The sequence below is a fragment of the Staphylococcus sp. Marseille-Q5304 genome (assembly GCF_943737015.1).
Classification (GTDB): domain Bacteria; phylum Bacillota; class Bacilli; order Staphylococcales; family Staphylococcaceae; genus Staphylococcus; species Staphylococcus hsinchuensis.
The window spans coordinates 576,716-634,386 of record NZ_CALSFP010000001.1; the positions used below are offsets into that span (position 1 = coordinate 576,716).

At 33.7% G+C, this 57,671-nt stretch carries 57 protein-coding genes (2 of these 57 running past the window's edge); 40 read left to right on the top strand and 17 right to left on the bottom strand.

Translation table 11 applies throughout. The annotated features are described in order from the left end of the window. Positions 1-829: the 5' end (the start) of an ABC-F family ATP-binding cassette domain-containing protein gene (locus tag NGI30_RS02840; RefSeq protein WP_251518340.1), read on the bottom strand. The gene continues 1,106 nt to the left of window position 1, outside the view; 829 of the gene's 1,935 nt are visible here — the first part of the coding sequence; the start codon lies at positions 827-829; the stop codon falls past the left edge of the window. 166 nt (positions 830-995) lie between these two features. Between NGI30_RS02840 and NGI30_RS02845 the strand changes: the two genes are divergently transcribed. The 6 genes from NGI30_RS02845 to NGI30_RS02870 all read left to right on the top strand — a co-directional run bounded on the left by NGI30_RS02845 (position 996) and on the right by NGI30_RS02870 (position 6,904). After that, positions 996-1,619 carry a redox-sensing transcriptional repressor Rex gene (locus NGI30_RS02845; RefSeq protein WP_251943914.1) on the top strand — a complete coding sequence of 208 codons (624 nt, stop codon included), beginning with the start codon at positions 996-998 and terminating at the stop codon, positions 1,617-1,619. 254 nt (positions 1,620-1,873) lie between these two features. Next, positions 1,874-2,965 (top strand): YeeE/YedE family protein, encoded by a 1,092-nt coding sequence (locus tag NGI30_RS02850; protein WP_251942663.1) that lies wholly within the window; start codon positions 1,874-1,876, stop codon positions 2,963-2,965. Between the two features lie 18 nt (positions 2,966-2,983). Next, the gene (locus tag NGI30_RS02855) at positions 2,984-3,208 is read left to right on the top strand and encodes a sulfurtransferase TusA family protein (RefSeq protein ID WP_251518344.1); all 225 of its coding nucleotides are present in this window, start codon (positions 2,984-2,986) and stop codon (positions 3,206-3,208) included. Positions 3,209-3,404: 196 nt separating this feature from the next. Continuing rightward, positions 3,405-4,367 carry a LacI family DNA-binding transcriptional regulator gene (locus NGI30_RS02860; protein ID WP_251518346.1) on the top strand — a complete coding sequence of 321 codons (963 nt, stop codon included), beginning with the start codon at positions 3,405-3,407 and terminating at the stop codon, positions 4,365-4,367. 91 nt (positions 4,368-4,458) lie between these two features. Beyond that, positions 4,459-5,976 (top strand): sucrose-6-phosphate hydrolase, encoded by a 1,518-nt coding sequence (locus NGI30_RS02865; protein ID WP_251518348.1) that lies wholly within the window; start codon positions 4,459-4,461, stop codon positions 5,974-5,976. Then, positions 5,939-6,904, top strand: coding sequence for a carbohydrate kinase family protein (locus NGI30_RS02870; protein ID WP_251518350.1), 966 nt, complete (start codon positions 5,939-5,941; stop codon positions 6,902-6,904). Before NGI30_RS02865 ends, NGI30_RS02870 begins: the two co-directional genes overlap by 38 nt. 49 nt (positions 6,905-6,953) lie before the next feature. Here the strand turns inward: NGI30_RS02870 and agrA are convergent, their stop codons facing one another. The 6 genes from agrA to NGI30_RS02900 form a co-directional block, all read right to left on the bottom strand. Then, on the bottom strand, positions 6,954-7,670 hold the full coding sequence (gene agrA / locus NGI30_RS02875) for a quorum-sensing response regulator AgrA (RefSeq protein ID WP_251518352.1): 717 nt from the start codon (positions 7,668-7,670) through the stop codon (positions 6,954-6,956). 18 nt (positions 7,671-7,688) lie between these two features. Then, a complete protein-coding gene (gene agrC / locus NGI30_RS02880; protein WP_251942665.1) occupies positions 7,689-8,978 on the bottom strand; it encodes a quorum-sensing sensor histidine kinase AgrC in 1,290 nt (429 codons plus the stop codon). A 28-nt stretch (positions 8,979-9,006) separates the two neighbouring features. Continuing rightward, on the bottom strand, positions 9,007-9,144 hold the full coding sequence (agrD, locus tag NGI30_RS02885) for a cyclic lactone autoinducer peptide AgrD (RefSeq protein ID WP_251518356.1): 138 nt from the start codon (positions 9,142-9,144) through the stop codon (positions 9,007-9,009). Positions 9,145-9,146: 2 nt separating this feature from the next. Continuing rightward, entirely contained in the window at positions 9,147-9,716 is a 570-nt protein-coding gene (locus NGI30_RS02890) for an accessory gene regulator AgrB (protein ID WP_251942668.1), read from the bottom strand. 785 nt (positions 9,717-10,501) lie between these two features. Then, positions 10,502-11,287, bottom strand: a complete 786-nt coding sequence (locus NGI30_RS02895) for a carbon-nitrogen family hydrolase (protein ID WP_251518359.1) — start codon at positions 11,285-11,287, stop codon at positions 10,502-10,504. Positions 11,288-11,413: 126 nt separating this feature from the next. Continuing rightward, positions 11,414-12,043, bottom strand: a complete 630-nt coding sequence (locus NGI30_RS02900) for a nitroreductase family protein (RefSeq protein ID WP_251942670.1) — start codon at positions 12,041-12,043, stop codon at positions 11,414-11,416. A 192-nt stretch (positions 12,044-12,235) separates the two neighbouring features. Here NGI30_RS02900 and NGI30_RS02905 point away from each other — a divergent pair, with 192 nt between their 5' ends. Next, on the top strand, positions 12,236-14,773 hold the full coding sequence (locus NGI30_RS02905; protein ID WP_251942671.1) for an SdrH family protein: 2,538 nt from the start codon (positions 12,236-12,238) through the stop codon (positions 14,771-14,773). Between the two features lie 110 nt (positions 14,774-14,883). On the opposite strand, the gene mroQ is transcribed toward NGI30_RS02905, so the two are convergent. Next, on the bottom strand, positions 14,884-15,630 hold the full coding sequence (gene mroQ / locus NGI30_RS02910; protein WP_251518365.1) for an intramembrane glutamic endopeptidase MroQ: 747 nt from the start codon (positions 15,628-15,630) through the stop codon (positions 14,884-14,886). Between the two features lie 176 nt (positions 15,631-15,806). On the opposite strand from mroQ, the gene groES reads away from it, so the two are divergent. The 3 genes from groES to NGI30_RS02925 all read left to right on the top strand — a co-directional run bounded on the left by groES (position 15,807) and on the right by NGI30_RS02925 (position 18,414). Beyond that, a complete protein-coding gene (groES, locus tag NGI30_RS02915) occupies positions 15,807-16,091 on the top strand; it encodes a co-chaperone GroES (RefSeq protein ID WP_251942673.1) in 285 nt (94 codons plus the stop codon). A gap of 51 nt (positions 16,092-16,142) precedes the next feature. Further along, the gene (groL, locus tag NGI30_RS02920) at positions 16,143-17,771 is read left to right on the top strand and encodes a chaperonin GroEL (protein WP_251518369.1); all 1,629 of its coding nucleotides are present in this window, start codon (positions 16,143-16,145) and stop codon (positions 17,769-17,771) included. A gap of 175 nt (positions 17,772-17,946) precedes the next feature. Beyond that, positions 17,947-18,414 carry a DinB family protein gene (locus tag NGI30_RS02925; RefSeq protein ID WP_251518371.1) on the top strand — a complete coding sequence of 156 codons (468 nt, stop codon included), beginning with the start codon at positions 17,947-17,949 and terminating at the stop codon, positions 18,412-18,414. A 71-nt stretch (positions 18,415-18,485) separates the two neighbouring features. Here the strand turns inward: NGI30_RS02925 and NGI30_RS02930 are convergent, their stop codons facing one another. Next, on the bottom strand, positions 18,486-19,784 hold the full coding sequence (locus NGI30_RS02930) for an aminotransferase class I/II-fold pyridoxal phosphate-dependent enzyme (RefSeq protein WP_251518373.1): 1,299 nt from the start codon (positions 19,782-19,784) through the stop codon (positions 18,486-18,488). A gap of 198 nt (positions 19,785-19,982) precedes the next feature. On the opposite strand from NGI30_RS02930, the gene NGI30_RS02935 reads away from it, so the two are divergent. From NGI30_RS02935 to pmtD, 7 genes are all read left to right on the top strand, one after another. Further along, a complete protein-coding gene (locus NGI30_RS02935) occupies positions 19,983-20,078 on the top strand; it encodes a Trp-rich small protein (protein ID WP_251519066.1) in 96 nt (31 codons plus the stop codon). Positions 20,079-20,389: 311 nt separating this feature from the next. Beyond that, positions 20,390-20,584: an SE1626 family protein gene (locus NGI30_RS02940; protein ID WP_251518375.1), complete on the top strand. Its 195-nt coding sequence runs from the start codon at positions 20,390-20,392 to the stop codon at positions 20,582-20,584. 201 nt (positions 20,585-20,785) lie between these two features. Further along, on the top strand, positions 20,786-21,166 hold the full coding sequence (gene pmtR / locus NGI30_RS02945; protein WP_251518377.1) for a PSM export ABC transporter transcriptional regulator PmtR: 381 nt from the start codon (positions 20,786-20,788) through the stop codon (positions 21,164-21,166). Continuing rightward, a complete protein-coding gene (gene pmtA / locus NGI30_RS02950; protein ID WP_251518379.1) occupies positions 21,163-22,068 on the top strand; it encodes a phenol-soluble modulin export ABC transporter ATP-binding protein PmtA in 906 nt (301 codons plus the stop codon). Before pmtR ends, pmtA begins: the two co-directional genes overlap by 4 nt. Beyond that, positions 22,065-22,733 (top strand): phenol-soluble modulin export ABC transporter permease subunit PmtB, encoded by a 669-nt coding sequence (gene pmtB / locus NGI30_RS02955; RefSeq protein WP_251942676.1) that lies wholly within the window; start codon positions 22,065-22,067, stop codon positions 22,731-22,733. Before pmtA ends, pmtB begins: the two co-directional genes overlap by 4 nt. 13 nt (positions 22,734-22,746) lie before the next feature. Then, positions 22,747-23,619, top strand: coding sequence for a phenol-soluble modulin export ABC transporter ATP-binding protein PmtC (gene pmtC, locus NGI30_RS02960; protein ID WP_251518383.1), 873 nt, complete (start codon positions 22,747-22,749; stop codon positions 23,617-23,619). Then, positions 23,619-24,350: a phenol-soluble modulin export ABC transporter permease subunit PmtD gene (gene pmtD, locus NGI30_RS02965; RefSeq protein WP_251518385.1), complete on the top strand. Its 732-nt coding sequence runs from the start codon at positions 23,619-23,621 to the stop codon at positions 24,348-24,350. The genes pmtC and pmtD overlap by 1 nt, the downstream gene beginning before the upstream one ends. A 66-nt stretch (positions 24,351-24,416) precedes the next feature. Here pmtD and NGI30_RS02970 read toward each other — a convergent pair whose 3' ends face one another. Then, positions 24,417-24,977, bottom strand: coding sequence for a thioredoxin family protein (locus NGI30_RS02970; RefSeq protein WP_251518387.1), 561 nt, complete (start codon positions 24,975-24,977; stop codon positions 24,417-24,419). A gap of 230 nt (positions 24,978-25,207) precedes the next feature. Here NGI30_RS02970 and NGI30_RS02975 point away from each other — a divergent pair, with 230 nt between their 5' ends. Next, positions 25,208-25,783, top strand: coding sequence for an HAAS signaling domain-containing protein (locus tag NGI30_RS02975; protein WP_251942678.1), 576 nt, complete (start codon positions 25,208-25,210; stop codon positions 25,781-25,783). Further along, on the top strand, positions 25,780-26,634 hold the full coding sequence (locus NGI30_RS02980) for a DUF4097 family beta strand repeat-containing protein (RefSeq protein ID WP_251942680.1): 855 nt from the start codon (positions 25,780-25,782) through the stop codon (positions 26,632-26,634). The genes NGI30_RS02975 and NGI30_RS02980 overlap by 4 nt, the downstream gene beginning before the upstream one ends. 98 nt (positions 26,635-26,732) lie before the next feature. Here NGI30_RS02980 and NGI30_RS02985 read toward each other — a convergent pair whose 3' ends face one another. Then, positions 26,733-27,776 carry a C45 family autoproteolytic acyltransferase/hydrolase gene (locus NGI30_RS02985; protein ID WP_251518393.1) on the bottom strand — a complete coding sequence of 348 codons (1,044 nt, stop codon included), beginning with the start codon at positions 27,774-27,776 and terminating at the stop codon, positions 26,733-26,735. Between the two features lie 611 nt (positions 27,777-28,387). Between NGI30_RS02985 and NGI30_RS02990 the strand changes: the two genes are divergently transcribed. Next, positions 28,388-28,558, top strand: coding sequence for a hypothetical protein (locus NGI30_RS02990; RefSeq protein ID WP_251518395.1), 171 nt, complete (start codon positions 28,388-28,390; stop codon positions 28,556-28,558). A 405-nt stretch (positions 28,559-28,963) separates the two neighbouring features. Here the strand turns inward: NGI30_RS02990 and NGI30_RS02995 are convergent, their stop codons facing one another. Further along, the gene (locus NGI30_RS02995; protein WP_251518397.1) at positions 28,964-29,389 is read right to left on the bottom strand and encodes a YolD-like family protein; all 426 of its coding nucleotides are present in this window, start codon (positions 29,387-29,389) and stop codon (positions 28,964-28,966) included. A gap of 399 nt (positions 29,390-29,788) precedes the next feature. On the opposite strand from NGI30_RS02995, the gene pglS reads away from it, so the two are divergent. Continuing rightward, positions 29,789-30,826: a 6-phosphogluconolactonase gene (gene pglS, locus NGI30_RS03000; protein WP_251942682.1), complete on the top strand. Its 1,038-nt coding sequence runs from the start codon at positions 29,789-29,791 to the stop codon at positions 30,824-30,826. Positions 30,827-30,898: 72 nt separating this feature from the next. Here the strand turns inward: pglS and NGI30_RS03005 are convergent, their stop codons facing one another. The 3 genes from NGI30_RS03005 to NGI30_RS03015 form a co-directional block, all read right to left on the bottom strand. After that, positions 30,899-32,278, bottom strand: coding sequence for an aldehyde dehydrogenase (locus tag NGI30_RS03005; RefSeq protein ID WP_251942684.1), 1,380 nt, complete (start codon positions 32,276-32,278; stop codon positions 30,899-30,901). A gap of 155 nt (positions 32,279-32,433) precedes the next feature. After that, on the bottom strand, positions 32,434-33,360 hold the full coding sequence (locus NGI30_RS03010; RefSeq protein WP_251518403.1) for a manganese-dependent inorganic pyrophosphatase: 927 nt from the start codon (positions 33,358-33,360) through the stop codon (positions 32,434-32,436). A 55-nt stretch (positions 33,361-33,415) separates the two neighbouring features. Next, complete coding sequence (locus tag NGI30_RS03015) at positions 33,416-33,967, bottom strand: cysteine hydrolase family protein (RefSeq protein WP_251518405.1); 552 nt, start codon at positions 33,965-33,967, stop codon at positions 33,416-33,418. Between the two features lie 133 nt (positions 33,968-34,100). Between NGI30_RS03015 and NGI30_RS03020 the strand changes: the two genes are divergently transcribed. After that, on the top strand, positions 34,101-35,195 hold the full coding sequence (locus NGI30_RS03020) for a glycosyl hydrolase family 28-related protein (RefSeq protein WP_251519068.1): 1,095 nt from the start codon (positions 34,101-34,103) through the stop codon (positions 35,193-35,195). Between the two features lie 96 nt (positions 35,196-35,291). Next, positions 35,292-36,851: an SLC13 family permease gene (locus NGI30_RS03025; RefSeq protein WP_251518407.1), complete on the top strand. Its 1,560-nt coding sequence runs from the start codon at positions 35,292-35,294 to the stop codon at positions 36,849-36,851. 80 nt (positions 36,852-36,931) lie between these two features. Here the strand turns inward: NGI30_RS03025 and NGI30_RS03030 are convergent, their stop codons facing one another. Beyond that, positions 36,932-37,735, bottom strand: a complete 804-nt coding sequence (locus tag NGI30_RS03030) for a prephenate dehydratase (RefSeq protein WP_251942685.1) — start codon at positions 37,733-37,735, stop codon at positions 36,932-36,934. Between the two features lie 36 nt (positions 37,736-37,771). Next, positions 37,772-38,836 carry a nitric oxide synthase oxygenase gene (locus NGI30_RS03035; RefSeq protein ID WP_251518411.1) on the bottom strand — a complete coding sequence of 355 codons (1,065 nt, stop codon included), beginning with the start codon at positions 38,834-38,836 and terminating at the stop codon, positions 37,772-37,774. Positions 38,837-39,050: 214 nt separating this feature from the next. On the opposite strand from NGI30_RS03035, the gene NGI30_RS03040 reads away from it, so the two are divergent. From NGI30_RS03040 to dinB, 17 genes are all read left to right on the top strand, one after another. Continuing rightward, complete coding sequence (locus tag NGI30_RS03040; RefSeq protein ID WP_251942687.1) at positions 39,051-40,520, top strand: nicotinate phosphoribosyltransferase; 1,470 nt, start codon at positions 39,051-39,053, stop codon at positions 40,518-40,520. Beyond that, the gene (nadE, locus tag NGI30_RS03045) at positions 40,513-41,334 is read left to right on the top strand and encodes an NAD(+) synthase (RefSeq protein WP_251518422.1); all 822 of its coding nucleotides are present in this window, start codon (positions 40,513-40,515) and stop codon (positions 41,332-41,334) included. The genes NGI30_RS03040 and nadE overlap by 8 nt, the downstream gene beginning before the upstream one ends. A gap of 82 nt (positions 41,335-41,416) precedes the next feature. Continuing rightward, positions 41,417-41,995 (top strand): DUF2179 domain-containing protein, encoded by a 579-nt coding sequence (locus NGI30_RS03050; protein WP_251518424.1) that lies wholly within the window; start codon positions 41,417-41,419, stop codon positions 41,993-41,995. Beyond that, positions 41,992-42,183, top strand: a complete 192-nt coding sequence (locus NGI30_RS03055; RefSeq protein ID WP_251518426.1) for an NETI motif-containing protein — start codon at positions 41,992-41,994, stop codon at positions 42,181-42,183. The genes NGI30_RS03050 and NGI30_RS03055 overlap by 4 nt, the downstream gene beginning before the upstream one ends. Before the next feature lie 272 nt (positions 42,184-42,455). Then, positions 42,456-43,757 carry an adenylosuccinate lyase gene (purB, locus tag NGI30_RS03060; RefSeq protein ID WP_251518428.1) on the top strand — a complete coding sequence of 434 codons (1,302 nt, stop codon included), beginning with the start codon at positions 42,456-42,458 and terminating at the stop codon, positions 43,755-43,757. 91 nt (positions 43,758-43,848) lie between these two features. After that, positions 43,849-44,151: a YerC/YecD family TrpR-related protein gene (locus tag NGI30_RS03065; RefSeq protein ID WP_251518429.1), complete on the top strand. Its 303-nt coding sequence runs from the start codon at positions 43,849-43,851 to the stop codon at positions 44,149-44,151. A 231-nt stretch (positions 44,152-44,382) separates the two neighbouring features. Then, positions 44,383-45,075, top strand: coding sequence for a heptaprenylglyceryl phosphate synthase (gene pcrB, locus NGI30_RS03070; protein ID WP_251518432.1), 693 nt, complete (start codon positions 44,383-44,385; stop codon positions 45,073-45,075). Then, complete coding sequence (gene pcrA / locus NGI30_RS03075; protein WP_251942689.1) at positions 45,072-47,270, top strand: DNA helicase PcrA; 2,199 nt, start codon at positions 45,072-45,074, stop codon at positions 47,268-47,270. The genes pcrB and pcrA overlap by 4 nt, the downstream gene beginning before the upstream one ends. 3 nt (positions 47,271-47,273) lie before the next feature. Next, a complete protein-coding gene (ligA, locus tag NGI30_RS03080; RefSeq protein WP_251518436.1) occupies positions 47,274-49,274 on the top strand; it encodes an NAD-dependent DNA ligase LigA in 2,001 nt (666 codons plus the stop codon). A 15-nt stretch (positions 49,275-49,289) separates the two neighbouring features. After that, a complete protein-coding gene (locus tag NGI30_RS03085; RefSeq protein WP_251518438.1) occupies positions 49,290-50,495 on the top strand; it encodes a CamS family sex pheromone protein in 1,206 nt (401 codons plus the stop codon). A 252-nt stretch (positions 50,496-50,747) separates the two neighbouring features. Beyond that, the gene (gatC, locus tag NGI30_RS03090) at positions 50,748-51,050 is read left to right on the top strand and encodes an Asp-tRNA(Asn)/Glu-tRNA(Gln) amidotransferase subunit GatC (protein WP_251518440.1); all 303 of its coding nucleotides are present in this window, start codon (positions 50,748-50,750) and stop codon (positions 51,048-51,050) included. A 1-nt stretch (position 51,051) separates the two neighbouring features. After that, positions 51,052-52,509 carry an Asp-tRNA(Asn)/Glu-tRNA(Gln) amidotransferase subunit GatA gene (gatA, locus tag NGI30_RS03095; RefSeq protein ID WP_251518442.1) on the top strand — a complete coding sequence of 486 codons (1,458 nt, stop codon included), beginning with the start codon at positions 51,052-51,054 and terminating at the stop codon, positions 52,507-52,509. A 12-nt stretch (positions 52,510-52,521) separates the two neighbouring features. Further along, positions 52,522-53,949 carry an Asp-tRNA(Asn)/Glu-tRNA(Gln) amidotransferase subunit GatB gene (gene gatB, locus NGI30_RS03100; protein WP_251942691.1) on the top strand — a complete coding sequence of 476 codons (1,428 nt, stop codon included), beginning with the start codon at positions 52,522-52,524 and terminating at the stop codon, positions 53,947-53,949. A gap of 340 nt (positions 53,950-54,289) precedes the next feature. After that, on the top strand, positions 54,290-55,207 hold the full coding sequence (locus NGI30_RS03105) for a diacylglycerol kinase (protein ID WP_251942693.1): 918 nt from the start codon (positions 54,290-54,292) through the stop codon (positions 55,205-55,207). A gap of 121 nt (positions 55,208-55,328) precedes the next feature. Then, entirely contained in the window at positions 55,329-56,690 is a 1,362-nt protein-coding gene (gene rlmD / locus NGI30_RS03110) for a 23S rRNA (uracil(1939)-C(5))-methyltransferase RlmD (RefSeq protein WP_251942695.1), read from the top strand. Between the two features lie 201 nt (positions 56,691-56,891). Continuing rightward, positions 56,892-57,440, top strand: coding sequence for a DUF3267 domain-containing protein (locus NGI30_RS03115; RefSeq protein WP_251518450.1), 549 nt, complete (start codon positions 56,892-56,894; stop codon positions 57,438-57,440). A gap of 205 nt (positions 57,441-57,645) precedes the next feature. After that, on the top strand, positions 57,646-57,671 hold the beginning of the coding sequence (gene dinB / locus NGI30_RS03120; RefSeq protein WP_251942697.1) for a DNA polymerase IV. 1,045 nt of this gene lie beyond the right edge of the window; 26 of the gene's 1,071 nt are visible here — the first part of the coding sequence; the start codon lies at positions 57,646-57,648; its stop codon lies beyond the right edge, outside the window.

The window sequence follows — 57,671 nt, forward strand, 5'->3', positions numbered from 1 at the left end:
CTAAGCGTTTAATTTCTGCTTGTTGACTTTCATATTCTTGCATTCGTTTTTTATAATATTGATCACGCTGTTTAATAAATTGACTATAATTACCTAAGTAATGTTGAACATCGCCTAGAGCTACATCATAAATTTGATTGACAATTTTATCTAAGAAATAACGATCGTGACTGATTATAATGATAGCGCCTTTAAAGTAATTGAGGTAACCTTCTAACCATTGAGTCGTTTCCATATCTAGATGGTTGGTAGGCTCGTCAAGTAGTAATAAATCAGGTTCATTAAGTAACATTTGGGCTAAAGATAGTCGGGTTTTTTGGCCTCCGCTAAAGTCATTAATAGGGCGGTTAAAATCCGCTTTTTTAAAGTTAAGGCCAAAGAGTACGGTCTTGATTTTACTTTCATATTGATAGCCTTCTTGTTGTTCGAACTGATTGGACAATGTTTCGTAACGATCTAAATGTGATTTATAAGATTCACTTTCGAAATCTTCAGCATGTTGTGCAAGCCAATCTGTTTCTTTTTGCATTTCATCTTCAATTTGCTTTAAATGATTAAACGGTTTAGACATTTCTTCTATTACCGTATGATTCGTATTTAAAGTCATTTGTTGGGTGAGATAACCGAGCTTTAAGTTTTTAGTTTTGGATATAGTACCTTCGTCATAACTTTCAACACCGGCAATAATCTTCATTAGTGTGGACTTTCCTGCACCATTTCGACCAACAATACCAATGCGTTCGCCAGTTTTCACTTCTAAATCCACATCATTGAATATATCTTCACCGTCAAATGACTTTGTGATGTTGTTGAGTTGTAATAATATCATTTGAATCGCACCTCTCTATTATCTTTTATTTTACAGTATTCAGGGCACGGTTAAAACTATGATTGTTTATTTTTATATTGTAGTCATGTATAATAATCAAGTATTGTGAGATAGTTTAAGACAAGAAAAATAATAGGGGGACAGTACTTTGGCTAATCAGGGCGATATGATTCCTCGTGCTACATTAAAGCGCTTACCGTTGTATTATAGATTCGTGCATACCTTAAAGGAAAAAGGTATTGATAGAGTTAATTCTAAAATGATTAGTGAAGGTTTAAATATTGATTCTGCTACGATTCGACGTGATTTTTCATATTTTGGAGAATTAGGTAAAAAGGGCTATGGTTATAATATTGATAGTTTATTGCATTTCTTTAAACATGAAATCAGTGACGATGAAGAAATTAAAATAGCTCTAGTAGGCGTAGGGAATTTAGGGAAAGCATTATTAACGTATAACTTTTCTATACACGATGATATGACGATAACGGAAGCATTTGATATACGGGAAAATATTATTGGGACTCAAATTGGTAATGTCGTTGTGAAATCTTATGATCAAATATCTGATATTTTGATGCAAGGAAATATTGACGTTGTAATTTTAACAACTACTGAAGACGCAGCTCAAAAGGTAGTCGACAATTTAGTGGATTTAGGTGTGAAAGGTATATTGAATTTTACACCAAGACGCGTGACGACTCCAGAGGATGTTCAAGTTCAGCACATTGATTTGGGGATTGAGCTACTATCATTATTATTTTTTATGAAAAATTACAATAATAAATAATTTATTTTTCTATAGTGAAACGTGCTATAAATATGAAATTTGCATTTGTATGCAACATATTTATAGTGCGTTTTTGTATTTTTAGAAAAGCGCTCTAATCTTCTATTTCCAATAACAACATACAGATTGAAATTTTTATGAATATACTAATTTAATGGAACTCACACTGTAATGATTAAACTGATGTGGTTGAAAATGAACATAAATTAATATATTATTAATCATATTAAGTTAATCGGAAATGAGGTCATAACATGTTATGGATGATATTCAGTGGTCTAATTGTGGGCTTGCTGTTAGGGTTCGTCATGCAAAGAACAAGATTTTGCTTAGCAGGCGGATTTAGAGATATGTATGTGCAAAAAAGCAATAAGATGTTTTATGCATTGCTTATAGCAATAACTGTACAAAGTATTGGGTTAGTTATTTTATCTTCATTTGGTCTTGTGAAAATACCAGAATCAACATACCCAATCATAGGAACTGTGATTGGTTCATTTATTTTTGGTGTTGGAATTATTTTAGCTGGAGGTTGTGCCACTGGGACATGGTATAGAGCAGGAGAAGGACTCATTGGTAGTTGGGTCGCTTTAATTGCATATGGTTTCACTTCAGCTGTAACGAAATTTGGGATTTTATTACCCGTGATGAATAAAGTGAATAAACCGACCAACGTCAACACGAGTATGGCACAAACGACAGGTATTCCAATGTGGGTATGGGTTGCTTTATTGACGATTATCACTGGTTTCCTCGTAATAAAAACATTGCGAAAACCTAAACCCCAAATAGCCATCCCTAAATTAAAACAGAAATATTCTGGTTTAAGACATGCGTTATTTGAAAAAAGATATCATCCTTTTATAGCTGCTATTGCAGTCGGATTAATAGCCTTACTCGCTTGGCCTATGAGTGAATCTACAGGACGTATGCATGGTTTGGGTATTACGACACCTTCAGCAAATATCGTTCAATTTCTACTTACAGGAGATACAAAGTTATTAGATTGGGGCGTATTTCTTGTCGTAGGTATCTTCTTCGGGTCTTACGTTGCAGCAAGAGGTGCACGTGAATTTAAATGGCGTTTACCTGACAAGAAAACAATTAGAAACAGTGTGATTGGCGGAGCATTTATGGGATTTGGTGCCTCAGTTGCTGGCGGTTGTTCAATTGGTAATGGACTTGTTGAAACCGCAGCAATGTCTTGGAAAGGCTGGATTGCGCTAGGGTCAATGATACTCGGAGCATGGTTTATGAGTTATTTTATATTTATTAAACCAATGAAGAAAGCGCAACGTGCAAACAGTAAGAAACAAGCAATGTCCACACAAACACAGACAACTTAAAGGAAGGAGTAAGTGATTATGGTATATGAATTAGGAACAGTAGGGATGGTATGTCCGTTCCCATTAATAGAAGCACAAAAGACAATGACAGATTTAAATTTAGGAGACGAATTAAAGATAGATTTCGATTGCACGCAAGCTACAGAAGCCATTCCAAATTGGGCAGCCGAACAAGGCTACCCTGTTACGAATTATGAACAATTAGATGATGCTTCTTGGACAATTACAGTACAGAAAGCATAAAAATTGCAATATTTGAGACACATGAGGTTAGGACTTATTTAAATATAGACGTTATGTAACTACACTATACATTTGTAATAAAAACGTCTATGTCCTTATCCTGATGTGTCTATTTATTTTGAAATAGTATTTTATCATCTGCTAATATGGTAAAATAAATAAAGTTTATAATGACCATATATGAGAGTGAGATTTGATGAAAAACATTACCGATATTGCTAAAATTGCCGGCGTCTCAAAAAGTACAGTCTCAAGATATTTAAATAACGGCTCTGTTAGTAATAAAACAAAGCAAAAATTGGATAAAATAATTGAAGAAAATGACTATCAACCAAATCAATTTGCGAGAAGTTTAAGAGCTCAAAGTACAAATATGATTGGTGCCATTATACCAAGAATGAATTCACATGCAGTTGATGAAACGATTAAGGGAGTCAAAAAAGTTTGTGATAATCTGAATTATAGACTCCTATTAAACTATACAAATTTACATAGTGAATTAGAAATTGATGCACTTGAAACGTTTAATCGTAGTAAAGTTGATGGCGTGATCTTTATGGCGACAGAAATTACTGACAAACATTTAGAGGTTATAAATAAAATGAATGTACCAGTTGTCATCATTGGACAAGAACATCCGCAATTAAACTGTGTCATACACGATGACTATCAAGCAGGGTATATGGTTGGCAAGCTTATCGGTCAAAAAAGCTATAAAAAAGTTAAATATTTTGGAGTGACTGAAACGGATATTGCAGTTGGTGTTAAAAGGAAAAACGGTCTATGTGATGGACTGAAGGCATTCGAAATAGAACCAGTGATATCTGAAACATCTTTTCATTATAAAGAAGCTTTAAAAGATGTTAGTTCAGATTTAGAAAATGCAAGAGATTATGATGTCATTATCGGAGCGACAGATTCAATTGCTTTAGCAGTTCATAAGTTTACGTTTGACTATGAAGATAAACTGCAACAACCTTTAATTGTAGGATTCGGTGGCGATCCAGTAACAGAAATTGTGACACCAGCGATTAATACGGTAGAATATCATTTTGTAGAGGCCGGAGAAATCGCAATGTCTAAACTACAGCGCTCAATTAAAAATCAGCAAAAAGATGACATCAGCGTCGTAGATGTGACATGTGCATTTAAATTATAATAGGGTCATGATAAAATAAAAGAAATAAGTGGAACCGGTACCAAATAAATAATGATTTGTATTATTTTTAATGATTTTTGGAGGTAAGATAATGGCTGAATGGACAAGGGCACAACGTTATCAAAGATATGAAGATGTCGATAACGAAACTTTAGAAAATTTACAACAACAAGTTAATTTGTCGAAATACAGACAATTATTCCATATACAACCGAAGACTGGCTTATTAAATGATCCAAATGGATTAATTTATTATAACGGTTTATATTATATTTCCCATCAATGGTTTCCGTTAGGGCCAGTACATGGTTTGAAATATTGGTATACATATACAAGTAAAGATTTAGTTCATTTTTCACCACAAGGTATTTCATTGAGGCCTGATACTGTGAGTGATAGCCATGGTGTTTATAGTGGTAGTGCATTTGTTTATAAGGGAGAACTTTACTATATGTATACGGCGAATCACCGAGATGAAGAATGGAACCGTGTTTCAACACAACATATCGCTAAAGTTCATGACGATGGTAGCGTGGAGAAGTTTCCCGAAGCGGTAATCTCACATCCTCCAACAGGTTACACACAACACTTTAGGGATCCTAAAGTGTTTATAAAAGATGATACATATTATGCAATTATTGGTGCCCAAAACGAGTTAGGCCAAGGGAGAGCTCTACAATATCGCTCTCAAGATATTAAGCATTGGGAATTTTTAGGTGAAATTAATACAAATTTAGATGCTTTCGGTTATATGTGGGAGTGCCCAGATTATTTTAATATCGATGGATACGATATTTTATTATTCTGCCCTCAAGGTGTCGAATCAGATGGCGAGCATTTTAGAAATATTTATCAGTCTGGGTATATCATGGGCCAATTAGACATTAATCATTTAAAGATGAATCATGGAGATTTTCATGAGCTAGATTATGGTTTTGATTTTTACGCACCTCAAACGTTCGTTGACGAATTCGGGCGTCGTATTCTGATCGGTTGGATGGGGCTGCCTGATACGACTTATCCTTCAGATCAAGATGGATGGGCGCATTGTTTAACTTTACCGCGCGTTCTTTCAGTGGAAGGTGGAAACCTAAAACAACGTCCAATCAAAGATTTAGAAAAATTGCGTACAAATAAAGAAACTGCATTAGGTTATGCAAATAAATTTACGACGAAACTACATCCTTATGAAGGAAAACAGTTTGAGTTAATTATAGATGTTTTGGAAAATGAAGCTACAGAGATTTATTTTGAAGTTCGAACTTCAAAATCTCAAAGTACTTTAATAGGATACAATACGAAATCAAGAAAACTCACATTAGATAGGACAGATAGTGGTTATTTACCAGAAAATGTTGAAGGTACAACACGTACTACTACATTAGATACAGATTTATCAAAGTTACAACTATTTGTAGATACTTCTAGCATTGAAATCTTTTGCAACGATGGTGAACGCGTATTAACATCGAGACTATTTACAGATGAAGATGCAGTGGGGATAAAGACTTCGACGGAATCCGGTCAAGCCTTTCTTAAATTTACTAAATACGACTTAAAGGGTGAAGAAGATGAAAAGACTATTAGCAATAGGGGAAGCTCTAATTGACTTTATTCCAGATACAACTGATGCTAAATTAAAAGAAGTCAATGGTTTCACACGTCAAGTTGGTGGTGCGCCTTGTAATGTTGCTTGTACTGCAACGAAACTAGGCGGTCATGCCGAAATGATTACGCAACTCGGTGACGATGCATTCGGTGAGGCGATTATTGATACGATTGAAGCAATCGGTGTGCATACAAATTACTTAAGAATTACAGATGAAGCGAATACTGCTTTAGCATTTGTTAGCTTAACTAAAGAAGGCGAACGAGATTTTTCATTCTATCGTAAACCTTCGGCCGATATGTTATACCAACCCGAGTATGTAGACGACATTAAAGTAAACGAAGATGATGTATTACATTTCTGTTCAGTAGACTTAATCGAAAGTCCAATGAAACATGCACATACGGCTTTAATCAATAAAGTAAAAAATGCAGGCGGCACTGTTGTATTTGATCCAAATGTGAGATTGCCTTTATGGAGTAATGAAAACGACGCGAAAGAGACGATTCAATCATTTATTCCGAAAGCACATATTGTGAAAATTTCAGACGAAGAACTATCATTTGTTACTGGATATGAAGACGAACAACAAGCCATTCAATCTCTATTTACAGGTGATGTTGAAGCAGTTATTTATACTCAAGGAGCTCATGGTGCTACGATTTATTTTAAAGATGGCCATTCAATTCAACAACAAGGTTTTAAAGTAGAAGTAAAAGACACGACAGGTGCTGGAGATGCTTTTATAGGAGCAATCATTAGTCAACTGATTACTTCACAAGAAACTGATGTTATTAAATTATTGAAAGAACAAGGCGAAGCAATATTAGAATTTAGTAACTTTGTTGCCGCTTCTGTGACGACTAAATATGGAGCGATAGAAAGTATACCGACTTTAAAAGAAGTAGAGCAAGCATTATATCAATAAAAATAAGCCAAAGAGGAACGCATTTATCGTTTCATCTTTGGCTTTAAAATTATATTTTTTTAACATTTCTTACTGAAGCATAGCAATGTTCTTTATTTTTGAAATATACAATTCTGTTTTTTGAATCAATTGATTCGATATTATGTCTGTTGACTACAAAACTATTATGACATCTAAAGAAGCGATCATCTAACTGGTGTAATTCTTTAAGACTACCATAAAATTCAATTTGTCGATTATCTAGATGGGCGATAAGACGATGAGATTTGGATGAGGATTCAAAGAACATGACGTCATCGTACTGAACATACACTGAATTACTTCCTCTTTTAAGCTCAATTGTTTCCACGTTATCTTCTTTTGAAAGTAGATTCAAACGTTTTTCCGCTGTTTCAATACAGTCAATGATTCTTGACTGTAGTTCATCAGGATCGTCTTTAAAGATGAAGTCCATAGCGGCAACTTTATAAACGAAGGTGAGGTAAGTAAGCTCGCTGTGACTCGTTACAAATATAATATTACCGACAGGGTCAAACTTACGAATTTCGCTAGCAAGTTTGATGCCATTAATATCTGCATTCAGTTGAATATCTAAAAAGTAACATCCAATATCGCTTGTTTCTTTAGCTGTTTCGATGACTTCATATGGGTCGTCTGTTGCTAATTCAATAGACATCGGTTTTTCTTCAATCATAATGTAGTTGTTAATAATCGACATCATATTCTCACGTTGTTTTACGTCATCTTCACAAATGAAAATCTTCATAGTTACACGCCCTTATGATTAAGAATTTAGAATTTCTACTTTTTGTATAAAGTAATTTGCATCTATGGTTGTATCTAATAACACATTTGGTGTTTCATCAGTTATTTCCTTCAACGTTGATAAACCTAAACCGCGATTTTTGCCTTTTGTTGAAAAATTTTGTTGAAATAATGTATGTAGACGCGGCATATCCGATTCACATTTATTCATCACAATCAACGTGACTGAAGTTGCTTCGTTTTTAATAAACGCCAGTCGAATTAAAGGTTCCTCTTCAATTTTTTCGGAGGCTTCAATTGCATTATCAAGTATAATCCCTATAATACGACTAAGATCAATCTTTCGCATATTGATATGATCAATTTCATCAGGTACTTCAATATTTATAGTAATATCTTTTTCCTGTGCTTGTAAAATTTTCGTAGTGAGTAATCCTTTAATCTCACGCACTTTTAAATTTTCAATACCATTGATTTTAATTGCATTCATTTGCATGCTATCTTGCATAGGTAATATTTCTTCATTGAAATACGTTCGTAAACCCTTCATGTCGTCCTCTCTTATAAAATCCGACATTGTAGAAAGGATGTTTACGTAATCATGACGAAATTTACGCATTTCATTATTGATTTTTTCTATTTGAAGTGTGTATTTGTAATAATTATCAATTTCCTGCATATTACGTTTGTACTGAATTTGTCTGACAATGCTGAAAGAAATGGTTATAACTATGATAGCTAAAGCAATTATTACCATAGCTCCGATAAAGACTAAGAATTTTAAGTCACCAAAATTTAAAGATTTATTTGGTAAATAAAAACAAATAATTAATAGGACTATAAACAAAAAACTAGCAACTATCGAAAGGTAGATTTTACTTACAGATAAACCTGAAGTAATAAGAGTTCTTAAAAAATACCTTGCAATATATGCTGTTGAAATTGAAAATATTAAAAAAATTGCTACATAAATTATGCTAAATAATACATTTGACGGAACGAAGACAAAGAATAAGGCACCTAACCAAATTGTAACAAAATTGGTCATATATAAAATGAAAAAACTTATTAAAACGGATAATATGCCCATCATTTTATTTTTAAGGTACATAAAAATTGCAGCACCAACTAATAAAACAATCATTGCTTTTGCTTCAATAAAACAAAAAAGAATATTAGAAGGGATTATAATCCCTAAAATAGAAATATAATCCCTCAAAGTGTAATTTATTTTATTTAAGATTTTAATTAAAATAAAAGGACATATTGACTGAAATATTATTAAAAAAATTGAATCTAAGATTGCCATTTTCTACACACTCTCTATTGTTAAACAATTATTCGTATAGTTCAGTTAACTCTTTAGGTACTTCAGGTTCATCGAAAAATCCACCGCATGGTTTCCCAGTTGCACTCGTTCCTAGTAATGAAAATAATTTAGTAATAATGTTAAGTATAGATTCGAAAATTTGCATCTTTAAACATCCTCCTTAGGAAAAAATATAGGTAATTGTGTTGTAGATATTAACAATATACCTAATAAAATTAATTGCTGATAGACTAAAGGGACAAAAACGGAAATAAATAATAAGACTAATGCTACTGATATTGCTTTTACTTTTTTACCTTTTTTAAGTCGCTCTGGAATCGGTTGCTTTTTAGTTTCTGCTGGTGCATAAATAAAAAGAATTATGATTCCGAAACATGCCAAAATATACATTACATATGATGGTATATAAATATGAGCTATACCCCAAGGTAAAAAAACAAATAACAATAAATTTTGTACATGACACATAATAGACGATTTTGCATGTGCGCCATGGGCATACCTTCGCATGAGAAAGTATGATAAATGTGTAGTTAGAGTGTATAGAAAGGCATCAAATAGGATAGAAACACCATACGTGACAATCGTTTTGAAAAAATTACTAACCGCTACTTGTATCCCCAAACGTACTTTAAGAAATTCAATATGATCTAAGTTGTTTCGTTGTTGCAAATACCTAGAAAAACTATCAATTTTACGGTCAATAACTTTAGACATCACGTTTCTCTCCTTAGATGTATTATACAATTTTATTAAAAAATCATGCGAATTAATGCCTAACTGTACATTTCTAACGCCTAACTGTTTTTTACATTTACAAAACTCATTTTAACATATTTTTACTAACAGTTAAGAATAAAATGTAATGAGTTAGGAATTTTTTTACGATTTAAAATAATATTATGGTTTAATGTACTTGTATCACAAAGAAGTGATAAACAAATCCAATTGAAATGCATATTTCATGTTTGGATTTATTTTAATTATGCTTAGCAGAAGAGTGTAATTAAAACACTAATGTGATGACATTTCTTCGTGTAGTTGTCTCTTTTGCACATTAGTCCCTGTTTTTCAATTCTTTGAATACAAAAACATAGGAGGCTGATGTAGAGACAGAGACATTTCAGCGAAGGTTTTTGGTTTCGTAAAGTAGTACTGATAAGATCCCAACTCACATATGATTTGTAGATTTTCCCAGTCTCAAATCAAGAATCATCTCAATACTTTAATTTGTAGATCTTTCCCAGTCTCAAATTATTGTTATCTTTATTAGGTTTGTAGATTCTCCCAGTCTCAAATCTATACAATTTAATTTGACTATAACAGAGCCAAATTAAATTTAACATGTAAGCTATCTGAAAATTGTCGATTTATAATTAATCGTTAAATTCACTAATTTTTTCATAATTAATAACATCCCCAAAAATAGATAGAAAAATAATTGCAAAACATTCCCTTAATAATTAAAACCGTGAGTCCCTCCCAAGCTCACGGTTTATTTTTTATTTATAAAGACTCGGTTTTATACTTTCGAAGACAGGAATATTTTTCCGTTGTTGTTGTACTTCATTTATATCAAGCTCATATGTTAAATGATCTTCTTTGTCTTTTAAGCTAGCCACAATTTCTCCATTTGGGTTAATGACCATTGATTGACCTGCATAAAGTGTTTTGCCATCATCTCCACATCCATTACAAGCAACGATAAACATATCATTTTCAATTGCACGTGCTTTTAATAACGCAACCCAATGATCAGCTCTAACGTCTGGCCATTGTGCAACATAGAAAGCCACTTGTGCACCGGTGCGAGCTGGATATCTTAATAATTCGGGAAAACGTAAATCATAACAGATAATTTGTGTAGCACTGATTCCATTTGTTAAATTAAAGCTTTCTGGCACTACATCACCTGGTGCTAAGAATTTGGGTTCATCTAACATAGGAACAAGATGGACTTTGTCGTATTGATTAATAATTTCTCCATTATTATTAACGGTGAAAGCAGTATTATAAACGCTACCATCGTGTTTATTTGAAACTGACCCAGCAATAATATCGACATCGTAGTTAAATGCTAGTTTTCCTATAAATGCTTTGCTTCTTGTTAATTCTTTATCTGCTAAACCTTCTAAATGAGGTAATGCATAGCCGTTGTTCCACATTTCAGGCAAAACCACCACATCTGTGTCAGAAGTTACATATTGTTCAAAGCATTTTTTAATGACCGCTTCATTTTGTTCTACGTTTGCAGGCTCAACTTTAAATTGAAAAATTTCGATATTCATGTATATCGCCCCTTAAATTGTTATTATGGCAACTATACTAAATATTATCAGATTATTCAAAAATCTTTAACATAAAATAAAATCGTAAAAAACAGAGATATACTGTATATCTCTGTTTTATCTCAATTATTTTTTTACTACAAAACGTGAGTTAATATCTTGGAATTCTTTGTCTCCAGCGTTTTCTCTAATATTACCGAATGGCATTTGTGCCATTAATTTCCATGATTTAGGAATGTCAAAAGTCTCAGTAACCGCTTGATCAACAATAGGATTATAGTGTTGTAAAGAAGCTCCGATACCTTTTGTGCTTAACGCAGTCCATATGGCAAATTGGTGCATAGCGTTTGTTTGGCTAGACCAGAGAGCGAAGTTTTCTGCGTAATTAGGCATTTTATCTTGTAAACCTTTAATTACGTCTTCGTCTTCAAAATAAAGGATTGTTCCATGTGAATGTTTGAAATTATCAATTTTATCCGAAGTAGGTTGGAAATCTCTATCTGGACCCATAACTTCTTTTAAAGTTGCTTTTGTGATATCCCAAAATTTATTGTGATTATCGTTCAATAATAAAACGATTCGTGTAGATTGAGAATTAAATGATGAAGGCACATGTTTGATGGCATGTTCAATGATGTTTTCAACGTCCTCATCTGAAATTGAAATTTCTGTGTCTAAACTATATATCGTTCTTCTTGTTTCAATCGCATTTTGTAAAGATGTAAGGTCATCTGATTTTTTATTAAATAGTCCCATAAAGGACCCTCCTTCAATCTATTTTGTATATTTAATATATCAATTATACCTATATTTGTCTATTTATCTTTATTAAATTTCTAAAATAAACCTAATTCTTAAATATACGCTATAATTAATGAAATATTTCTACATATCTAATATAATAAGTGTGTTAGAAGTGTATTTTTCTTAAAATTGGGGGGTGAGCAAGTGAGTAATAATAAAAAACATAAATTTGCAATTTCAGGTTTTGTGTTTGTGTTAAGTGCATCGTTATTAACTAAAACTACACATGGTGAAGAAACACAGTATCCATATGATTCAACTTTAAATACACCAAATAAATTAAATGAAAATGTTTCAAATACCTTAAATAATGATTTTAACGATAATTCAACAGATAGTGATGACACTGATTTGAACGATGGCATTGATAATGGCTCAAGCGAAGAACCAACCGACTCAGCTGATTCTGATGACGGCCAAAATGATGGTTCAAGTGAAGAACCGACAGATCCAGATAACACAGACGGCGGTCAAGATGATGGATCAAGTGAAGAACCAACGAATCCGGATAATCCAGACGATAGCCAAGATGATGGGTCAAGTGAAGAGCCAACGGATCCAGATAACCCAGACGATGGTCAAGATGATGGGTCAAGTGAAGAGCCAACGGATCCAGATAATCCAGACGATGGCCAAGATGATGGGTCAAGTGAAGAGCCAACGGATCCAGATAATCCAGACGATGGCGAAAATGATGGCTCAAGTGAGGAACCAACAGACCCAAATAATCCAGACGATGGCCAAGATGATGGGTCAAGTGAAGAGCCAACGGATCCAGATAACCCAGACGATGGTGAAGATGACGGATCAAGTGAGGAACCAACAGACCCAAATAATCCCGACGATGGTCAAGATGATGGCTCAAGTGAGGAACCAACGAATCCAGATAACCCAGACGATGGCCAAAATGATGGATCAAGTGAGGAACCGACAGATCCAGATAACCCAGACGACGGTCAAGATGATGGATCAAGTGAGGAGCCGACCGATCCAGATGACGGTCAGAACGATGGTCAAGATGATGGATCAAGCGAAGAACCGTCAGATCCAGACGATGGTCAAGATGATGGCTCAGGCGAGGAGCCAACAAATCCAGATGACGGTCAAAACGATGGTTCTAGCGAGGAACCAACGGAGCCAGATGACGGTCAGAACGATGGCCAAGATGATGGCTCAAGCGAGGAACCAACGGAGCCAGATGACGGTCAGAACGATGGCCAAGGTGATGGCTCAAGTGAAGAGCCAACGGAGCCAGATGATGGCCAAGACGATGGCTCAAGCGAGGAGCCAACGAATCCCGATAATCCCGACGATGGTCAAGATGATGGGTCAAGTGAGGAACCAACGTACCCAGATACTCCAGACGATGGTCAAGATGATGGGTCAAATGAAGAACCAACAAACCCAGATGACGGCCAAAATAATGGTGAAGAGGGTAGCTCAAATGAAGAACCGTCATACCCAGACAAAACGGACAATGGTTCAAATTCCGGACCTATAGTGCCCGATACTCCAGATGATGGAAATAATAACGGCTCAAACGATGGTTCAACAAACCCAGATCGTCCTGATAATAATACAAATGGTGGGTCGAGTGAAAGTCCAACCGATTCGGATAACAACTCTAGCGAAACACCTACACATTCAGATGGTGGAACGCATAATGACTCAACTAATCATTCAACACCTCATGAGACGCATGGTGAAAATTCAAACGACGGTGGGGTAATTTTCCCAACGCCTACACATGACAATAATGATAGTAGTTCTGATAGCGTGCCAACGAAACCAAACCATTCAAATTCACATCATAATAGTCATCATAGGGCAGAATTCCCAAACAATAATCGAGATCATCAGTCAAATAATATAGGAGTTCCAGTTCAACCACATCGTAGCTTAGACTATAAATCTCCATTAGATATTAAATCTAATGACAATCATATTTCTTCTACATCACATAACCATCACAATGGAACAGTCGGTAGAAGCTCAACATTTAATCGAAACAAATATAATTCAAACACGTATGATGACAATCTATCTCGTTCATTCAACACTGATAGTGGTCAACATCAAACAACAGCTCAAAAAAATATTGAGGATTTTAATATATTTGGTTATAGACCTTTTTCAGATAGAGAAAAGGGTAACGATGATAACCAATTAATACACCGCTTCAAACAAATGGCGGACGGATCATTTAAGTACAATCCTTTTATTTTAAATCAAGTGAAACATTTAAATAAAATTGGTAAAGTTTCGAACAAAGATATTTCTTCATTGTTAAAGAGACAGCGTTTCCCAGATAATTCATTTTTAAATCGTTTGCAACAAGGGACAAATTATTTTAAATTCCAATATTTTAATCCACTTAAAGCTAAAGATTACTATGAAAATCTGGATAAACAAGTATTAGCGCTCGTTACTGGTGAAATTGGTTCAATGCCTGACTTAAAAGAAAACGCAAGTTCGAAAGTAAATGGAAAATATGAATATCATACGAGCAGTGATCAAGAGTATACGCAAACAACTGATCCGAGTAAAAAGGATTCCAATGGTATCAAATTTGAACGTACATTATTTGGATTAATTATTGCTATAGTCACAATCTTTCTAGGTGTGTTGATTGGTTTCTTTGTTAAACGTAAAAATGACGACAAAGCAAAAAGTACGTCATAAAAGATAAATTTGTATTAGCATAAAATATTAAATAGAAAAAGAGAAACTAAGCATAATCATTATGCTTAGTTTCTCTTTATTTAAATAACTTTTTCAAGTTATGTTTCACATTATAAGAAAATCAAATGGTAAATAAATGATGCTTTCTCTTGTATTTCTTTTAATTTGTCTGGACCTATAACAACTTGGAATATAACGACAATACTATTTTGCATTATATGAATTAAAATTGATACCCAAATACGTTTAGTATATGCATAAAAAATAGCTAAAATGAAGCCCATTCCAAAATATGTAAGGAAGTATGCTGGATCTCCGTGTGCCAAACTGAATATTGCTGAACTTACAATAGCAGCAATTAAGAATCTTATTACTTTATTACCTTTCATCATATTGAAAAGTTCACCAAATATCACTTTACGGAAGACATATTCTTCTAAAATAGGTCCCACTGTTGAAATTAAAATAATGAAGAATGGTATTTCTTGTGCAACTTTCATTAATCTATCCGTGTTAGGACTTTTTTCTGGGGCTCCAAATACATATATATTGATTAAGTTTGCAGCCATTTGGTATATCATTACGACGACTAAACCGACAATGGCCCATAACACAACATATCTTTTTTCCTCTTTAGGTTGTTGATCTAATCGTGTTGGATTTTTCACAAATTGATGTATAGTTACAATTAAAATTGCTGCGATGATAAAAAAGGCTACTTGTGTGTAAATACTAGTAAAAATTAAATCTTTACCTTTTAAATTTTTAAATAGACCTGCCATTTGCATAAAGCTAACACCTAATTGCGCAAGTCCATAAATTAATAATGTCAATACTGACACCCAAATACGCGACATGATGTACCTCCAAAATAAAGATTATAATTCATTCTATCGTAAAATGAACTAACGTACAAAGTTAATGACAAACGTTATAACTTGAAATGTTGACCAAATTTGATTATTATAGATACTACATTAGCACTCAACACATTCAACTGCTAATAAATTGAGATTCTGAGGAGGAACAATTCATGCTTAAACCATTAGGTAGTAGAGTAGTAATACAAAAGAACGAACAAGAGCAAACAACAAAAAGCGGTATTGTACTAACTGATAGCGCTAAGGAAAAGTCAAACGAAGGGACAATCATTGCAGTCGGATCTGGACGCTTACTAGACAATGGTACACGAGTTACTCCTGAAGTTAAAGAAGGCGACACAGTAGTGTTTCAGCAATATGCCGGTACAGAAGTTAAACGCGGCGATGAAACATACTTAGTCTTAAATGAAGAAGATATTTTAGCGATTATTGAATAATAAACTTTTAAATATAAAAATGTAATACACATAAATGGAGGTATGTAAGTTATGGCAAAGGACTTAAAGTTTTCAGAAGATGCTCGTCAATCTATGTTACGCGGGGTAGATAAACTCGCTAACGCCGTTAAAGTTACAATTGGCCCTAAAGGACGTAACGTAGTATTAGACAAAGAATATACATCACCACTTATTACAAATGATGGTGTGACAATTGCGAAAGAAATTGAATTAGAAGACCAATATGAAAATATGGGTGCGAAACTTGTACAAGAAGTTGCAAACAAAACAAATGAAATTGCTGGTGACGGTACAACAACTGCAACTGTATTAGCGCAAGCAATGATTCAAGAAGGTTTGAAAAACGTTACAAGTGGCGCAAACCCAGTAGGTTTACGTCAAGGTATTGATCAAGCCGTTGAAGTGGCTGTAGATGCATTACAAAATATTTCTCAAAAGGTCGAAAATAAAAATGAAATTGCTCAAGTAGGTTCAATTTCTGCGGCTGATGAAGAAATTGGTAAATATATATCTGAAGCAATGGAAAAGGTAGGTAACGACGGCGTTATCACGATTGAAGAATCTAACGGTTTCAACACTGAACTAGAAGTAGTAGAAGGTATGCAATTTGACCGTGGTTATCAATCTCCATATATGGTAACAGATTCAGACAAGATGACTGCTGAGTTAGAAAGACCTTATATCTTAATTACAGATAAGAAAATTTCTTCATTCCAAGACATCTTACCTCTATTAGAACAAGTAGTACAAGCCAATAGACCTATTTTAATCGTTGCAGACGACGTTGAAGGTGACGCTTTAACAAATATTGTACTTAACCGTATGCGTGGTACGTTCACAGCTGTGGCAGTTAAAGCACCAGGTTTCGGTGATCGTCGTAAAGCAATGTTAGAAGATTTAGCTATCCTAACAGGTGCTCAAGTGATTACAGATGATTTAGGTTTAGAACTTAAAGACGCTACAATGGATATGTTAGGTACTGCAAATAAAGCAGAAGTAACAAAGGATAATACAACTATTGTTGATGGTGACGGTGACCAAGACAATATTGACGCTCGTGTAAGCCAAATTAAAGCTCAAATCGAAGAGACAGATTCTGACTTTGATAGAGAAAAATTACAAGAACGTTTAGCTAAATTAGCAGGAGGCGTTGCTGTAATTAAAGTTGGTGCAGCAAGTGAAACAGAATTAAAAGAGCGTAAATTACGTATTGAAGATGCATTAAACTCGACACGTGCTGCGGTTGAAGAAGGTATCGTAGCTGGTGGTGGAACTGCATTCATGAATATCTACGATAAAGTTGAAGCAATCGAAGCGGAAGGCGATGTAGCGACAGGTATTAACATTGTATTGAAAGCATTAGAATCACCTGTGCGCCAAATTGCCGAAAATGCTGGTCTTGAAGGTTCAGTTATAGTTGAACGACTTAAGAATGCAGAGCAAAGCGTTGGATTCAATGCGGCAACAAATCAATGGGTAAATATGTTAGATGAAGGTATTGTTGACCCAACTAAAGTTACACGTTCTTCACTACAACATGCAGCAAGCGTGGCAGCGATGTTCTTAACTACTGAAGCAGTTGTAGCCAATATTCCTGAGGAAAATAATGGCGGAGACGCTCCAGCACCAAATATGGGCGGTATGCCTGGAATGATGTAATAAGCAACTGAATAATGGTCATATCATAATTTGACTTTGCCATTAATAACGGTTGTCAATATAAAATCACCATGAGTATTGAAACTCGTGGTGATTTTTTTATGTATAAGAATATAAGTAAAGGGTATTATAATTAAGAATAGTTTCTGAGTTTCGTAAAAGGGGGAGAAACAAATTGACTAAAAAAACAGTTTTCAACGTGATTGATACAGGCGTAAATTATTTATTGAGCAACTACGAAAGTTGGGGTAATGAAGTAGTTTTAGACAAGGAAAGTGAATTCTTTCCTAATACATTACATTGGCAATATGGACATGTCTTAACGATTTTTGAAAGTGGTTTATCTATTTGCGAACAAAATGAAGTAGACATTCAAAAATACACACAATTTTTCGGATATGGTACGTCTCCAAAAGATTGGGGAGATGTTGAACCACCAAGTATTGAAGAAATATTCAACCATATTAAAACACTACCAGAACGTGCAGAGAACCTTACTGATGAACAATTAGAAATAGAATTAGATCAACCGATTGCAGGCTGTAAAACATTAGATGAATTGCTTGTGTTAAATGCAATTCATATCCCATTACATGCAGGTAAAATCGAAGAAATGTCTCGTGTATTAAAACAAAATCAATAATAAGTTAAAAAAATATAAAGCCTGAGGCGCAAACACGTCTCAGGCTTTTTTGATTATTAATCGAACTTATTTTATTCACTTTTAGCTTGAAGATCTTCAATTGCTTTAGCAATCATATCAAATACGTATGGGATATCATCTTTTTCAATACAACTGAATGCAATTCGAATATCAGTAGCGTTTAAAGCGATAATACCGATTGAATAGTGTTCGATAAGATGTTCACGTAATTCTTCCGGTTTAACATCTTGAACTTTCACTGCCATAAAGTAGCCTGAATTGAAATCATATGGTTGCCAGAATTTTTTGTATTTTTCATCATAAACGACTGATTTTGTAACTTCATATCGTGCTTGAAGTGTATCTATATTATGTTGAATTTCCTTTTCAAATGTTTCAGGATGTTCTAAAACGTATTTAACAGCACTTTGTGAAGGCATTGGACCGCTAGAAATATTACTGCGTATTAACCCTTTAACTTTCGCTTCTAAAACTTGTTTTGTAGTTTCATCATTTACACCAAATGTGATAAATCCAACACGTAAGCCCCAAGCGAAGAATTCTTTTGTAGCACCATCTAAACGGATAGGTAACAAGTTTTCTTGTTGTAGATTAGTGAGTGCTGTAAATAATGACTGCGTATATACGTCTTCATAGAATAAGCCGTAATAAGCGTCATCCACAATAGCAATGACATTCGTACCTCGCTCAGCTAATGATTGAATTGCCTCAACCATAACTTTTACTTCTTCTTTATTTGGAGTATAGCCAGTAGGGTTGTTAGGGTAATTTAAAATTAAAATCACTTTATCTTTCTCATAGTTTTCTAAATGTTTAACAAGACCATCAGTTGTGAAATTACCTGATTCATCAAAAATATTATAAGTTTCTATATCTACACTATGTCTCGTACTATAAACAAGCTTGTAGTTACCCCAATTGTGCGTTGGTAATAGCAATGTATCACCACTATCTGCGAACATATCACCTACGATTGATAAACCATGTGTTAACGCATTTGTTGCAATTGGTCGTGAGAAATCTTCTTTTTTTAGATCTGGGTTTTCTTTTAACATTTTTTGTTGCCATAAATCACGTAATGACTCTAAACCTTGAGGTGGGGCATAAGGAAATATTTCATCAGGCTCTAAATGATGGAATACATCATTTAACGTATCTGCATACATTTTACGATCACTATATGTTGCCATACCTATCGTTGCGTTATATTTTGTAGATTTAGCTTCTGCAGATTGTGACAAAATCCCTTTAGGATAGTAAATTAATTTACCAAGATCTGAGAGCATATCTGCAACATTTGGGTTTGATTTAGATAATTTTTCGTTTAAATCTAAAGCTAATGGATTCATAGTAGGACAACCTCTCTTTTTTGATTGATATTATTATATTATCTTGAAATGCTTTAAAATAAAAGTATTGAACCAACAATACCTACAAATTATGAAAAAAATACCCTTATACCGAACATACGTTCTATTTTTATGTTAGAATATAAGAAGGCCATTGTTATTCCTCATGGCACTCTTTGTTATGGGAGGTGTAGTATGATTATGTGGTGGCAAGATATGGTTATGACGTTAATAACAGGTGGCATACTTGTTGTTTTCCGTGTCTGGTTAGACATTAAATGGAAAGACAAATAGGTGGCCTTGCACAAAAAACCCCAAGTCTGTGGCAGCAGACTTGGGGTTTGTGTAGTATGACTTGTGGATACATTTACATTTTACCATTAAAGTATTATGTCTGCAATCAATTCATGTATTTATACAAAATGTACAATATATATCTAGAATTATAAGTGATTTAAACTGGGTGAAATGAGAAAAATCGTGTTTATGTATTCCATAAGTCTTTTTACGATATTAATCTTATTTTTAATAAGTAAATATGTGACGTTCACTATTTAGATATTCAGTATAAAATTTGATATACTGTGAGTGTTTGAGGTGAAAATATGAAACATTTAACAAAAATATTTGTAATAATTGCTATTATCGCTTTTATTGTGGGTTATTATTTACAAGCGACTGGTAATGAAAGTGCTGGCATTAAATTATTATTAGCAGCGATAATGTTTATGATTTGTGCATTTATTAACAGATACAATGATCGACGAAAAAAGCAAAACCAAGACAAGCATAAAAAGTAAAGTGTATATAACTACGAGTGAGACTGATGTAATGGGTTTCGCTCGTAGTTTTTTATGCATACTGTATATATACTATATATACAGTTGTATGATATTCCCCTAAAGAAAAATGCGATTATCTCAATTATTTTTACAAATACCCTTTACAAAACAGTGTATATTGTATATATTGTGTATATACAGTTGTAAGGGAGGACGTTAATGAAGATACTTTTAAAGAATAATAGTGAACGACCCATATACGAACAAATCAAACAACAAATTAAAGAAAACATTTTAAAAGGTTATGTTGCACCTGGTGAACACTTACCATCTATGCGCGAATTAGCTGAGGATTTAAGTGTCAGCGTAATTACAACTAAAAGAGCTTACGAGGATTTAGAAAAAGATGGATTTGTTTTTACCATTAGAGGAAAGGGTACTTTCGTAAAGGAACAAGATAGTTCTATTTTAAAGGAAAAACAATTTATAGTTATTGAATCATTAGCGAAATCGATGACGAAAGAAGCAAAAACAATAGGCATGCCATTATCCGAACTGCAAGAAATACTAGCTATGATATTTGAGGAGGATAACGAATGAACGCAATCGAACTTAACGATGTAAGTTATCAATTCAAGAAGTTCTCCCTCAAGGATATTAGTTTTAGCGTACCCCAAGGTTACGTAACAGGATTTATCGGATCTAATGGTGTGGGTAAAACAACGTTAATTAGATTGATTATGGATTTGATAGAACCGGATGGTGGAGAAATCAATATCTTTAATCAAAGAATGAAAGAGAATCCTTTAGAAATAAAGAATAAAATAGGTTTTGTATACTCCGATTTATATCTTAATGACAAATGGACAATAAAACAAATTGAATCCTATATTGCACCTTTTTATAAGAAGTGGGATCACACAGTTTTTGCTAATTATCTGGAGAAATTTAACCTGCCGTACAAAGGAAAAATAAAAACTTTCTCAACAGGAATGTTGATGAAATTATCTATTGCGATTGCTTTTAGTCATGAGGCAGAGTTATTTATTTTAGATGAACCTACTTCTGGTTTGGATCCAATTGTTAGAAACGAAGTATTAGAAATAATTCAAAAAGAACTTATTGATGAAAATAAAACAGTCTTTATTTCTACACATATCATTTCAGATTTAGAAAAGATAGCTGATTATCTTGTTTATATTAAAGAAGGAGAAGTCGTCTTAAATTCATATATAGATGATATAATAAGTAAATTTAAAATCGTTAAAGGTGATGCAGAGCACATAGACAGTGAGCTGAAAGATTTAATGAACTACGTTGAATATAATCGTACTGGCTATGTAGCACTTACCGAATATGCAAATGTATTTAAAGAATTGTTCGGTAATCAAGTTACTATCACTGAACCGTCAATTGAAGATCTAATGGTCTATCTTGAAAAAGGTGAATATAATCATTCAGATTCTGGTGGAATGATTGATCAACAGGAGGACATTAGATGAAAAATTTACTTATTCGAAATATAAAATTACGTAAGTGGACGATTTTAATTTACGCGATATTACTTATACTTTCTCCTTTGCATCTAATTATTAGCAACGATACGATCTTTACTAAAGTTAGTTATTCTTGTGTTGCTATGCTGTTGTTGTTTATCTCACTCAAAGATTCAGGTCATGCCTTCCGTTTTTATAGTAAACTTGGTCATCGTCGTGCTTATGATTTCTTTGGAAGTTTACCCGTTTCTAAGAAAGATTTGCTTAATGCTAATTATATAACTGTTTTAGTGTTTACATTAGTTGGTGCTGGTATCTTATCTTTATATAACATGCCAGATTCTAATTTAGCCGACAGTGATGTGAACTTTAATTATACAATTCCAATCTCCTATATGACGATTAACTTTTTTGCGATTCCAATTGCATTTAAGCAATTCATCGAACGAAAGGCAGAACGCATTTCTTTCTTAGTTTACTTATTGTTTATGTTTATATTAGTACCATTTGCTGTTGCTTTCAGCATAATTGGTATTACGTTGTTGTTTCAAATTGATTTTTCTTTTTTAAATAAATGTGAATGGTTGTTGAATTATGGTTTGCTAGTATTGAGTATTATATTTTTCGTAATTAATTATTTTATGCAGATTAAAAAATTAAAATCACACTAAAGGGGGCACATATATGCAATTAAAAGATATTACAAAGACGTACGGTAGTAACAACGTATTGGACCATATTAATTTTGACTTTGATAAAAGTCGCATCGTTGGTCTAATTGGTAAAAATGGTGTCGGAAAGACAACATTAATGAAAGTTATGAATGGTAATATCGTAAATTTCAAAGGTGACGTAAAAGTAAAAGCTAAACAAAATATAGGGTATCTTATTGAAAACCCTAAGTTATATGGTAACAAATCAGGTTTGTATAACTTAAAATTATTTGCAAATGTATTAGGTGAAGGGTTTGATAAAGAGTACTCAAATCATATTATTGATGCATTTGGTATGAGACCTTACATTAATAAAAAAGTAAAAAAATATTCAATGGGTATGAAACAAAAGTTAGCGATTGCTGTTTCATTAATGAATAAACCTAAATACTTAATTTTAGATGAACCAACTAATGGAATGGACCCAGATGGTTCAATCGATGTACTTAAAACAATTGAACAACTTGTAAAAGATTTAGATATGAAAATTTTAATCTCAAGCCACAAACTTGAAGATATTGAATTAATTTGTGACCGTGCCATCTTTTTAAGTGACGGAAACTTTGTACAAGATGTCAATATGGCAGAGGGTGCACCTACTGATTCTACAATTCTTATTCTTCCGAAAGAACATTTTGATAAAAGTTTAGATTACTTGAAAAAGAACTTTGAAATTGTTCAATCAGAAAAGAGCAGCAAAGAAATTATCCTAAAAGGTCAAAAGAACTATCAGAAGTTACTTAAAGGGTTAGCAAGTATTGATGTGTTCCCTGAATTTATTGAAACACGTAAGAGCTCGTTACGTGATACTTACTTCAATATTAATCAGAAAGGTGGCAAATAATGAATAGTTTACAACTTGTAAAATATGATATGTATAGCATCTTAAGAAGTCCATTAACGTATTTAGCACTAATTTTAGTTTTGGTTCCAATCATTACTTTTACAATATTAGCAAATCAAAATAATCATGAAGTAGATGGTAATACAGTTTTAACTGCTGGCAGCTGGTTCTTCTCAATTATGGGGTTACTGTTCGTTATTAAGACAATCACACGTGATATTTCGAATGGTACAATTCAACTTTACATGAATAAGAAATCTAGTCGTATTGGATATATTGTTGCAAAAACAATTTCTATGATTTTAATTGCGATTTTAATTACAGTTTTACTTATAATTTTTGTTCTAATTGTACAAGGTGTGGTTGATGGTAAAACTGTAAAAGCTGATAAGTTCTTTAACTTACTTTGGTTCTTTATTATGTTCCATTTATTCTTTGGATTACTATTATATCTTTTCTCATTATTTGTACCTAAAGCAGCTGTAATCTTTACAGTTGGTATATTCTTAATATTAGTTGTGCCATTCGCTGAACCATTTTTACCAATGATTCCAAAAATTGGCGATAACATCAAAGATTCTTTAAAATACATTCCATTCAGTTATCTAACTACTAAGACAACTGAAAGAGGAAATTATACATTCACACATTGGCAATGGTTTATCACTAGTGCTTCAATTGTAATACTATTTATTGCAAGTCTCTTATATGGAGCTAAAAAAGATATTTAATACGAATCAAAACCGGCAAAGTATCAACACTTTGCCGGTTTTTTTGTTTAACGTATGATTTAATGTTTATTTAGTTATCAGTTTATCTAATATAGAATCATAGACATGTTGCCACATTTGTGAATCGGTCTTGAAGCGGTTGCTAATAATTGTATGCGTTTCAGCAACTTTATCTTCATAGTTAGGATTGTCTTTTTCTGGTAAGGCTTCTCGAGTTTGTTCTACGAAATGTTGCGCTTGTCTTGCGCGTGGTCCCCATACCGTTTCTTGTTCAAATTGATCATTTAAAAATACAAAAATAGGTATAGAACGAGCTGTTCCATTTGTTAAATATTGGTCTATTAAATTCGTGTCCTCATCACGATGGAAGACACGAACGTCAAAATTTAGTGATTCGCTAATATGCTTTAAGATCGGCACATTCATCATTGCATCCCCACACCAATCTTCTGTTATAACCAAAACTTTACTATAATTTAAACGCTTTATTTGATCTAAACGTTCATCTTGTTCTGGGACTGTAAAAGAGTTATAAATAGTTAATAATCCCTCTTTATTTTGAGTCATAGCTTCGATATATTGCTCTAGTGGCTGACTTTTTTTGAAATATGTTTCGAGATTTGTCATAGTATCTCCACCCCTTTTATTTTATTAAAAATGATTATAACAATCTTCAAATCAAAAAGTAAATTTTTATACGTTATCGTACGTGAATAAATCAGTTTTCAAGTTTTAACGTGAAAGTGATTAATTCATATGCTATATTAAAAAGTAATGTAACATAACAATATGAAATTGTTTCATTCTAAGATGTCTTAAAAGCTGAGCGAACATGATGACAAGATTATTACTCTAGAATGGCGGTAGATATTTTGGATAAAATTACGTTTTTGAATGAACTTGAGCAAGAGTTAGATGGCCTCGCTAGAATAGAAAGAGACAAAGTAATGTTTGAGTATGAAGATTACTTTTTTGAAGAGGAAAGTAAAGGGAGAAATGAGTATCAAATCATCGGTGCGTTGGATTCACCCAAACAGATAGGGAAAGAGATTTTAGCAAAACGTGCAATTGCTTCAGCTGAATCACGACCAAATGCAAAGACAATTATCCGCGCAATTATGGCTTCTTTGGGCATGGGTATCATTTCTGTTTTACTGATTTTGGTACCTACTATTTTTTTAGGTTTCGGGATGTTTATACTGTTATTATTCTCCTTGTTTTTAATATTAAGTCCAATTTTATTAGTTATAAATGGGTTGGTGTCACATAATTTGAGTTTTGCATTAAGTAACTATTTATTTGCAATTTCCTATACAGGACTAGGCATCGTCTTGTTTGTATTTATTGCTAATCTAGCACATTTCGTATATAGGCTGATATTAAAATACCTTCGTTGGAACATTAAAACAATTAGAGGAAGGGCAGTCGGATGAAGAAGTTATTTATTAGTGGTTTAATTATTTTCGTTGTATGTTTCGTTCTCGCAAGTGTAATGTGGTTTGGCTTTGAACGACAAAATAATAAATTAAATACTGCACATAAATCTTTTCCAAATGACAAAATTAATGGACTTCATATCTCTAGTCAAAACAGTTTCGTCGAAGTTAAACGTGGCAAGCAATTTTCAGTATCATATAAGGGGCAAAAGAAATTAAATGTTCAAAACCATAATGGGACGCTCTATATTAAAGAACAAAGAAATAGTGAGGACCATTATGGGTTAAACTTTAACCCACTTAGAAAGATTAAAGAACACTTAGTTGTTACAGTGCCTGACAAGAAATTAAAACAATTTGATTTAAAAAGTAAAAGAAATAGAGTAGAAGTGAATCAACTTGATGTCGAAAAAGCAAAAATAAACATGGCTTATGAAGGAATCGTTAAGGTTGGATTAAATCGTTCTAACGTGGATAAATTATTTTATCGTGGTAAGAATTCACCAGTAACTTTAACGAAAGATAAAATTGCGAATGCTAATATTAAAAGTAGTAACGCCCATATTAACGCTGAAGAGTCACTCATTGAAAAATCAGTTTTATTAGTGACACGAGATAAAGATATTCATTTAGATAAAATGGATATTAATTCAAACTTTAAAGCATCTTCAGAAAATGGAGATATAATTATGTCATATAATAGAAAGCCTGAAAATGTATTACTCAAATTAAACCCATCTGATGGTAAATCAAAAGTTTTCAACAGCAGCTTTAATGATGACAAAGTAGGCAAAGGTGATAATGTTTTAGAAATGTATACAGAAAAAGGAAATATTCAAATAAATTAGTGGTTCCCGTTTATCATTAAAGAAGCATCTCGAAGTTAGACAAGTAGCTTCGGGATGCTTTTTTACTTAGTGCGTACATGAGTAAATGTCGAGCCTTATTAGTATGAAGCGAAAGTTAAATTAGTATCGATTGAACCTTTAAAAGATTTAATTTCTAATGTTTCACCTTGTAACCATTTACTAAAATCAATTTTAGAAGGTGATTGATTTTCCCCTAATGTGAAATAGACAATTCTTTTTTTAGGCTCATACAAACTTGTGTGGATCGTACCTGACCAACTTTTGAATAACTTACTATATATTTCATACTCTGGATTGTTGAACAATTCGAATGCTTCCATTTTATCCATAGATGAATTCGGAGTTTGTTGGATAAGTCTCGATAATCTTTCTGTTGATTCTTTAGTGTAATTGCGATTTTCGTGTGTTAATAATTCAAAGTGGTTTGTACATGTACGGTCATATCTTACGTCAATATTACGTGGTGTGACTTCAACAATAGCATGATTCAAATTTGCATCCATTACGATATAACTAAATGAGCTTCTGTGTGGTATTTCTTTAAGTAATTGGATAGCTTCAGAGACATTTTTACAGTTCTGTAATATCAATCGCCCAATCATATAACATACAAAGCCGTCTCCAGGTTTCTTACGATGCATAAAGTTATAGCCCATCGTTAAGCCATGTTCATTCATGCCATCCATTCTTCCTGTGACACGAGATGTAGGGCCTATTTGAGCATATCCTCCATCATTTGGTTGAAATAATAAAAAGCGTCCATCATATGTAGCAGGATGATAATCATAATTACGAACCATATAGTCATTGCCTAAAAATATTGTACACCCACTATTTTTTAGTTTTGTGAAGCGGTAATGTCCGAAATTGAGTATCATTTGGCTAGTTGGTAGTTGAAGAACTTCTTGCATTCCTTTTATTTCTTCCCATATTTGGGGTGCATACATTTGGAAAATATCGTATGTTTCTTTAATGTGAATGTCAAAACGTGGCATGCGTTTGCGCCATTCTTTTTCTCTATTTTTTAATAAAGCTGTTTGTTTGAGCCATTGACCCGTTTGCACACCTAAATCAAAATGAGACCCACGATGTGTTAAAATATCTGATTTAACTTGTTGCATTATTTAAAAACTCCTCATTTAATTCATCTTACAATTTTGTTATATCATTGTAACTCTAGCTTAATTGTATTATACATCATTATTGGTTAGTATAAATGTAACAACAGGGAATGACGAATAAATTTGGTTAGAGGGGTGAATTTAATGTTTAATTCAGTTAGAGATGCAATTTCAGTATGGTGGGGTAATTAAAGCTCAGCGTATAGTACTTGACTTACATTAAGGATCGAACAAAAATGTTGAATAAGTATAACATCAACTTTCATATTACGATGTATAAGGGATAGTTGGGGTGATTTCTATGTTGTATATAGGTAGAAATTATCCCAGCTTTTTTGTGGTATAAAATAATTTCTTTGTTGATTATATTTTGCAATTTAAAGGTAAATATCAGTTATTTATCTTAGATATTTGAATTAGGGCAAGACTTTCTGATAACATCGATTATAATCACTACATATTAAAGTATTAGTAAATATATTATAAGTAGATGTGACTTCATCTATTTTATGTTAAATGCACAGTTGCACAGTGGGTATATATTTATTGATGCTTGCAAATATGCTATTATTTAATATAGATGTGTTAATAATTTATTGAGGTGAAACAGAATGTGGAATTTTATTAAAGGTTTATTTAAATTTGTAATGGGTACAATCCTTACTTTATCTCTATTAGCGGGAATCGGTGTAGTAGCATTCGCTTATATCTTTAAAAAAGACTTTGAAGATATTGAAAACAAAACTAAAGAAATTGTTTCAGATATTGAGGCAAACAACTAAAAAAGATTATAGCGTAATGATACGTTGTATAAGCTATAGTCAAAGAATTTCTATATGAAAAGGGCAGAACAACAGCAACTCAAAAAAGTTGGTGGTTTCTGTCCTTTTTTATGTTTCACAAATAAACAACATACAAGAAGATGTAAATTGTTTGATAGCAATAGTCATGGCATCATTAGATGGTGAAATGAGGAAATAGGATGATAACACGATGAGTCTGAGACAAAAATAGGTGTCTCAGACTCTTTATCAACTTGGCAATAGATGTCTGAATTGAAAATGCGCTTAGAACAAGCTTTTTTTAATCCTAGTCATCCTTGCCGGGGTGGGACTACGAAATCTCTATTAGAAAATTCGATTTCTGTCCCGCTCCCATTTTTATGTTTGGAATAAGGGCGATGTAAGTTAATGCTCGATTTGAGCAATACGTGTAATATCTAATAATGATAACTTGACCGTTTGAGGATTAGTTTGTGTATGACCTTCAATGAATAATTGTAAGGTGTCGATGCGTGAGATTTCTAAGGTGATTGTTTCTATCCAACCGTCGTTGAAAAATTCAACTTGAACTGGACGATTGTGATGTAACGCTTGATGAAGCTGACAATTGAGCTCATTTAATTGATCGTCTGATAATAATGGACGTTCGACTTTATTTTGATCGTGCATATATTGTTTAATTGTTTCAAATTGTTCGGGTAAAGTAGCGAACGGTTGCCATTTAATTTTGCCACGACCATGAGGAATACGTGGATTTAAATATTGTCTTGGAACCTTTCTGTAATCAGTCTCGTATTTATACGGATCAGGAGCATCTGGGTTTATAATCATCTAATCACCTCAAATCAATAATAGAACATTTGTTCGATTTTATCAAGTGGTAAAGGCGGAAACAAAAATAGTTTTCTCAGCACCTTTGTCAATTCGTGGGACAGAAATCAAATCTCTGTTAGAAATTTGATTTCTGTCCCACGACCACTAAAATGAAACAAGATATACTCAAAGTAAATAAGTGATACTTAAATTAAATAGACGAAATTCGGGAATATGAAAGCATCAAGTACTATGTATTTCATTTATGCATGCTTGGAAAGTATTAATTTTACAAATCGATAAAAACATAGATAATATAAGTAAGGATAGTTAAATAACTCAAAGAGACTTCACACTTATTACTAAAGTAATGGGTGAGTATGAATAAAATCATTCTATTATATTGGAGGAGTTAGTATGACGACAATCGGATATATCGGCTCGTATACAAAGAAAGACGGTAAAGGGGTGTATCGTTTTCAACTTGATGAAAATTCAGGGAAAATAACAGAAGTTGAAACAGGCTATGAACTTGAAGCTTCAACATATGTAACGCAACATCAATCATATTTATATGCGATTACCCGTGAAGGTGACGACTGTGGAATAGCAAGCTTTGAAATTCAACAAGATGGGCAGTTAACTTTAATTAATAAATGTTTAGCTTCCACAAAGGGGACAGGATGTTATATCAGTGTGTCACCAGATGGCAAATATGTCTTTGAAGCGATTTACGGGGCAGGATTGGCTAGAATTTATAAAGCAAATCCAGAAACTGGAGAAGTTGAACACTTAATACAAGAAATAGCACATGACTATACTATAGGACCAAAGGAACGCCAAGATCAAGCACATGTCCATTATTTAGATGTGACGCCAGATGAAAGATATGTGATTGCTATGGATCTAGGTACAGATAAAGCTGTGACTTATAAATTTGGTGATGAAGGTTTAACAGAATATGAAGTTTATGACTTTGAACAGGGAGACGGGCCACGACATATTACATTTCATGGTAACGGCAAGTTTGGATATGTTGTACATGAGTTATCAAATATGATTAGCGTTGTTGAATATAATGACGGTAAGATTAAAGAGTTAGAACGTCATTCTACAATCCCTGAAAACTTTAATGATGAAACGAAATTAGCAGGTGTTAGACTATCCCAAGATCAAAAATATGTTTATGTAAGTAACCGCGGTCATGATAGTTTAGCGATATTTAAAGTGAGTGAAACAGGAGCTTCAATTTCTGCGGTTGATATTGTTTCAAGCGGCGGTGTCTTTCCACGTGATTTCAATATTACGCCTTCTAACGATTATCTTGTATGTGCACACCAAGAAGGTGATTCTATTATAACTGTGTTTAAACGTGACAGCGTTACAGGATTGCTTGAAAAGGTAGATGATCACCAAACTGCAGCGGAAGGTGTTTGTGTGCAATTTTTAAAATAATAATATAAAAAACGCCATGCACTTATGCGCTTGGCGTTTTTTAGTTTAACGCGTATATAAACGTCGATGCTTTCAATTATTATAGAATTTCTTGATATATTTGAATTTCCCTTTATAAGGAGGGAACAATAAGCTTGATTCTAGACGAGTTGTTTTAAAAATATATGATTTATCATGGCTAAATGTATTGAAACTATATTTTCCGTGATAATGTCCAATGCCAGAGCCACCGACACCGCCAAATGGTAAGTTTGAATTAGCTAAATGCATCATTGTGTCATTGATGGCACCACCACCGAATGAAATTTCATTTAACACGCGTTCTGTTGCATTTTCATCTTCACTAAAGAGATACAGTGCTAATGGTTTAGGAAGTTTACGGATGGATTCAACAGCTTCATCGAATTCATCATACGTAATGATTGGAAGTACTGGACCGAATATTTCGTCTTCCATAATTTTAGAGTCGAACGTAATTCCATCAAGTAAAGTTGGAACGACATACAATTCATCTTCATCCGTTTCTCCACCAAGAATGATATCTGATTCATGTAATTGTAATAAGTGTTTCAATCTATCAAAGTGTCTTTGATTAACAATTCGTCCGAAATCTGGACTATCTTTCACTGATTTACCATAAAATTCTTTCAACGTTTGTTTCATGCCTTCGACCAATTGATCTTTTACTTTTCGTTGAACAAGAACGTAATCTGGAGCTACACATGTCTGACCCGCGTTTGCAAATTTACCGAAACTAATACGTTCACTAGCAACTTTAATATTCGCTGTATCATCCACAATAACAGGTGATTTACCGCCAAGTTCAAGTGTGACAGGCACTAAATTTTGGCTAGCAGCTTGATAGACAATCTTACCGACTTGTTTACTACCTGTAAAGAAGATGTAATCGAAAGGCATGTGAATTAATGATTGCGTTGTATTCGCATCACCCTGACAAACAGTAATATATTCTGGTGGACATGCATCTTCAATGATTTGTTGTATCACTTCTGAAACATTAGGTGTATATTCAGAAGGTTTAAGTATCACTGTATTACCTGCAGCTATTGCACCGATTAATGGTTCGAACAATAACTGGAAAGGATAATTATATGGACCGATAATCAATACAGTTCCATAAGGCTCTTTCATAATGTAACTTTTCGTAGGGAACATAAATATCGGAGTATTAACTTGTTTCACTTTAGTCCAATTTTTAAGTTCTTTCCTCGCTGCTTTGATATTTCTTAAAGTAAAACCTATTTCTGCTGCATACGCTTCAACTTTATTTTTGCCTAAGTCTTTTTGAAAGGCAGTTAATAAATCGTCCTCGTGATTACGAATACTTTTACTTAATTGCTTTAATTGTTTTTTTCTGAATTTAACATTTTTAGTTTCATGTGTATTGAAAAATTGTTTACATTGATCAAACCTTTGTTTTAAATCGTCCAATGATATCCTCCTAGTCTGACATACATAAATGTTGTCAAATTGATAAAAATGGAGTGGGACAGAAATCTAAAGTATTCGCAAGATTTCAATATCCCACCCCGGCAAGGGTGACTAGTTAGTCGTGACTATACGTTTGCTAGAGATGTAGTGAATAATTAACTTAAAGCATCTGTAATTTGTGGTACGACTTGTTTCTTTCTTGATACTACGCCTGGTAAGAAAGCAGTGCCGTTATCAAGTTCCACATCAAATGCTTGACCGACTTTATCTTTTTCTGATCCAACTGCTAAGATCTTAGAGTTACTGTTTAAAATGTCAGTAACAACGAGTACAAATAAGTCGTATTTTTCTTCTGCACTTGCAGTTAACATTTCTTTTTCAAGTTCTTCTTTACGTTCGAATACTTCATCGATGTCAACTGCGTTAACTTGTGCGATGCGTGTAGTGTTGTCGCCCATGTTGAATGATTTCGCATCCATTGTAATTAATTCTGAAGCGGATTTATCAGTTGTAGATGCGCCTGCTTTTAAGAAATCTAAACCGTATTGTTCTAAATCCACTTTGGCAATTGATTTTAAAGCTTCTGCGGCTTCCACATCTTCATCTGTACAAGTTGGTGATTTGAATAATAAAGTATCTGAAATAATTGCAGAAATCATTAATCCAGCGATTTCAGGAGAAATTTCAAAACCACGTTCTTTGTACATTTTATATAAAATTGTAGCTGTACAACCAACTGGTTCTGCACGGTAATAAAGAGGTGCAGCTGTTTCAAAGTTAGCAATTCTATGATGGTCAACGACATGTTGAATTTCAGCATCTGCAATAGAATCTGCACTTTGTTGGAATTCGTTATGGTCAACTAAGATAACTTTTTGATCGCTTAAATTATCTGATAGCAATTCAGGTGCATCGATTTTAAAATAATCTAACGCAAACTGAGTTTCAGCACCTACTTCTCCTAATCGATAAGGTGTTGCTTCAGTGTTACCTGTTTGCTTTTCAAAATCAGCCATAATAATCGCAGATGAAATTGCATCTGTATCAGGATTTTTATGTCCGAAAATATATGTTTTAGCCATGTAATCATTCTCCTAACCAATATTTTTAATTACATTTTAGCATGTTCAAGTGTCTTTATTCTACTTCGGCACCTAAAGAATTTTTAAAATGATCAAGTGCCCAATCATGCCCAACCGGATTGAAACTTGCAACGCCTTTAACTGGAATCGTTAAATGGTAGCCTAAATTATAAGCAGTTACTGCAGTGTGTAATATACAAATGTCAGTACATACACCTACAATTTCTAAGTGAGTAATACCACGTTCGCGTAACATGATATCTAATGGTGTGCCATGGAAAGAATCGTAGCGTGTCTTATCAAGATAATGTACGTAATCATTAAATAGAATGTTTTGATAAATATCGTTTACTTTACCGTAAAGTTCTCTACCTAATGTGCCAATAATATTGTGAGGTGGGAATAACTTACTTTCTGGGTGGAACTGGTTTTCTTCGTAATGCAAATCCATCATAAAGAAGATATCGTTTTTTTCTTTATTGTATGCTTCTATACGTTCAACAATATAACTTTCAATTTTTTGACCTGGTTCACCACAAGTTAATTTGCCGTTATCTGCGACGAAATCATTGGAATAGTCGACGATAATCAGTGCACTTTTCTTCATTTGTATAAAACACTCCCGTATTCAAGTTTGTAGTCATTATAAACTATATCATTAAAACTATAAAGGTTGTGCTACGGGTTTAAAAAATAGTTTAAACGTTAATATATAAATATTAATTTTTGAAAGGATTTCAATTATGATAAATGCTAAAGAATTTGGATTAAAAGGCAAAAATAAAAGAGCTGATACCCGTGCGTTACAACGTGCTTTGAATTATGCAAAAAAACATGGAAATACTGAAATATATATTCCAGCAGGTGAATACCATATTCGTAAAGCGCTCGTCATATATGCGCGTACATCGCTTATACTTGATGACAACGCAGTGCTTAAACGTTGTGGTAAAGATGCGTTGTTAAAGAATGGAACGAAGCTCAAACGTTATTACGGTTACGATGGAAATGGTCATATTCGAATCAGTGGTGGTACATTTGATATGAATGGTGAAGCATATCCATATAACAATACAGCGATGAGTATTGGCCATGCACGTGAAATAGAGATTAGAAACGTTACGTTTAAAGATATAGTAGGTGGGCATGCAATAGACGCATGCGGTTTAAATGGTTTATATATGGGTGGTTGTCAGTTTTTAGGATTTAACAACCCTCAAGGAGATCGTAGCTTTTCTGAAGCGATTCAAATTGATTTACAAGTTAAAGGAGCATTTCCGAAATTTGGTGCAGCTGATGGCACAATTACTAAAAATGTAATTATTGAGCATTGTTATTTTGGAAATTCTGACACACCGACAATGCAACCATGGAATCGTGCAATAGGATCACATGCGAGTCGTTTTAATCAGTTTTACGATAATATCCACATTCGTCATAATACTTTTGAGGGTATGGGATATTATGCGTTAACTCCTTTGAAATCAACAAATATGTATATATACGATAATCACTTTATTAATTGTAATGGTGGTATTCGATATTTAGCAGTTAAAGAAGGGAAGAACGCACGCGATTTAAAAGGTAAAGAACGTTCAACCCAAGCAGGTAAACATTTGTACATTTATAATAATGATTTTGAAGGTCATATGAAGAAAGATGCAGTTCATATACAAAGTTATAATTGCGTAAAGCATCAAGATATTGTCATTGCCGATAATCATTTTAATGATGAATCACAAAGTTTATTTTTAAATAATATTCAAGGGCTCGTGTTGGATGTTCCTGACAACACTAAAATCAAAGCCACTCAACTTATAAATATAAATGAATAAATAATGAAAGCGCTTAAATATAATATTTCCTTTTAAGATATTTGTGTTATAATTAAATAATATTTAGAATATTCACAAAATTTGTGGGGGGATATTATGTTAAATCTAGAAAAAGGGGACTCTAGAGCAGCGCATTATTTAACTTTCTTTTCTAAACAGCAAAAGAAACCGTCATATAATTTGGGACAGTTGATTGGACTCATATTAGGGCCATTGTTATTTGTATTAACATTATTGTTTGTACATCCACATGGTTTACCTAGTAAGGGTGTTTTTGTTTTAGCGATTACTTTATGGATAGCTACTTGGTGGATTACAGAAGCTATTCCAATTGCGGCCACAAGTTTTTTACCTTTGATTTTATTACCTATCGGTCATGTGTTGAATCCTGATGAGGTATCAGCGAAATATGGTAACGATATTATATTTTTATTTTTAGGTGGCTTTATACTAGCTATAGCCATGGAAAGATGGAATTTGCATACGAGAGTGGCATTAACCATTATTAGTTATTTAGGTACAAGTACTGGGAAGATTTTATTAGGATTTATGGTTGCTACAGCATTTTTATCTATGTTTGTTTCGAACACTGCAGCAGTCATGATTATGATTCCAATTGGGTTAGCAATTATTAAAGAGGCAAACGAACTAAGAGAAGAGAATGTCAGCTCAAGCAGTTTGAAGAAATTTGAACAATCACTGGTTCTGGCAATTGGATATGCTGGAACAATAGGAGGGCTCGGTACACTTATCGGGACACCGCCTTTAATTATCTTGAAAGGACAATTTCAATCTACTTTCGGCCAAGAAATAAGTTTCGCAAAATGGATGATTATAGGTGTACCAACCGTCATTTTACTGTTAGGGCTAGTATGGTTCTACATACGATTTATCGCATTTAAACATGATATGAAATCATTGCCAGGTGGCCAAGATCTCATTAAGGAAAAATTAAACGAACTAGGCAAAATGAAATATGAAGAAAAAGTTGTTCAAGCAGTTTTCATTTTAGCTAGTTTATTATGGATTAGCAGAGAATTCTTGCTCAAAAATTGGAGTGTAACATCCGAAGTTGCAGATGGAACCATTGCGATGTTTATCTCAGTATTATTATTTTTAATTCCAGCTAAAAACAAAGAAAAACATAAACGTATTATTGATTGGGAAGTGGCTAAAGATCTACCATGGGGCGTACTCATCTTATTTGGTGGAGGTTTAGCTTTAGCTGAAGGAATTTCAAAGAGTGGTTTAGCAAAATGGTTAGGTGAACAGCTTAAATTAATCGATGGGGTTAGCCCAATTATTATCGTGATTGTTATTACGATCTTTGTATTGTTCTTAACTGAAATTACTTCTAATACAGCAACGGCAACTATGATATTGCCTATATTAGCTACTTTGTCTGTAGCGGTACAAGTGCACCCATTATTATTAATGGTGCCTGCAGCAATGGCAGCGAACTGTGCATATATGTTACCCGTAGGTACACCACCTAATGCGATTGTCTTTGGTACAGGACGTATTTCTATTAAAAAAATGGCAACCGTTGGATTCTGGGTTAATATACTTAGCGTAATTATCATCGTGCTCATCGTTTATTTCTTAGTACCACCTGTATTAGGTATCGACGTTACAAAACCATTACCATTGAAATAATTAAATATAAAAATAGACTGGCTAATAACGTTTTTATTAGCCAGTTTTTTATGCAGGGATTCGTTATATTTCGCTCTGTATTAATTGATTCGTTTAAACGAACCGATAATTGTTACTTCAAAATCTAAAGTGTGTAAAATAGTCATAATCTTTTTAAGTTCATCATTCATAGGTGTATCGGCTTGCACGAAGAAATGATACATACCTAATTTTGTTTTAAGAGGTCGTGATTCAATCCACGAAAGGTTGATATTAAACATAGCGAATGTATTTAATATGCTTGCAAGTAAACCAGCTTTGTCCTGTTTCGGTGTGATTAAGAGCATCGTATCGGTTGCTAAGTTGCTATATTCGGGTTGGTTACTCACGACTAAGAAACGTGTTGTATTGTGTGGATAGTCTTGTATGTTTTTGGCAAGTGGTTTGTAACCATAGGGTTCTCCACTACCTAATGGTGCAATAGCACCGATATTTTCAGTAATCTTTTCCAGACTAGCAATCGTGCTATCTACGTAGTCATAAGTGTATTGATTTTTTTGAATGAAATGACTTGTTTGACTGATAGCAGGTGCTATGGAATAAACTTGTGCAATATCACTTGGATGGACATGGTCTAATCCATAAAGCGCGAATTGAATATTTAAATGTATCTCTCCATGTGCAAAAATATTTTGCTGCGTTAGCGCATCAGCGACAATATTGATAGTCCCTTCGATTGAATTTTCAATAGGGACGACTGCAATACTTTTGTCGTCGTTAGATACAGCATTGACCACTTCATAGAGGTTGGATTTCGAGACGTAATTTACTTCATTTTCTGATTTGTATTGTTGTGCTGCTAAATATGAGAAAGTGCTTTTTGGACCTAAATAGTATAATTTCATAGCGTGTGACTCCTTGAGTGATGAGTAAATTGTTATCTAATGGAAGGGGCAGCCTGAAGTGCCTCTCTTTTTATAGAAGAAATTGGGCTCTCGCATAGTGTTATCATAACCATGATGATAGTTAGAAACGAGTGTAGGCGATAACGATGGTGCTAACCAAGACCATTTACCAGTAACTGTTCTATGTTGTTTATGTTCATTTGATTCAAATCTTTCAAACTGTTTTGAAGCGGTTAAATGATCAACAATTGAAACGCCTTCGTTTTTAAATGATTGGTATACCGCATCATTCAATTCTACGAGTGTGCGATCTTTATTAAATGAATTATTTTTAAGTGTATCAAATTCGAAAGCGGCTGCAACTTTTTCTAATAAATTATAGCGATAACTGTCTGTAAAGTTTCGTACTGCGATTTCATTTACCATGTACCATCCATTGAATGGTGCCGTTGGATAAGTAATGCCACCAATTTTTAAATCCATATTTGAAATGATTGGTACTGCATACCACTTCAAGTTAAGGCTTTTGAGTTTAGGGAATTTGTCATGTGTAATAGGGACTTCTTTTATTATATTTGAATTATATTCGTGATACTTCATAGAGCCATTTGGACAACGGTAAATCAGGGGCAGTATATCAAAGTCTGTATATCCACCTGACCAACCTAAATGGTGTGCGAGTTGCGTAACTTCTTGTTCAGCAGGGTCACCTTTTTCAACGTACCCCGCATATCTAATGAGCTGGTTGTTATAAATTGTTGGTGGGTCCTCCGCAGAATAAATTGTAATACAAGGCTTGATCTTTCCATCATTTGTGGCGAATTTGATATGGTGTTCGATACTATTTATAAATGCTTGTTCTGTTCGAATATCTCTTGCATCGATTACATGTAATGTCTCCCAAAAGAACCGGCCAATGCATCGATTTGAATTTCTCCAGGCCATTTTGGCACCATATTTAAGTTCTTCTGACGTATGTGAGTAAGTGCCTCTCTCGTTAATCTCACGTTCGATTTCATGTATTCGCTTAGAAATTGCTTGTGGCTCGTATTGTAATTCTTGATACATGGTCTCTATGAATGTTCTAGCTTGTTCTAACATATTAACACCTCGACCATATTATAAATTATTTTCTGTAAAATAGAATCATTCTGATGAAAATGTCACTATTTTGTTGCAGTTAATTTAAAATTTATAAAAATATTCGCAAATAATTCAGTTAATTTGTAACAATTATGTTTATTGTGTAGTTATCATGTGTTTCTGTTATCGCTTTTATGCTAAACTGATGGAAAAGTTGATTGGAGTGATAGTGATGTACCAATACGAAGACGATACCTTTGTATTGCATAACGATCTGTATCAAATAAATATGGCTGAAAGTTATTGGAATGATGGGATTCATGAACGTTGGTCAGTATTTGATTTATACTTTAGAAATATGCCGTTTGATAGTGGATATGCCGTATTTAATGGGTTGAAACGTGTAATTGATTTTATTGAAAACTTCCATTTTTCATCATCTGATATTGAATATTTAAAATCGATTGGTTACAAAGATGATTTTCTGAGTTATTTAAAAACTTTAAAATTTACTGGGAATATTCGTTCAATGCAAGAAGGCGAGCTTTGTTTTGGTAACGAACCACTTATTAGAGTGGAAGCCCCTTTAATTCAAGCTCAATTAATAGAAACGATGTTATTAAATATAGTGAATTTCCATACACTTATAACTACAAAAGCAAGTCGAATTAGACATGTTGCACCACAAGATCAGCTTATGGAATTTGGAACGAGACGTGCACAAGAAACCGACGCTGCACTATGGGGATCTAGAGCAGCTTACATAGGTGGTTTTGATTCAACGAGTAATGTACGAGCTGGTAAACTATTTGGTATTCCTGTTTCGGGAACGCACGCACATGCGCTTGTTCAGACTTATGGGGATGAATACATTGCCTTTAAAAAATACGCAGAGCGCCATAAAGATTGTGTGTTCTTAGTAGATACATTCCATACATTGAAATCAGGTGTGCCGACTGCGATAAAAGTTGCGAAAGAGTTAGGAGATAAAATTAATTTCGTCGGCATACGTTTAGACTCAGGTGATATCGCTTATTTATCTAAAGAAGCACGTAAAATGCTTGATGAAGCAGGATTTACAGACACCAAAATTATCGCTTCAAATGATTTAGATGAACAGACGATAATGAGTTTGAAATCTCAAGGTGCTAAAGTGGATTCATGGGGGATTGGGACGAAATTAATCACCGGATATGATCAACCTGCTTTAGGTGCAGTTTACAAACTCGTAGCCGTGCAAGACAGCTCTGGCGAATATGTTGATCGTATCAAATTGTCTAATAATGCGGAAAAAGTAACAACACCTGGTAAGAAAAATGTGTATCGTATTATTAATAAGAAAACAAATAAAGCAGAAGGTGATTACATTACTTTAGAACACGAAGATCCTGACGCAGAATCACCACTTAAATTATTCCATCCAGTTCACACATATAAAATGAAATTCATTAAATCTTTTACAGCGAAAAACTTGCATCATGACATTTTTAAAGAAGGTAAACTTGTCTATGAGTTGCCAAGTGAGAAAGAAGCACAAGCATATTTAGATGACAATCTGTTACATCTTTGGGAAGAAAATAAACGTCACCTCAACCCACAAGATTATCCAGTTGATTTAAGTACAGCTTGTTGGGAAAATAAACATAAACGCATTTTCGAAGTAGCAGAACATGTGAAGGAGATGGAAGAAGAAAATGAGTAACTTGCAAGATATCGTTGTAAGAGAAATGAAAGTTAAACCTGAAATTGACAGTCACGCTGAAACTCGCAGTATTATACAATTTATCAAAAGTTATGTTCAATCACACTCATTTATCGAATCATTAGTATTAGGTATCTCAGGAGGACAAGATTCAACATTAACAGGCAAGTTATGTCAAATTGCTGTTAACGAACTGAAACAAGAGGATGTTCACTGTGAGTTTATAGCTGTGAAGCTACCTTATGGTGTGCAAAAAGACGCTGACGAAGTCGAAGATGCCTTAGCATTTATAGAGCCTGACAAAACGTATACAGTAAATATTAAACCAGCAGTTGATCAAAGTGTTGCGTCACTGGAAGCATCTGGAATTACACTTAATGATTTCCATAAAGGTAATGAAAAGGCTCGTGAACGTATGAAAGTACAATATTCTATTGCCGCACATCATCAAGGCATCGTTGTCGGTACAGACCATTCTGCTGAAAATGTAACTGGTTTTTATACAAAATATGGTGATGGGGCAGCAGATATTGCACCAATCTTTGGCCTTAATAAACGTCAAGGCAAACAACTATTACAATATCTAGAAGCACCACAACATTTATACGATAAAGTACCGACAGCTGATTTAGAAGATGATAAACCTCAATTGCCAGATGAAGAAGCGCTTGGTGTTAGTTATCATGACATTGATGATTATTTAGAAGGTAAATCTGTACCGAGTGAAGCAAAAGATACTATTGAAAATCACTATATCAAAGCTGCGCATAAACGTGAACTAGCCTACACGAGATACACTTGGCCTAAAAATTAAAAACCCGAAAACTTTCTAGTGACAAATTAAATATTCACTGATAAAATAATGTGAATTTAATGAACAGAAAGGGAAATGTGTGATGTCACTAATAACGTCGAATCCATGGTTGATGGTGTTAGCGATATTCGTAATTAATGTTGCTTACGTTACGTTCTTAACAATGAGAACAATTTTAACATTAAAAGGTTATCGTTATGTTGCTGCAGTTGTAAGTTTTTTAGAAGTACTTGTTTATGTTGTTGGGCTAGGTATGGTTATGTCTAGTTTAGATCAAATTCAAAATGTCATTGCGTATGCTTTTGGCTTTTCAATTGGGATTATTGTAGGTATGAAGATAGAGGAGAAATTAGCTTTAGGATACACAGTTGTCAATGTCACATCTTCAGAATATGAGCTAGATTTACCAAGACAATTAAGAGATTTAGGTTATGGTGTCACACATTATACTGCACACGGCAGAGATGGAGAACGACTAAATTTACAAATTCTAACACCAAGAAGATTTGAATTTAAATTAATCGAAACGATTAAGCAAATAGATGAGAAAGCATTTATCGTCGCATATGAACCTAGAACTATTAACGGTGGTTTCTGGGCCAAAGGTGTTAGAAGTAAGAAATTAAAACAATATGATACGGATGAAGTGGAAAGTATATGAAAAAACAACAAAAATTTATTGTCGAAGAACAAGAATCAATTCAAGATTGTTTGAAACGCATGCGAGAAGCGGGATATATGCCCGTAAAACGATTTGAAAAACCAGTCTATAAAGAAAATAAAAATGGTGAAATTGAAGTCCTTAGACAAGAAATACAGTTTGTTGGAAAGTTAATGGATGAATCATAAGTATTCATAGAGAAGTAACGCTATCAGTAAGAAATGCTTAAAAGTCATTTTGTTGGTTCAAGTAATTTATCGTCTTGAATTAGACAAAGTGACTTTTTATTTAAGTAGAAAGATTTTAACAAAAGATGATAAAAACATTTATACATTTATACATAATTCTGTTAAACTATGATTGAAGAGGTCAAACACGAACTTTAACCGATAAAAATTATAAAATGTACATGTTTTGGAGTTTGTGGAACTATAAAATTGAAAGATAGGAGCTTATTTCAATGATTGAACGTTATTCTAGAAAAGAAATGGAAAGTATTTGGACTGATCAAAACCGTTACGAAGCTTGGTTAGAAGTTGAAATTCTTGCAAGTGAAGCATGGAGTAAATTAGGTTATGTACCTGAAGAAGATGTTAAAAAAATCAGAGAAAATGCAAAAGTAGACGTTGACCGTGCTAAAGAAATTGAAGAAGAAACACGCCACGATGTAGTTGCTTTTACTAGACAAGTATCAGAAACATTAGGTGAAGAACGTAAATGGGTACACTACGGCTTAACTTCAACAGATGTTGTCGATACTGCGTTAAGTTACGTCATTAAACAAGCGAATGACATCATTGAACAAGATTTAGAACGTTTTATCGAAGTGTTAGCACGTAAAGCTAAAGATTATAAATATACTTTAATGATGGGGCGTACACACGGTGTGCATGCTGAACCAACGACGTTCGGTGTGAAAATGGCACTTTGGTACACTGAAATGAAACGTAATCTAGAGCGTTTTAAAAATGTTAGAAAAGAAATTGAAGTTGGAAAAATGAGTGGAGCGGTTGGTACTTTCGCTAATATTCCACCTGAAATTGAAGCACATGTATGTAAAAATTTAGGGATCGATGTAGCGCCAGTATCTACACAAACTTTACAACGTGACCGTCATGCATATTATATTGCAACTTTAGCGTTAATCAGTACTTCAATGGAAAAATTTGCGGTAGAAATACGTAATTTACAAAAGACTGAAACGCGTGAAGTAGAAGAAGCTTTCGCAAAAGGTCAAAAAGGTTCCTCAGCAATGCCACATAAACGTAATCCGATTGGTTCTGAAAACATCACTGGTATTGCACGTGTTATTAGAGGATATATCACTACGGCTTATGAAAATGTTCCATTATGGCATGAAAGAGATATTTCTCACTCATCAGCAGAACGTATCATGCTACCAGACGTAACAATCGCTTTAGACTATGCATTAAACCGTTTCACAAATATCGTGGATAGATTAACAGTATTTGAAGACAATATGCGTGACAACATCGATAAAACATTCGGACTTATCTACTCACAACGTGTCTTACTTGCGTTAATCAATAAAGGTATGGTGCGTGAAGAAGCGTATGATAGAGTGCAACCAAAAGCGATGGAATCTTGGGAAACAAAAACACCATTCAGAGAGTTAATTGAGCAAGATGATGCCATTACGAGTCAATTAACAAAAGAAGAATTAGATGATTGTTTTGACCCTAAACATCATTTAAATCAAGTCGATACAATATTTGAACGTGCTGGCTTGGACGAAAAATAACTATACTTGAATTTCTCAATATTAATCGTTACACTTTAATGTATTAGTACGTTAAAATGAGATTAATTTGAAAGATACAGGGGTTGTTTTTATGCAAATTGAAAAATTAAGAGGCCAAGCACTAGACGAATTGTTCGATGCTATTTTAACGCTTGAAACCAGAGAAGAATGTTATCAATTTTTTGATGATTTATGTACAGTCAATGAAATACAATCACTATCACAAAGATTACAAGTCGCTAAGATGATTAAACAAGGGTATACTTATGCGACAATTGAACAAGAATCAGGTGCATCTACTGCCACAATCTCTAGAGTCAAACGCTCATTACAATGGGGTAATGATGCATATACGATTATATTAGAACGCATGAACATTCCGACAACAGATTAAATAAACTTTAGTGAAGTTATACATTAAACTTTCTTTCATATGAAGTTAATTGAGCTACTGAAACAAAATAATTTAATAATTACTAACAAACCAAATACGATGCCGTATTTGGTTTGTTTTTTGTGCTTGAGATGAATTAAAATACGTGTTAAAAATACATAGTTTCATTTTAGAACTCAAAGAATAAAAATGATATAATTAATTGTATGTTAATTAAAGGAGTCTCCAGTAATGTATGATATTAAACAATGGAAACATATATTTAAATTAGATCCAGCTAAATCAATTAGTGATGAGGATTTAGATGCGATTTGTATGTCAAATACAGATGCGATTGTTATTGGGGGAACAGATGACGTTACAGAAGATAACGTTATTCATTTAATGAGTCGCGTAAGAAGATACCCTCTACCATTGGCACTGGAAATTTCAAATGTAGAAAGTGTAATGCCAGGATTTGATTTCTACTTTGTGCCTACTGTATTAAATAGCAACGACGTAACATATCATAATGGCATTTTATTAGAGGCATTGAAATCGTATGGCCATGTGATTGATTTTGATGAGTTTATTTTCGAAGGTTATGTCGTATTAAATCCTGATAGTAAAGTAGCTCAAGTGACCAAATCCCAAACTGATTTAAGCGAAGATGATATAGAAGCTTATGCACAAATGGTTAATTATATGTATCAATTACCAGTCATGTATTTAGAATATAGTGGCACTTATGGAGAGGTAGACAAAGTTAAAGCTGCCGCAGATATATTAACGGATACACAATTGTTTTATGGTGGGGGTATCTCAAGTTTAGGTGAAGCCCAAGAGATGGCATCATTTGCAGATACAATCATAGTCGGAGATATCATTTACACCGATATTAAAAAAGCACTAAAAACAGTAAAGATAAAGGAGTCGCGTCAATGAATGCATTAGTAAACAATATGAACGATGAACAAAGCCAGGCTGTGCGTACAACAGAAGGTCCATTGCTAATCATGGCAGGTGCAGGTTCGGGAAAGACGCGTGTATTAACGCATCGCATTGCCTATTTATTAGATGAAAAGGATGTTTCGCCTTATAACGTACTAGCGATTACTTTTACAAATAAAGCGGCTAAAGAAATGAAAGCACGTGTGGAACAATTAGTCGGAGAAGAAGCTCAAGTTATTTGGATGTCGACTTTCCACTCTATGTGTGTGCGTATCTTACGTAGAGATGCCGACCGGATCGGTATTGAACGTAACTTTACTATTATAGACCCAACTGACCAGAAACCAGTAATTAAAGACGTATTAAAAAATGAAAATATCGATAGTAAAAAGTTTGAACCTAGAATGTTTATCGGTGCGATTAGTAATTTAAAAAATGAATTAAAAACACCAGAGGATGCTCAAAATGAGGCGACAGATTACTATAGTCAAATGGTTGCCACAGTTTACAGTGGATATCAACGTCAACTTTCAAGAAATGAAGCTTTAGATTTTGATGATTTAATTATGACAACCATTCGATTATTTGAACGTGTACCGGATGTTTTAGAATATTATCAAAATAAATTTCAATACATACATGTGGATGAGTACCAAGATACTAACAAAGCCCAATATACATTAGTCAATTTACTCGCAAAGAAATTTAAAAATCTTTGTGTCGTAGGGGATTCAGATCAATCGATTTATGGTTGGCGTGGTGCGGATATTCAAAATATTCTTTCGTTTGAAGAGGATTATCCAGAAGCCAAGACTATCTTTTTAGAGCAAAATTATCGTTCTACTAAGACAATTTTAAATGCAGCAAATGAAGTCATTAAAAATAATACTGAACGTAAACCTAAAGGGTTATGGACTGGTAATAATGAAGGTGACAAGATACATTATTACGAAGCAACAACTGAAAGAGATGAAGCAGAGTACGTTGTTCGTGAAATTAAGAAACAACAAAGTAACGGTAAAAAATTCAAAGATATGGCTATTCTGTACCGAACAAATGCACAATCTCGTGTGTTAGAGGAAACATTTATGAAATCTAACATCCCTTATACAATGGTCGGCGGTCAGAAGTTCTACGACCGTAAAGAAATTAAAGATTTACTGAGTTATTTACGTATCATAGCCAACAGTAACGATGATATTAGTTTACAACGTGTCATTAATGTACCTAAACGTGGCGTAGGCCCAAGCTCTGTAGAAAAAATTCAAGCATATGCAAATCAAAATGATATTAGTATGTTTGATGCCTTAGCAGAAGTAGATTTTATTGGTTTATCTAAAAAAGTTACTCAGTCATGTATTACGTTTTACGACACTATACAAAACCTTATTAAGCAGCAAGAGTTTTTAGAAATTAGTGAGATTGTCGATGAAGTACTTACACAATCTGGATATCGTGAAATGTTAGAACGCGAACAAACGCTAGAATCTAGAAGTAGATTAGAAAATATTGACGAGTTTATGTCTGTACCAAAAGATTATGAAGAAAACACACCGTTAGAAGAACAATCATTAATCAATTTCTTAACTGATTTATCACTTGTAGCAGATATCGATGAAGTTGAAATTGAAGATGGCATTACATTAATGACGATGCATTCTGCGAAAGGTCTAGAATTTCCAGTCGTCTTTATTATGGGTATGGAAGAATCCCTCTTCCCTCATATCCGTGCTATTAAAAGTGATGATGATCATGAAATGGAAGAGGAAAGACGTATTTGTTATGTGGCCATTACACGAGCGGAAGAAACGTTATATATTACACATGCAACTTCACGTATGCTATTCGGTAAACCACAATCCAATATGCCTTCACGATTTTTACGAGAAATACCTGAAGGCTTACTTGATAATGTGAATCAAAGTAATCGTACAAGTCGAAAAATTAATTCTGCAACAAAGCAACCACCAAAACGAGGATATAGTAAGCGTATGACCTCTAATAAAGCATCAACTTCATCACAACAATGGAATGTAGGTGACAAGGTTGTTCATAAATCATGGGGTGAGGGTATGGTAAGTAATGTTACAGACAAAAACGGTTCAGTAGAACTAGATATTATTTTTAAATCCGAAGGCCCTAAACGATTACTAGCACAATTTGCTCCAATTGATAAGAAGGAGGACTAAAGTGTGGCAGATTTACAAGCACGTGTTGATGAATTACATCAATTGTTAAACCAATATAGTTATGAATATTACGTTAAAGATAATCCATCCGTTCCTGATAGTGAATATGACAAGTTATTGCATGAACTAATTGAGATAGAACAGGAACATCCAGAATATCAAACAGCAGATTCTCCAACTGTCCGAGTAGGAGGATCTGCACAATCAACATTTGAAAAGGTTGCACATGATACACCGATGTTAAGTCTAGGCAATGCGTTTAATGAAGAGGATTTACGTAAATTCGATCAACGCATCCGTGAACGTGTCGGTGATGTGGAGTATATGTGCGAGTTGAAGATTGATGGTTTAGCCGTTTCGTTAAAATATGAAAATGGACAATTCGTTCAAGGTTTAACTCGAGGAGATGGGACAGTCGGCGAAGATATTACGGAGAATTTAAAGACGATCCATGCAATTCCTTTAAAAATCAATGATTCTCGTACATTCGAAGTTCGTGGGGAAGCATATATGCCACGTCAATCATTTATTAAACTAAATGAAGCTAAAGAACAAAATGATGAACAACCATTTGCTAACCCACGAAATGCTGCAGCAGGATCACTAAGACAATTAGATTCTAAATTGGCAGCTAAGAGAAAGCTAAGTGTATTTTTATATAGCGTGAATGATTTGACTCAGTTTAATGCAAATACGCAAAGTGAAGCATTAGATGAGTTAGACCAACTCGGCTTTAAAACAAACCAACAAAGACAACGCGTTCAGTCGATTGATGATGTATTGAAATATATAGAAAAATGGACTGAACAACGTGAAGATCTGCCGTACGATATTGATGGTATCGTTATAAAGGTAAATGCATTAGAACAACAAGATGATTTAGGTTTTACTCAGAAATCTCCACGTTGGGCTATCGCTTATAAATTTCCAGCAGAAGAAGTCATTACTGAGTTATTAGATATTGAGTTAAGTATTGGTCGTACAGGTGTAGTAACGCCAACAGCAGTATTATCGCCGGTTAAAGTAGCAGGTACCACTGTTTCGCGTGCCTCTCTACATAATGAGGATTTGATCCATGAACGAGATATACGTATTGGTGATAGTGTTGTAATTAAAAAAGCAGGGGACATTATCCCTGAAGTCATCAAAGCAGTCATTGATCGCAGACCTAATGATGCTCAAGTTTATCATATGCCAACACATTGTCCAAGTTGTAAACATGAATTAGTTAGAATAGAAGGTGAAGTGGCTTTACGCTGCATCAATCCAAAATGCCAGGCTCAACTTGTAGAAGGCATGATTCATTTCGTTTCACGACAAGCTATGAATATCGATGGCTTAGGTACCAAAATAATTCAACAGCTCTATGAAAATGAAAAGATCAAAGATATTGCGGACATTTTCTATTTAACGGAAGAAGACCTACTACCTTTAGAACGGATGGGTACAAAGAAAGTTGAAAATTTATTAAATGCAATTGAAACTTCTAAATCTAATTCATTAGAACAATTATTATTCGGTCTTGGTATTAGACATTTGGGTGTCAAAGCGAGCCGTGTATTAGCAGAAAAATATGGTTCAATGGATACATTGTTTGAAGTATCAGAGGAAGAATTAATGGGTATACACGATATAGGTCATAAATTAGCTCAATCTGTAGTGACTTATCTTGAAAATGAAGATATTCGTGCTTTAATCCAAAAATTAGAAGCGAAAAATGTTAACATGACATATAAAGGCGTTAAGACAACAGAAGTAGAAGGGCATCCAGAGCTTCAAGATAAAACCATTGTGTTAACAGGTAAACTACAACAAATGACTAGAAATGAAGCGGGCGAGTGGTTAGAATTACAAGGGGCAAAAGTTACAAATAGTGTTACGAAAAAAACAGACATCGTCATCGCCGGTGAAGACGCAGGATCTAAGTTAACGAAAGCAGAGAAATATGGTACAACGGTTTGGTCTGAAGACGACTTTATAGAGCTAAAAAACAATATTGAGTAATAGAGGAGATATTGAATGAAAAGAACGATAATGTTAGCCATCGCAGCAATGTTTGTATTATCAGCATGTGGCAATAATAATGATCAAAACCAAGAATCAGAGGCCAATTCGCAAGGTGAGAACGCTAGTAAATCCAAGAATATCGCAACTGATGATAGCGTCAATGGTAACAACTATAGAACGATTTTACCATTTAAAGAAAGCCAAGCACGTGGTTTGCTACAAGAAAAAATGGCGAATAGCTATAATGGTGAAGATTTCGAAGATGGCTTGTTAGAATCAAGTAAGCAAGTATTTCCAACAGATGATTATCTCTATCAAGATGGTCAATTTTTAGATAAAGATACGATCGAAGCATACTTACAACCTAAGTTTACGAAAAAAGAAATAGATAAGATGGATAAGGATGAGCGTAAAGAGAAAAAAGCAAATGAAAATTTAGGGCTCAATCCGTCACATAAAGGTGAAAAAGATGAAGAAAAAATTGCTGAACAATCACCAGCCTATCTATCTAATATCTTAGAACAAGATTTCTATGGTAAAGATGATAGTAAAGGTAAGAACATTAAAGGTATGACGATTGGTTTAGCTATGAATGGTACATATTATTATCAAAAGAAAAAAGATGGAGAAACGTTTGATAAAAAATTAAATGATAAAGAGATTAAAAAGCAAGGCCAACAAATGGCTGAAGAAATTTTATCTAGATTACGTGAAAACAAGAAGCTTAAAGATATACCTATTCACTTTGCAATCTATAAACAATCAGGTGAAAACTCTATTACTCCAGGTGAATTTATAAGTGAATCTACAGCCAAAGAAAGTAAGACTCGAATTAATCATTGGTCAGATACACATCAAAGAACAGCGATGCTACCATCAAAAGAAGCAGCTAATGTTGATAAAGATTTAAATTCAAATTTCAAACAGTTCAATGATAATTTACAAAAATACTTCAATAACTTTACACAAGCTATCGGAACTGTAAAATTCGATAAAAAACATGTTCATCAACTTACAGTAGATGTTCCAATTGACTATTACGGTAAAGCTGAAACGATTGGTATTACACAATACGTTACGGAACAAGCTAAAGAAAACTTTGATGGTGTTGATGAATATGAAATTCATATCAAAGATGGTAACAAACCAAAAGCATTAATCAGCAAAACTAAAGATGACAAAGAACCAGACGTTCATATTTATAAAAATAATAACTAAAGTTTTTAAAGCCTTTCTAATAATTCTACTGTTGTAGATGTTAGAGAGGTTTTTTATAAATTTTAGTAGATTTTTAATTTATCAGTAATATTATTGATTTTTAATCCTTTTAAAAAGAATAATTACGTACAATTATGATGTTGAGTTACATTAATGCACAGAAACACGTCATAATAGTAAAAAACTTAGATTTTTAGTTGGAATTTTGATACAATTTTATAATGAATGAGTAAACAAGGAGGCTTTTATTTCATGGCTAAAGTTACACGTGAAGAAGTAGAACACATTGCTAATTTATCACGACTTCAAATTAGTGATGATGAAACAGAAAAAATGCAGGGAACGTTAGAAAGCATTTTAAATTTTGCCAATCAAATTGAAGAAGCAGATACTGAAGATATTGAACCAACATATCACGTATTAGATTTACAAAATGTATTGCGCGAAGATAAAGCAAGCGAGGGAATTCCTCAAGAAGAAGCATTAAAAAATGCTAAAGAAACAGAAGATGGCCAATTCAAAGTACCATCTATTATGAATGAGGAGGACGCGTAAGATGACGATCCGTTACGAATCTGTAGAAAATTTAACTAAATTAATTAAAAATAAAGAAATTAAACCATCACAGATTGTTAGTGATATTTATGATGCAATTGAAGAAACAGATCCGACTATTAAATCATTTCTTGCTTTAGATAAAGAAAATGCCATTAAAAAAGCACAAGAGTTAGATGAATTACAAGAAAAAGACCAAATGGAAGGTAAATTGTTCGGTATTCCTATGGGTATCAAAGATAATATCATCACAAAAGGTCTAGAAACTACTTGTGCAAGTAAGATGTTAGAAGACTTTGTTCCAATTTATGAATCAACAGTAATGCAAAAACTTCATGATGCTCAAGCAGTATTAATCGGAAAGTTAAACTTAGATGAATTTGCTATGGGTGGTTCAACTGAAACATCTTATTTCAAGAAGACAGTTAACCCATTCGATCATAAAGCTGTACCAGGTGGTTCTTCAGGTGGTTCTGCAGCAGCCGTTGCGGCAGGATTAGTTCCTTTCAGTTTAGGTACAGATACAGGTGGTTCAATACGTCAACCTGCTGCATATTGTGGGATTGTAGGTATGAAACCAACTTACGGACGAGTTTCACGTTTTGGTTTAGTAGCATTCGCATCTTCATTAGACCAAATTGGTCCATTAACACGTAATGTTAAAGATAACGCACTCGTACTTGAAACAATTACTGGTGTTGACGAAAATGATATGACAAGTGCACCAGTTGAAGAAAATGACTTTACCGCTGATATTGGCAAAGACATTGACGGCTTAAAAGTTGCACTTCCAAAAGAATATTTAGGTGAAGGTGTTTCTGAAGAAGTCAAAGCTTCAGTGAAAGAAGCCGTTGAAACATTAAAATCTTTAGGTGCTACCGTTGAAGAAGTATCATTACCAAATACTAAATTTGGTATTCCATCTTATTACGTAATCGCATCATCAGAAGCGTCATCAAACCTTTCACGTTTTGATGGTATTAGATATGGTTACCATTCACCACAAGCTAAGACACTAGAAGAACTTTACAAAATGTCTCGTAGTGAAGGCTTCGGTGAAGAGGTTAAACGTCGTATCTTCTTAGGTACTTTCGCATTAAGTTCAGGTTACTACGATGCCTTTTATAAAAAATCACAAAAAGTAAGAACACTTATTAAAAACGATTTTGATCGCGTATTTGAAAATTACGATGTCGTTGTCGGACCTACAACACCAACAACAGCATTTAACCTTGGTGAAGAAATCGATGATCCATTGACGATGTATGCGAACGATCTATTAACAACACCGGTTAATTTAGCTGGTTTACCAGGTATTTCTGTTCCTTGTGGCCAATCAAACGGTCGCCCAATCGGTCTACAATTTATTGGAAAACCATTTGATGAGAAAACTTTATATCGTGTTGCTTACCAATATGAAACTAAATTTAATTTTCATGATAAATACGAAAACTTATAAGGAGTGGAAACCATGCATTTTGAAACAGTAATTGGACTTGAAGTCCATGTTGAGTTAAAAACAGATTCTAAAATATTCTCTCCATCACCTGCACATTTCGGAGCAGAGCCTAACTCAAACACAAACGTAATCGACTTAGGTTATCCTGGTGTGTTACCAGTATTAAATAGACGTGCTGTGGACTGGTCTATGAGAGCTGCGATGGCTTTAAATATGGATATTGCAACAGAATCTAAATTTGATCGTAAAAACTATTTCTATCCAGATAATCCAAAGGCATATCAAATCTCACAATTTGATCAACCTATCGGAGAAAACGGATATATTGATATCGAAGTTGATGGAGAAACGAAACGTATCGGTATTACGCGTTTACACATGGAAGAAGATGCCGGTAAATCAACACATAAAGAAGGTTATTCTTTAGTTGATTTGAATAGACAAGGCACGCCTTTAATTGAGATTGTATCAGAGCCAGACATCCGCTCACCACAAGAAGCTTACGCCTATTTAGAGAAATTACGTTCAATCATCCAATATACAGGTGTTTCTGACTGTAAAATGGAAGAAGGTTCATTACGTTGTGATGCGAATATTTCTTTACGTCCATATGGTCAAGAAGAGTTTGGTACAAAAGCAGAACTTAAAAACTTAAACTCATTTACATTTGTGCGTAAAGGGTTAGAATACGAAGAGAAACGCCAAGAAGAAGAATTGCTTAATGGTGGAGAAATCTTACAAGAAACACGTCGTTTTGATGAGTCTACAGGTAAAACCACACTAATGCGTGTTAAGGAAGGCTCAGACGATTATAGATACTTCCCAGAACCTGATATCGTTCCACTACATGTAGACGAAGATTGGAAAGCGCGCGTGCGTGAAACGATTCCTGAATTACCAGACCAAAGAAAAGAAAAATATGTTAATGATTACGGATTACCAGCATATGATGCACACGTTCTTACGTTAACTAAAGAAATGTCTGATTTCTTTGAAGGTGCAGTAGCTGAAGGTGCTGACATTAAATTAACATCTAACTGGTTAATGGGCGGAGTAAATGAATATCTTAATAAACATCAAGTAGAATTATTAGATACTCAGTTAACACCTGAAAACCTTGCTGGTATGATTAAATTAATCGAAGACGGTACAATGAGTAGTAAGATCGCTAAAAAAGTCTTCCCTGAATTAGCAGAAAATGGCGGAGATGCAAAACAAATTATGGAAGATAAAGGTTTAGTCCAAATTTCGGATGAAGATACTTTATTAAAATTCGTAAACGAAGCTTTAGATAATAACCCACAATCTGTAGAAGATTATCAAAATGGTAAAGGTAAAGCGATGGGTTATTTAGTAGGACAAATTATGAAAGCTTCTAAAGGGCAAGCGAATCCTCAATTAGTTAATAAACTATTGAAACAAGAGTTAGATAAACGCTAATTATTTCATTGATATAAATAGGCCATGCATAGAATAGTCATTAATAAATATGACTTTGTCTTATGTATAAACGTCAATTTCTATTTTAACTTACATAGAAATTGACGTTTTTTTGTTATCAATGAATAATACTGTTATAAATGGTAAGCTGAATTGAAAATAAAACTTATCCTGATTAACATCGTTTCTATTTACAAAAATTGTATCCATTAAGATCAATACACATCTGTGAAGAAATCATGTAGAATAAATGAGCAGACAAAGTTTAACCGAAATGCTTTTAACAATACGCTAAATCATTTAATATAGATAATGAGTAAATAAAGTCGAGGGATAAAATATGAGAAAACGTGTTAGAATCATTTATAACCCGACATCAGGTAAAGAGTTATTTAAAAGGACGTTACCAGATGTGTTAATAAGGTTAGAAAAAGCTGGGTTTGAAACGAGTGCATATGCAACTGAAAGAGAAGGCGATGCGACCATCGAAGCGCAACGTTGTTTAGAACATAATTATGACGTTTTAATTGCAGCTGGTGGCGATGGAACTTTAAATGAGGTTATTAATGGTATAGCCGAACATCCAGAGCGACCATCTATAGGTATCATCCCTATGGGTACAGTGAATGACTTTGGTCGTGCCCTACATTTACCTACAGATATCATGAGTGCAATAGATGTGATTATTGAAGGACATACAACGCGTGTAGATATCGGGAAGATGAATAGTAGATATTTCATAAATCTTGCAGCTGGTGGACAACTTACACAAGTATCTTATGAGACACCAAGTAAATTAAAGTCAATCGTCGGACCATTTGCATATTACATCAAAGGTTTTGAAATGCTACCACAAATGAAAGCAATCGATATTCGCATCGAATTCGATGATGATGTATTCCAAGGAGAAGCTTTATTATTCCTACTTGGTTTAACGAATTCAATGGGAGGCTTTGAGAAGTTAGTACCGGATGCCAAATTGGATGATGGTTACTTCACTTTAATTATAGTAGAAAAAGCCAATCTAGCAGAGTTAGGACATATTATGTCTCTTGCTTCCCGTGGAGAACATACGAAGCATCCTAAAGTACATTACCATAAAGCACAATCTATTAATATTTCTTCATTTGACGATATGCAATTGAATGTCGATGGTGAATATGGAGGAAAATTACCTGGTAATTTCTTAAATTTAAAGCAACATATCGAAATTTTTACGCCGGATGATATTAACAATGAAGAACTCATTGAACAGTAAATCAAAGTTAATAGATAGTAAAAATGGCTATGGATACATTTAAACGACGTACATTTTATAAAGTAGAGGTTAGGTAAAGCATGATTTGAAACCTAACCTCTTTTAATGTGGAGGGATAAAGATGAGTACACTACAAAAAAATGATATACACCGAGGTCGTGTCATCGACCTTACTCACGAAGGACATGGAGTAATAAAAATTGACCGTTATCCTATTTTCATCCCACAAGCTTTAATAGGTGAAGAGATAGAGTACAAAGTGATTAAAGTTAAGAAAAATTTTGCCATAGGTAAACTATTAAATGTCCTTAAAGAAAGTGAGGACCGAGTTGAACCACCTTGTGTTTATTATTATAAATGCGGTGGATGTCAGCTGCAGCATATGACATACGAAGCACAATTAGCTATGAAAAAAGAACAAGTGGTAAATTTATTTCATAGAAAGGGTGGTTTCGAAGATGTCATTATTCACGATACAATTGGCATGGAAAATCCTTGGCGATACAGAAACAAATCTCAAATTCCAGTAGGTACAAATAAAGACCAACAAGCCATCATGGGTTTTTATCGTCAACGTAGTCATCAGATTATTGATATGGATGAATGTTTAATACAAGCGCCAATACATCAAGAAATTATGAATAAAGTCAAACAATGGTTCAATGAATTAAATGTCAGTATTTATGATGAACAAAAGAAACAGGGGCTTATGAGACATGTTGTAATTCGTACAGGACATTACTCTGGCGAGGTCATGGTAATTTTTGTTACTAATGGTAAGAAATTCAAAGAAAGTAATATTTTTGTAGAGAGATTACAAGAGGCGTTTCCACAAATTGTTAGCATCAAACAGAATATTAACACGTCCCATTCAAATGTGATTATGGGCCCACAATCAGTAACGTTTATTGGAAAGGATACGCTACAAGATACGTTATCTGAAGTCGAATTTAAAATGAGTGATCAGTCATTTTATCAAATTAATACAGAACAAACTGAACATCTATACCAACGTGCTTTAGACTATGCGAATTTGCAAGGTGAAGAGATTGTACTAGATACTTATTGTGGAATTGGTACGATTGGTCTTTATATGGCACAACAAGCGAAACACGTTTACGGTGTTGAAGTAGTGCAAGATGCAATCGATAACGCACAAGATAATGCGACTAAAAATCGATTCAACAATACGACTTTTGTCTGTGGTAAAGCAGAAGAAGTTATTTTAAAATGGAAAGCTCAAGGAATCAAGCCTGATGTAGTGATGATTGATCCGCCACGTAAGGGATGCGATGAAACATTCTTAAACACAGTTTTAGAACTCAACCCTAAAAGAATCGTTTATATTTCATGTAATCCATCCACTCAACAAAGAGATGCAAAAATTTTAGATCAACAATACAAACTTAAACAGATTACACCCGTCGACATGTTTCCACAAACGACACATGTTGAAACCGTAGCTCAATTTGATAGAAAATAATTTTAATACAACTACATGTTATTAACATTGTATAGTAATAAATTGAGTTTTAAAGTTGTGGGTTTATATTATTTTATATTGCAAAAAGCGTTGGTTTATTAAATTTCAATTACAAAACAATTAATTTAGATAAAGTCACTTTAAACGTGGTTCTAATCGCAGTATACTGAAGGTAACTTAGTGATGTAAGGAGCTGGCTGTATGTTCAAAGTTAATTTACTTTCAAATAAAAAGGCATTTGAAAGATTTGTTCTTTTACAATTTACAATTGTTATGATGTGCATTCTAATTTTTTATAAAGTTGCTTATACATATACACATATTATAGAACAAAATATTTTGTTAAATGTAGTTTATGGTATTGTAGGATTTAGCATTTTATATTTCATACATGAATTTATTCATAACATGATGTTCCGTTTATTATCAAAAGGACAAAAGCCAGCCTATCAATTACAATACGGTCTCCTTACTACGCACATGCCAAATGTTTATTTTAAAAAATGGCAATACCTCACGATTATGTTAGCACCACTTGTAATTATCACTTTAATTTTATTTATTGTGTTTTCTAACTTTGCTTTTTCATCTATTATTTTTATGATGAGCTTTCACGTAGGATACTGCGTATTCGATCTTTACTTCTTAAAAGGCGTATTCAATAGTGAAGTTAAATATATTGAAGATACGACTGAGGGAATTGTGTATTATACGCAGGCTCCGATGCAAGTACAAACCGATTTTAAATAAAAAAATGATAACTTTGTAGTAAGTTAGCTATCAACTTCTATAATTGTTGACTTGATGATTCAACAATTTATTTATAGAAGCGGTAGCTAACTTTTTCATTTCTAATATACAATGAAATATGAGCAATTTTTACGAAATATCACTTTAAATTCGTTAAGATTTATTAATAAATAAACTTTGTTGCGAGATGATGGGGGTGAATCATATGTCTGAACGTAGAATTATACATAT

Bases quoted from the DNA above. Each gene is read 5' to 3' on its own strand.
- NGI30_RS03025 (WP_251518407.1), top strand. From the start codon at position 35,292: ATGTTAAATCTAGAAAAAGGGGACTCTAGAGCAGCGCATTATTTAACT.
- gatC (WP_251518440.1), top strand. From the start codon at position 50,748: ATGGCTAAAGTTACACGTGAAGAAGTAGAACACATTGCTAATTTATCA.
- NGI30_RS03015 (WP_251518405.1), bottom strand. From the start codon at position 33,967: ATGAAGAAAAGTGCACTGATTATCGTCGACTATTCCAATGATTTCGTC.
- NGI30_RS02985 (WP_251518393.1), bottom strand. From the start codon at position 27,776: ATGCAACAAGTTAAATCAGATATTTTAACACATCGTGGGTCTCATTTT.
- NGI30_RS03105 (WP_251942693.1), top strand. From the start codon at position 54,290: ATGAGAAAACGTGTTAGAATCATTTATAACCCGACATCAGGTAAAGAG.
- mroQ (WP_251518365.1), bottom strand. From the start codon at position 15,630: ATGTCGCGTATTTGGGTGTCAGTATTGACATTATTAATTTATGGACTT.
- NGI30_RS02850 (WP_251942663.1), top strand. From the start codon at position 1,874: ATGTTATGGATGATATTCAGTGGTCTAATTGTGGGCTTGCTGTTAGGG.
- NGI30_RS03040 (WP_251942687.1), top strand. From the start codon at position 39,051: ATGTACCAATACGAAGACGATACCTTTGTATTGCATAACGATCTGTAT.
- pmtR (WP_251518377.1), top strand. From the start codon at position 20,786: ATGAAGATACTTTTAAAGAATAATAGTGAACGACCCATATACGAACAA.
- pmtB (WP_251942676.1), top strand. From the start codon at position 22,065: ATGAAAAATTTACTTATTCGAAATATAAAATTACGTAAGTGGACGATT.
- gatB (WP_251942691.1), top strand. From the start codon at position 52,522: ATGCATTTTGAAACAGTAATTGGACTTGAAGTCCATGTTGAGTTAAAA.
- NGI30_RS02865 (WP_251518348.1), top strand. From the start codon at position 4,459: ATGGCTGAATGGACAAGGGCACAACGTTATCAAAGATATGAAGATGTC.
- agrD (WP_251518356.1), bottom strand. From the start codon at position 9,144: ATGCAAATTTTCGAATCTATACTTAACATTATTACTAAATTATTTTCA.
- pmtC (WP_251518383.1), top strand. From the start codon at position 22,747: ATGCAATTAAAAGATATTACAAAGACGTACGGTAGTAACAACGTATTG.
- NGI30_RS02970 (WP_251518387.1), bottom strand. From the start codon at position 24,977: ATGACAAATCTCGAAACATATTTCAAAAAAAGTCAGCCACTAGAGCAA.
- nadE (WP_251518422.1), top strand. From the start codon at position 40,513: ATGAGTAACTTGCAAGATATCGTTGTAAGAGAAATGAAAGTTAAACCT.
- purB (WP_251518428.1), top strand. From the start codon at position 42,456: ATGATTGAACGTTATTCTAGAAAAGAAATGGAAAGTATTTGGACTGAT.
- NGI30_RS03115 (WP_251518450.1), top strand. From the start codon at position 56,892: ATGTTCAAAGTTAATTTACTTTCAAATAAAAAGGCATTTGAAAGATTT.
- groES (WP_251942673.1), top strand. From the start codon at position 15,807: ATGCTTAAACCATTAGGTAGTAGAGTAGTAATACAAAAGAACGAACAA.
- NGI30_RS02975 (WP_251942678.1), top strand. From the start codon at position 25,208: ATGGCGGTAGATATTTTGGATAAAATTACGTTTTTGAATGAACTTGAG.
- agrA (WP_251518352.1), bottom strand. From the start codon at position 7,670: ATGAAGATTTTCATTTGTGAAGATGACGTAAAACAACGTGAGAATATG.
- NGI30_RS02980 (WP_251942680.1), top strand. From the start codon at position 25,780: ATGAAGAAGTTATTTATTAGTGGTTTAATTATTTTCGTTGTATGTTTC.
- pcrA (WP_251942689.1), top strand. From the start codon at position 45,072: ATGAATGCATTAGTAAACAATATGAACGATGAACAAAGCCAGGCTGTG.
- agrC (WP_251942665.1), bottom strand. From the start codon at position 8,978: ATGGCAATCTTAGATTCAATTTTTTTAATAATATTTCAGTCAATATGT.
- NGI30_RS03085 (WP_251518438.1), top strand. From the start codon at position 49,290: ATGAAAAGAACGATAATGTTAGCCATCGCAGCAATGTTTGTATTATCA.
- NGI30_RS03035 (WP_251518411.1), bottom strand. From the start codon at position 38,836: ATGTTAGAACAAGCTAGAACATTCATAGAGACCATGTATCAAGAATTA.
- gatA (WP_251518442.1), top strand. From the start codon at position 51,052: ATGACGATCCGTTACGAATCTGTAGAAAATTTAACTAAATTAATTAAA.
- NGI30_RS02845 (WP_251943914.1), top strand. From the start codon at position 996: ATGATTCCTCGTGCTACATTAAAGCGCTTACCGTTGTATTATAGATTC.
- NGI30_RS02895 (WP_251518359.1), bottom strand. From the start codon at position 11,287: ATGAATATCGAAATTTTTCAATTTAAAGTTGAGCCTGCAAACGTAGAA.
- pmtD (WP_251518385.1), top strand. From the start codon at position 23,619: ATGAATAGTTTACAACTTGTAAAATATGATATGTATAGCATCTTAAGA.
- NGI30_RS03050 (WP_251518424.1), top strand. From the start codon at position 41,417: ATGTCACTAATAACGTCGAATCCATGGTTGATGGTGTTAGCGATATTC.
- rlmD (WP_251942695.1), top strand. From the start codon at position 55,329: ATGAGTACACTACAAAAAAATGATATACACCGAGGTCGTGTCATCGAC.
- NGI30_RS03065 (WP_251518429.1), top strand. From the start codon at position 43,849: ATGCAAATTGAAAAATTAAGAGGCCAAGCACTAGACGAATTGTTCGAT.
- groL (WP_251518369.1), top strand. From the start codon at position 16,143: ATGGCAAAGGACTTAAAGTTTTCAGAAGATGCTCGTCAATCTATGTTA.
- NGI30_RS03055 (WP_251518426.1), top strand. From the start codon at position 41,992: ATGAAAAAACAACAAAAATTTATTGTCGAAGAACAAGAATCAATTCAA.
- NGI30_RS02940 (WP_251518375.1), top strand. From the start codon at position 20,390: ATGAAACATTTAACAAAAATATTTGTAATAATTGCTATTATCGCTTTT.
- pmtA (WP_251518379.1), top strand. From the start codon at position 21,163: ATGAACGCAATCGAACTTAACGATGTAAGTTATCAATTCAAGAAGTTC.
- NGI30_RS02995 (WP_251518397.1), bottom strand. From the start codon at position 29,389: ATGATTATAAACCCAGATGCTCCTGATCCGTATAAATACGAGACTGAT.
- pcrB (WP_251518432.1), top strand. From the start codon at position 44,383: ATGTATGATATTAAACAATGGAAACATATATTTAAATTAGATCCAGCT.
- NGI30_RS02930 (WP_251518373.1), bottom strand. From the start codon at position 19,784: ATGAATCCATTAGCTTTAGATTTAAACGAAAAATTATCTAAATCAAAC.
- NGI30_RS02855 (WP_251518344.1), top strand. From the start codon at position 2,984: ATGGTATATGAATTAGGAACAGTAGGGATGGTATGTCCGTTCCCATTA.
- NGI30_RS02870 (WP_251518350.1), top strand. From the start codon at position 5,939: ATGAAAAGACTATTAGCAATAGGGGAAGCTCTAATTGACTTTATTCCA.
- NGI30_RS03010 (WP_251518403.1), bottom strand. From the start codon at position 33,360: ATGGCTAAAACATATATTTTCGGACATAAAAATCCTGATACAGATGCA.
- NGI30_RS03030 (WP_251942685.1), bottom strand. From the start codon at position 37,735: ATGAAATTATACTATTTAGGTCCAAAAAGCACTTTCTCATATTTAGCA.
- NGI30_RS02900 (WP_251942670.1), bottom strand. From the start codon at position 12,043: ATGGGACTATTTAATAAAAAATCAGATGACCTTACATCTTTACAAAAT.
- pglS (WP_251942682.1), top strand. From the start codon at position 29,789: ATGACGACAATCGGATATATCGGCTCGTATACAAAGAAAGACGGTAAA.
- NGI30_RS02890 (WP_251942668.1), bottom strand. From the start codon at position 9,716: ATGTCTAAAGTTATTGACCGTAAAATTGATAGTTTTTCTAGGTATTTG.
- NGI30_RS02860 (WP_251518346.1), top strand. From the start codon at position 3,405: ATGAAAAACATTACCGATATTGCTAAAATTGCCGGCGTCTCAAAAAGT.
- NGI30_RS02990 (WP_251518395.1), top strand. From the start codon at position 28,388: ATGTGGAATTTTATTAAAGGTTTATTTAAATTTGTAATGGGTACAATC.